This is a genomic window from Methylobacterium sp. J-048 (assembly GCF_022829515.1).
In the GTDB taxonomy this organism is placed as follows: Bacteria; Pseudomonadota; Alphaproteobacteria; order Rhizobiales; family Beijerinckiaceae; genus Methylobacterium.
The window spans coordinates 1-56910 of sequence record NZ_JAKSYL010000198.1 but is presented as its reverse complement, the minus strand read 5'-3'; the positions used below and the strand labels follow the sequence as shown (position 1 = coordinate 56910).

The following is a 56910-nucleotide window of genomic DNA, read 5'->3' as shown; positions in this document are numbered from 1 at the left end:
CGGCGCTCCATTCTTCCGGCATCCGCGACGGCGCGGCGGTGAAGGCCGAAAACAGGTCATTGACGATCGCGTCGGCCTTCTTGCGCACGGCCACTACCCCGGGGTGCCGGTACATCCGCGCCCAGAGGAAGCGCATGATCTCGGCATCGGCCTCCACGATGGCCGGCGAGAAGACGATGACCGGCTCGGCCGCGTGGCGGATGTCCTCGACACGCTCGGGGTCGAGCGCAGCGATCCGGCGACCGCCCTCGCGGATCACGTCTTCCACGAACCGGGTGATCACCCGCCGGGCGAGCTCGTGGATCACCCGGGACGGTTCGAGGCCGGGGTGCAGCCGGTCGATCTCGTCGAGGAGGTCGGCCAGGAACGGGACCGCACGGAGGTCCGGAATGTCGAACAGGCCGGCGCGCAGGCCGTCGTCGAGATCGTGCGCCGCGTAGGCGATGTCGTCGGCGAGCGACGCCGCCTGCGCCTCCGGGCCGGCCTGGCTCCACAGGTCCAGCGGGTTCAGGGCGTCGTATTCGAGGATCGCGGCTGGGATGCCGCGCTCGACGTAGCGCGCGGTCGGCTGCCCGTCCCGGTCGAGCAGCGGCCCGTTGTGCTTGACCAGCCCCTCCAGGGTCTCCCAGGCGAGGTTGAGGCCATCGAATCCGGCGTAGCGTCGCTCCAACCGGGTGACGATCCGCAGGGCCTGGGCGTTGTGGTCGAACCCGCCATGAGCCGCCATGCAGGCGTCGAGGGCGTCTTCGCCGGTATGCCCGAAGCAGGTATGGCCGAGGTCGTGGCTCAGCGCCAAGGCCTCGGCCAGATCCTCGTCGAGCCCCAGCGCGCGGGCGAGCGCCCGGGCAATCTGGCTGACTTCGAGGGTATGGGTCAGGCGGGTGCGGTAATGATCGCCCTCGTGATGCACGAAGACCTGGGTCTTGTGCTTCAGGCGCCGGAACGCCGTCGAATGGATGATCCGGTCCCGGTCGCGCTGGAAATCGCTGCGGGTCGGCGACGAGTCTTCGATGATCAGCCGGCCGCGCGTCCGCGACGGGTCCGTGGCGTAGGGCGCCCGCCAGCGCTCACCGTTCGGCCGCACGGCGTCCGCTCCCGATCTCGCGCAGCGTATTCATGACCCCTCCCCGCCCGGCGCGTTGCGGCGCGAGCCTCGAACCCATATCTTGTGGGCCGAGGCGGGCTCGGCAACGGCCGGGCGACGCCATCCACCGGACACTTGCGTGGCCAAAGCACAGATGGCTGAGATCACCCTCACCCCCCGCGCCGCCAAGCGCATCAACGAGATCATGGGCGCGGAGCCCCCGGGCTCGACGCTGCGCATCAGCGTCAACGGCGGCGGCTGCTCCGGTTTCTCCTACGCGTTCGACATCGCCCGGTCCCGGGAAGCCCAGGACGTGGCGATCGAGCGCGACGGCGCCACCGTGATCGTCGACCCGGTCTCGCTGGAATACATGTCCGGCTCGACCATCGACTTCGTCAATGACCTGATCGGCCAGTCTTTCAAGATCGAGAACCCGCTGGCGACCGCTTCCTGCGGCTGCGGCACCTCGTTCTCGCTCTGATCGGCCGCGACGGCTCCGCCGCGTCGGGGCCGTTGCCCGTCTACGACACTGGAGCCGGCTCAGGGCCTATGCGCCCGGTGTGCGATTGCCTCGATCGGTAAAACGCGCCACCCATGCGGAGACCCCGCCCGAGCCGTGATCCGGACCCTCCCATGATCCATCCGAAGGCCCGATCCCGCCTCCGGTCGGCTTTGGCCGCGACCTGCGCCCTCGCCTGCCTCGCCGGCATGGGGTTGCCCGCGCCGCTGGCGGCCCAGGAAGGTGCCGCCGCGGTCCAGGACGTCACGGTCACGGATGTCATGTTGCCGCTGGGCGGCACGCTGCTCCGGGCACCGAAGCTGACGGCCAGCGGCACGCGCCTCTCCAAGGATGAACTCGCGGCGATCCTGAAATCGGATTCTTCCGACACCTGGGAGGTGCGGCTGGGGCGCCTCGACGCCGGCAGCCTGACCATCCCGGTCCTGACATCCGAGCATGCCGGCCCGGGCGACGACCGTCAGACCGTGACCTATCGCGACGTGGTCGCCCGGGACGTGAAGTCCGGCCGCGTCCGGGAACTCACCGCCGCGGGCGCGACGGTGAGCGCGGTGGCCGGTCCGAATCGCGGCAACGGCACCTACGGCGAGGTCCGGGCGACCGATCTCGATCTCGCGGCGCTGAGCCGCCTCTACACGGTCCCGGGCGACGGCAAGGGACCGGTGCAGAAGGTCTACGGCACGATCCAGGTGGCGGACGTGACCTATTCGGACGCCCGCGGCACAACCGTGAAGATCGCGCGCCTGAACGGCCGCGACCTCGGCGGGCGGCAGGTGCCGGACGGCTGGAACGGCGCCTTCGAGATCGTGGCCGCGGGCTTCCAGCCGCCGCACGACCGGCGGACCTTCGCGGCCTCGGCCGCCGACCTGATCGAGGCGACCACTTTGGGCAGCCTCGACATGCAGGGGTTGAGCGTCAGCAACACCGATCCACAGGGGCCGGTCCTGTTCGAGATCGACCGGGCGACCTACGGCGCCATCGGTGCGGGATCCGGCACGGTCCTGGAGAACATGAGCCTGTCGCGCGGCAGCCTGCGCGCGCATCTCGGGCGCCTGGCGCTCACCGACGTCTCGCTCGCCCCGACGGTCGCGGCCCTGCGCGATTTCGCCGCCGAACCCGAGACCCGGCGCGGGTTCAGCGACGCCGAGATGCGCCGCCTGACGCCGGCTTTGGGCGGCCTGACCCTGGCCGACCTAAGCATCGACCTGCCGCCCGACGCGGAGCTTCCGAAGCCACCGTTGCAAGATCCACGGCCCGCCGCCCGCGGGCCCGCGCCCGGCAGGCCGGCCTTGCCCAAACCCGCGGACGGTAAGTCTGTTGATGCCAGGGCACCGGAGGCGAAGCCCGGCGATCCGCTCGCGGTCACCATCACACCGGCGCCGACCCGCCGGGTCGCCCTGCGTGAGGCCGCCTTGTCGTTCGGGCCGCCGCAGGACGGCGTGCCGAGCGCCGGCCGCCTGACCCTTTCCGGCCTGACCCTGCCGGCGGATCTCGTGGCCGGGGCACCGATCCTCGGTGCGCTTCCGGCCTACGGCTACCGGGATCTCGATCTCGATCTCGTCGCCGACGCGGCGCTCGACGGGAAGGCGCGCGACCTGGCGCTGCGCGATGTCACCGTTTCGGGCCGCGACATCGGCACGATCCGGCTTGCCGGCACGCTGGGTGGCATCGGGCCGGAACTGTTCAGCGGAACCCTGCCGGCCACCACGATGCTGATGTTCACGGGCAGCGCCAAGACCCTCGACCTCACGATCGAGAATGCCGGCCTGTTCGAGCGCTTTCTCGCCGCCCAGTCGAAGGATCTCAGTCTGAAGCCGGAGGAACTGCGCAAGGAATACATCACCGCCAGCCTCCTTGGCGTCCCGGTGATCCTGGGCAACACCGCGGCCGCCAAGGGCATCGGCGCGGCGATGGGGCAGTTCGTGATGAAGCCAGGCAAGCTCGTGCTGCACGCCAAGTCCAAGGAGCCCGCCGGCATCGGCTTCATCGATATCGGCGCGGCCCGCTCGCCCGCCGCCCTGCTCGAGCGGATCGACGTGGACGCCAAGGCGAACTGACCGCCCCGTGATCATCGCGGTTCGCTTGTCCAAAATCCTGCTCGTTGCCGCGCTCGCACTGACCTGCACGCTGGTGGTGTTCGGGAACGTCGTCGACCCGGCGATCAATTTCGGGATGGTGCAGCACGTCCTGTCGATGGATACGGTCCCGGCCGAGTCCGGGATCACCGACCGCTCGATCACCGAACCGGCGCTGCAGCGCGCGGCCTTCGTGCTGATCGTCACCGGCGAGGCACTGACCGCGCTCCTGCTGTGGCTCGGCGTCGCCTGGATGCTGCGCGGTCTCACGGCACCGGCTGCGCGCTTCGCCCGAGGCAAGATCTGGGCGATCGCCGGCCTGAGCGCCGGGTTCGTGGTCTGGCAGGCCGGGTTCCTCGGGATCGGCGGAGAATGGTTCGGGATGTGGATGTCGAAGACGTGGAACGGCCAGGATTCGGCGTTCCGCTTCGCCATGACGGTGCTGGGCGTGCTGATCTATGTCTCGCTTCCCGAGCACGAGGCGTAGCGGCTTCTGCGCGTTGAACACCAGCAACAGACAACACGGCAACGCGGATAATTACCTAACAATTTATTTTGAATACAATATCCAAAGATGAATCTTGAAATAACCGTTGCCGCACCGAAAAAGGGCCTGCATCGAGCTTAATCAATCACGAAATATTTTGATTACAGATATAGACCAACCGATATAATGACATTCACGGCAGTCAGAAGGCGGTTCACGCCTCGATCCAGTGAGCTAACATCCTGCATTGAACGCCATCGGCCCAGATCTACAAGCCAAGATCGCTGCTTGGGAGAGCCATCCAAAGGAAAACTTGGGGCGGATGCTGTATGAGCTAAATTATGAGGGCCGGTCGCAGCTATACGATGTCGCTCCACCGGAGATTCGTTCCTACTACGATCAATTGGGAGCGTCGCTGACACCGCACATTCTTTACGCTGCGGCACTTGTCTTGAAGGTTGAGCATCAGTCCCGGCTAAGCCGCGTCCTCAGGCGTTCGGCGCAATGGTTGCGGGAGAGAGGGCAGTTCGTCTCTCGCACAGAGGAACGGGACCCGGACCGGGAAGCGAACGAACATTCCCGGTCCGATAACTGAATCGATCGTGACCGCGCTGGAACGCCGAAGCGTCGCCAATCGAAGCCAAGTCGACCAAATATGCGCAGCGGCGAAACCGGCGCCGTCGAGATAGCTCTATTCTGCGATGATCCCGGGATGCTGCGCCGCCAGCGTCGCCCGGGTCGCCTCGGCCCAGGCACGGTCGCGCTGCCCGCGTGGGCGGTCGAGGGTCACATTCGCCATGAGGGTCGCGGGCCGCTTCGAGACCAGCAACAGCCGGTCGGCGATCCCGATCGCCTCGGCGACGTTGTGGGTCACCATCAGGACACTCATCCGGGCGGACTCCACCGTGTCGACCACCAGCCCGCGCAGCTCGGCGGCGGCGGCATCGTCCAGGGACACGAACGGCTCGTCGAGCACCAGAACGCGGGGATCGTCGGCGAGCGCCCGGGCGAGGGCCACCCGCCGCTGCATGCCGAGCGACAAGGCCTTCGGGTAGCTGCCGCGCCAGGGCGTGAGGCCGAGCTGGGCGAACAGGCCGTCGAGGTCGCGCCCGCGCCGTGCCCGCAGCAGCCCCAGCCGGACATTGTGCTCGACGCTGCGCCAGGGCAGCAGCCGCGGCTCCTGGAACACCATGCCGGCCTGGCCGGCTCCGGAGACTCGGCCCTCGAAATCGGTGTCGAGCCCGAGCAGGATGCGTAACGTGGTGGTCTTTCCGGCGCCGGACGGCCCGATCAGGCAGACGATCTCGCCTGAGCCGACGCCGAAGGCCAGGTTCCGGACCGCCTCCACCGGCTCGGCGCCCTTGGATCGATAGACCTTCGCGGCGATCGCGACCTGAAGGACGGGTTCAGCGCCAGCGGCGGACATGGGCTTCGAGCCGCTGCAGGAGGAGAACATCGATGCCGATCATCACGGCCATGAACACGAGGCTGTAGCCGATGATTGCGGCCACGTCGGTGCTCTGCACGAAGTAGTAATTGATCGCGAAGCCGACCCCGTCGGGCCGCCCCAGCAGCTCGACCACCAGCACGATCTTCCAGGCGAGCGAGAGGCCGGAGCGCGCGGCCGTGACGACGTAGGGCTGGAGCTGCGGCACCAGCACGTCCAGCACCCAGGTGCGGCGGTCGAACCGGTAGGCGCGGGCCATCTCGTCGAGGCCGGGATCGAGGTTGCGCGCGCCCTCACGCACGATCACCGCGACGTTCGGCAGCTTGTTGAGGATTACGGCCAGGATCGCGGCGGTCTCGGTCAGCCCGACCCAGACATAGGCCAGCACGGTGATCACCAGGGCCGGCGTGTTGAGCAGGACGAGGAGCGGCGTGTCGACGGTCAGGTCGGCGGCCTTCGAGCGCCCGAGGGCGACGCCCAGCAGGATGCCCAGCACCATCGCCACCGCGAAGGAGATCGCCACCCGCAGCAGCGTGATCCCGACATTGTGGGCGAGGTCGCCGCGCTCGGCCTCCTGAATGATGAAGCGCAGCACCGCCATCGGAGCCGGCAACAGGCGCGATCCGGCCTCCAGCGCAGCGAACTGCCAGGCGGCGATGAGCACGACCAGGGACGCGATACGGGTCAGCGCGCCCATGCGGTCCCGGCGATCGCGATCCCCGACGCTGCGGCCAGCCTGACGGGTCGGTCAGCCATTGCGGCCGCTGTCGTAGTAGAGGTCCGGCGGCAGACCATCGCCCTTGCCCACCAGCCGGGTGCCGCCGAGGCGGGACATCACGGCGTAGAGCGTCTCGGCATCGGTGCGCTCCGCCGCAACCGAGCGGCGCGGGATGCCGGCCAGGAAATCGCGCTTGAGCGCCTCGAAGGTCGCATCGTTCTCGGCGGCCATCAGCGGGCGCACGACCTCCCAGGTACTGGGATCGGCGGCCAGCATCTCCTTGGCAGCGCGCGATGCCCGCGCGAAACCGGCCACCGCCTCGGGCTTCTCCTTCACGATGGCGTCCTGGAACAGGTAGCCGATCAGGGAGACGTCACCGGCGACGCCGAGTGCGTGCATGATGTCCTCGGCACCCACCAGCCGGCGGAAGCCCTTGGCCTCGAGCCGCGCGCAATAGGTCCAGTAGGTCAGCGCCGCGTCGAGGGCGCCCTGCTCTAGTTTCAGGGTGATCAGCGGCGGCGCGCCGTAGGCGATCTCGGCGGCGTGCTCCAAGTCGATCCCGGCGGCGTCCTTGGCTTGGGCCCGCAGGAGCAACCAGTTCTTGTCGAGCGGCCCCCCGGCGACGCCGAAGCGCTTGCCGTCGAGGTCCTTCAGGCTCTTGATCGGGCTGTCCGCTGGCACCATCACGGCGCCCTCCGAGGTCGAGTACGGGATGAAGCGCACGGCCTGGCCGTCATTGCCCAGCCGCGCCGCCCAGAGCAGGTCGCCGATGATCGTGTCGACCTGACTGCCGATGAAGCTGATCCGCGCCGCGTCGTTGCCGGCGAGCTTGACCGCGTCGAGCTGGAAGCCGTTGGCGGTATCGAGGCCGCGGGCCTTGATCACCGCCGCTTCCCAGGTCGAGGTGCCGAACGGCAGGCTCCCGAGGCGGATCACCGGCACGTCCGCTCGCGCCGCCCGCAGGCCGAGGCCGCCGAGCAGGCCGCCGGCGAGCATTGCGCGCCGTGACAGCATCACAACTTCTCCCATCGTATTGTGCGGTCTTCAGAGCGCAGACTTGGGCGTGGACTTGTCCTGACGCCATTGGAAAAAGGTCATAGGGCTCGCATGGCACGCCGTCCACCGCGGCGAATGCCCTCGCGCGCTTGCGCGCCGCCGGCGGCGCGGGCACCCTCGCCCCCCGACGACGACACGAGAAGGACGAGGCGGATGAGCGAACGGCGCGAAGGGGTTCTGGATGACGCGGCCGTGGAGGCGCGGCTCAAGGTCGAGCTGCCGGATTGGCGGCTGGAGGACGGCTGGATTCGCCGCACCTACAAGACGGCGGGCTGGAAGGGCACGCTCATGGTGATCAACACGGTCGGCCACCTCGCCGAGGCCGCCTGGCACCATCCCGACATCACGGCATCCTATGCCTGGGTCGAGGTGCGGCTGATGAACCACGCGGCCAAGGGCATCACCGAGAAGGATTTCGCCCTGGCCCGGAAGATCGAGGAGGTCGTCTCCTGGCAGCCGGCCCTGGAGGGGCAGGGGCTCGACGGCACGCCGTCCGATCCGCGCTTCGCCTACATCAAGTATGACAAGTAGCGGCGCCGGGGGGCGCCCGGTCACTGCGGCTCCTTCACCCGGCGGCACTCGGTCTTCAGGTAGGCCGACTTGCCGATCTCCTCGCGCCGCTCGGTGCGGGCGATGATTTCCTGCCAGCCGGTGGCGCAGCCGAGCTCGTTGGCGACGCGGACTTTTCGCACCTCCAGCGCCTCGGCATCGGTGCAGGCCTCCTGGGCGAGACCGTTGGCGCAGACCAGGACGACGGCGATGAAGGCGTTCATGCGGGCGGGATTCCTCGGATCACGTCCCGCTTACGCGCGGAAACAGTCCGGGGTTTCCGCCGGCCCGCCGCGAAACGTCTTACGGTCGGCCCGCCCTGAGGGGGCGGAGGGGCGGGCCGACCGCTCACCGCAGCGTGGGGCCACGCTGCGATCCGTGTGGCCGGTTCCTCAGGCGCCCTGCGCCGGAACCGGGTCGCGGCTCTCCGGCCTGATGCGGTAGCAGCCGACATAGAGCGCGGGCAGGAACAGCAGCGTCAGGAACGTCGCGGCCAGGATGCCGCCGATCATCGCGAAGGCCATCGGTCCCCAGAACACCTCCCGGGCGATCGGGATCAGGCCCAGGCTGGCCGCGGCGGCGGTGAGCAGGATCGGCCGCATCCGGTGGTGCGTCGCCTCGTAGACGGCGTCCCAGGGCGCCATCCCCTCGGCCCGGAACTCCTCGATCTGGCTCACCAGAATCACGGCGTTGCGGATGATGATGCCGATCAGCGCCAGGATGCCGAGGATCGCCACGAAGCCCATCGGCTTGTCGAACAGCAGCAGCGCCGGCACGACGCCGATCAGCCCGAGGGGCGCCACGGTGAAGACCAGCAGCATCCGGCCGACGCTTTGAAGCTGGACCATCAGCAGCAGCGCCATCGTGAGCAGCATCACCGGGACAACCGCCGCGATCGGGCCCTGACCCTTGGCCGATTCCTCGACGGCGCCGCCGGTTTCCAGGGTGTAGCCCTCGGGCAAGGCCTTCGCGTAGGCGTCGATCCCGGGTTGCAGGGCCGTCACGATGGTGGCCGGCTGCGTGGTGTCGCGGATCGTGGCGCGCACCGTCACGGTCGCCAGCCGGTTGCGCCGCCAGACGATCGGCTGCTCAAGGTCGTAGCCGATCCGCGCGAAGGACAGCAGCGGCACCACCGAGCCGTTGGCGAGGCCGACCTGCAGGGATTGCAGTGTGTCGAGCGACGAACGCTCGGCCGCCCGCGCCCGCCCGACGACGTTAACCAGATAGATCGAGTCCCGCACCTGCGTGATCGCCTGGCCGCCCTCGATGCCGTTGAGGATGCCGGCGATGTCCTGGCTGGTCACGCCGAGCTGGCGCGCCTTGTCCTGGAGGATCTCGACCCGCAGGACCTTGCCGGGCTCGTTCCAGTCGAAGGTCGGCACGTCGAGGCGCCGGTCGGTGGCGACCACATTGGCGAGGTCGAGGGCAAGGCGGCGCACGGTTTCCATGTTCGCCCCGCTGAGCCGGTACTGGACCGGCCGGCCCACCGGCGGCCCGAGGCTCAGGGGCTGGATCAGCACGTCGGTGCCGACGAAGTCGCGCCGGCCGATCGCCTGGAGCCGCGCCATGACCTGGTCGCGGATCTCAAGGGACTTCGTGACGACCACGATCTGCCCGTAGAAGGCGTTGGAGAGCTGCTGATCGAGGGGCAGGTAGAAGCGCACCGCCCCCTGTCCGACATAGGACGACCAGCCGGTCACGTCCGGATCGTCCTTCAGCTTCGCCTCGAACCGGTCCATCTGCGCCTTGGTCTCGGCGATGGTGGCGTTCTGCGGCAGCGTCAGGTCGACCAGAACCTCGGAGCGGTCCGAGGACGGGAAGAACTGCTGCTGGACGTGGCCCATCCCGACGATCGCCACCGCCATCAGAGCCAGGCACAGGACGACCGTGGTCCAGCGCCAGGCCATGGCGAGCCTGAGCACCGCCAGGAACAGCCGGGTGAGGAACCCACGCTTCTCGGCATGGTGCTTCACGGTCTTCGGCAGCAGCGTGACGCCGATCAAGGGCGCGAACAGCACGGCCACCACCCAGGAGACCAGCAACGCGGCGGCCAGCACCACGAACAGCGAGTAGGTGTACTCGCCCGCCCCCGAGCCGTTGAAGCCGATCGGCAGGAAGCCCGCCACCGTTACCAGGGTGCCGGTCAGCATTGGGAACGCCGTCGATGTGTAGGCGAAGGTCGCGGCCTTGCGCAGCGTATCGCCCTGTTCCAGCCGGGCAACCATCATCTCGACCGTGATCATGGCGTCGTCGACCAGGAGGCCCAGCGCGATGATCAGCGCGCCGAGCGAGATGCGCTGCAGCGTCACGTCCATCATCTGCATCACGACGAAGACGATCGCCAGCACGAGGGGGATCGAGACCGAGACCACCAGCCCGGCCCGGACGCCGAGGCTGACGAAGCTGACGGCGAGCACGATCACGACGGCCTCGACCAGCGCCTCGGTGAAGCCGCCGACCGCGTGCTCGACCTGCTTGGGCTGGTCCGAGATCAGGTGGACGCCCACGCCCACCGGCAGCGTCGCCTCGATCCGCCGCATCTGCGCCTTCAGGGCCTCGCCGAAATGCAGCAGGTTGGCGCCGGGCCGCATGGCGATGGCGAGGCCGATCGCCGGTTCGCCGTTGACCCGGAACATCGGCGCGGGCGGATCCTCGTAGCCGCGGCTGATGTCGGCGATGTCGGCGAGCCGGAAGAAGCGATCGTTGACCCGCAGGTTCACGTCCTGGAGCGAGGCTTCCGAGGTGAAAGAGCCACTGACCCGCAGCGAGACGCGCTCCGGCCCGGCCTGCACCACGCCGGAGGCCGAGACGGCGTTCTGGGCTTGCAGCGCCTTGATCAGCGCCTGGAAATCGATGCCGTAGCCGGCGAGTTTTCGGGTGGAGAAATCGAGAAAGATCGTCTCGGCCTGGGTCCCGATCAGCTGGGTCTTGCCGATGTCGGGCACCCGCAGGACCTCGGTGCGGATGCTTTCGACGTAGTCGCGCAACTGCCGGTAGGTCAGGCCGTCGGCGGTGAACGCGTAGATGTTGCCGTAGACGTCGCCGAACTCGTCGTTGAAGAACGGGCCCTGCACGCCGTCCGGGAACTGGCCCTTGATGTCGCCGAGCCGCTTGCGGACCTGGTAGAAGGCCGGCTGAACCTCGGACTTCTTCAGCGTATCGCGGAACTGCACGAACACGGTGGACGAGCCCGGCGTGGTGTAGCTGCGGACGTAATCCAGGCCGTTGAGCTGCTGCAGCTCCTTCTCGATCCGGTCGGTGACCTGATCGATCGTGTCCTTGATCGTGGCGCCCGGCCACGTCGTCTGCACGACCATGGTCTTGATCGTGAACGGCGGGTCTTCCTCGCGGCCGAGGCGGCTATAGGCCATCACGCCCGCGACGAGCGAGACCGCCATCAGGAACCAGACGAACGAGCGATGCCCGAGCGCCCAGTCGGAGAGATTGAAATCCTTCACGGGAAACCCTCGTCCGACCGGCTCAACGGGCGTCGTCGGTCAGGCGCACGGCCTGGCCTTCGCGCAGGGTGTGGACGCCCGCGACCACGATCCGCTCGCCCGGTGCGAGACCGTCGCTGATGGCGACCCGACCGCCCTCCCCGGCTTCCGGCATGGAGGCCGGCGTCACAGTGCGGCGTGTCACCGACTTGCCGTCCGCACCGACGACCCAGACCGCCCGGCGCGGCCCGTCGTCCAGCAGCGCGGCGGCGGGCAGGAGGAAGCGGCGCGGCACTTGGCGCGAGAGCGAGACGTCGATCGTCGCACCGAGGCGGAAGGCCGGCCCGGGATCATCGAGCGTGATGCGGATGCGCCGGGACCGCGTCCCGGCCTCGGCCAGCGGGGCGATCTCGCGGACGCGGCCGCGGGCGGTCAGCTCCGGTGCGCTCTGCAGCGATACCGCGAACACGCCATCCGCCGGCAGCGCGCCGACATATTGCTCCGGGATGTCGACGACCGCTTCGCGGATTTCCGGCCGGGCGACGGTGACGACGCCCTGTCCGGCGCTCAGCACCTGCCCGATCTCGGCGAGGCGCTGGGTGACGACGCCGTCGAACTCGGCCTTGAGTTCCGTGTAGCCCATCTGGTCGCGGGCCTTCTGCAGGCTCGCCGCGGCCTGATCGAGCCGCGCCCGGGCCGTGTCACGTTTGGCCACGGCCTGATCGAGGGTCGCCTGCGAGACGTTGTTGCCCGCCATGAGACGCCGGGCGCGCGCCTCGGCGGCCTCGGCATTCTCGGCCTGCGCGCGGGCATCGGCGAGGTCGGCTTCCGCTCGGGTCAAGTCGAACCGCGTGACCACGGTATCCAGGGCGGCCAGCCGCTGCCCCTTCTTGACGATGTCCCCGACGGTCACGTCGCGCGCCACCATGCGACCGGGAATCTGGAAGCCGAGCTGCGACTGGTAGCGCGGCTCGATCGTGCCGGCGAAGGGGCCGAACGTAATGGAATCGGTCGGCACGGCAACCTCGGTGAGGACCGGACGCACGGGCACGGCCGCGGCGGCTGGATCCTTGGGCTCGTCGCCGTGGCCGCCGCAGCCGCCGAGAACCGCCGCGCAGGCGGCGAGGAGCAGAACCGCACGCGCACTCATGGGTTGCTCTCGACGACGGCGGCAGCGACCTCCTGCCCGGGACGCAGAAATTGAATGCCCGCGATGACCACGCGCTCACCCGGCTCGACGCCGCCCGTCAGGGCGATGACGTCCGGCCCGTATCGGTCGATCTCGACAGTGCGGACCGCCACGGTCCGCTTGCCGGTGTCGTAGATCCAGACCGCCGGATGGCCGTCGTAGCGATAGAGCGCGGACCAGGGCAGGATCACCGCGTCGTGCGGCGCGAACCGCCCGTGGCCGACGACGACGGCCCCCAGCCCCATGGCGGGCGGCGTCTGCTCCAGGCCGATCTTGACCCGCACCGTGCCGCTCGACGCATCGACCGTGGGCGAAATCTCGCGGACCGTGCCGCGCACCGTGATCGCCGGGTTCGTCTGCAGCGCGACCGTGATGGTCTTGTCGCCCGGCGGTCGCGCAGTGAGCGATTCGTAGACGTTGAACACCGCATCCCGCGGGCCGTCCTGGGCCAGCACGAGGACGGTCTGGCCGGACTGAACCACCTGGCCGACCTCGACGCTGCGGCTCGTCACGATCCCGGCGACGCCGGCGCGCAGCTCCGTGTACGAGAACTGCTCCTGTGCGGTCCCGAGGGCTGCCTTGGCGGACTCGACCGCGGCCTGCGTGGTGCGCAGCTCCTGCTCGGCATTGTCGTAGCTCGGCCGCGTCGTGTACCCGCCGGCCAGCAGCTGCTTCTGACGCTCGTAGCCCATCTTGGCCTGGGTCAGCAGCGCCTCGGCCGAGACCAGGGCGGCCTTGGCGTTGTCGAGGTTGGCCCGCTGGGTCAGCGGCTCCAGCACGGCGAGCACCTGATCGGCCTCGACGTGATCGCCGACCTCGACCCGGCGCTCGGCGACCTTGCCGTTCGTCCGGAACGAGACGTTGACCTGCGCCTGGGCCTGGATGTCACCGGTGAGGACCACCTCCGACGCGACCGGCGTGCGCCGGGCCTCGACGATCCGGACCCGCGCGAGGGCCGAATCGGGCGCCGTCGCAGGCTCGGCGGCCTGAGCCGCCGATGCGAGGGCGATCGTCGCGAGCACCAGAGCTGTGTAGCGGTAAGCGGTCATGCGGATCTTGCGGTCAGCCGTCGCGGCGAAAAGGCGGCCCGACGACGTGACGCATTCCTACGTCATCGCTTACATACCGTCCAGTCGGTTTTTAGAATGGTGACCCATGCGCGTGAAACGGCAGCGGCTGGCAGAGCGGCCTGAGATCATCCTGGACGCGGCCGACGCCGTGCTCCGCAAGGGCGGCGCGCGGGCGCTGACCATCGATGCCGTTGCGGCCGAGGCCGGGCTGAGCAAGGGCGGCGTGCTGCATCACTTCGCGTCGAAGGATGCGCTGATTCTGGCTCTCGTCGCCCGCAAGCTCGCCGAGCTGCGGGAGGACATCGCCGCCTGCGAGGCCGAAATCCCGCCCGGGCCGGCGCAGCTGCCGATGGCGATGGTGGCGCATGTCCGCTCGCATTATTGCGACGACGACGAGTCGTCGCGCGCCCTGCTCCTGGCCTCGATCGAGTATCCCGAGGCCCTGAACGATTACCGCGCCTTCGTGGCGGACCGGCTCGACCGGCTTGCCGGGATGAACGGCGCCTGCCCGGGCGAGGGCTCGGTCCTGTTCTTCGCGATCCTGGGCGTGATCATGGGCCGGACCCTGGGCTTCCACCAGCTCGACGCCGACGAACTGGAGCCCATGTTCGAGGCGCTGGAGCGCATCGCCCGGAAATCCGAAGCGTAAGCCCCGAACACGCAACGCAGAACGTGGCGGATCGGCTGTATCGATCTGCAAACACGTCGCAATTTCGTGCGCGCGGACAGGTCCGGCCCGCAATCCTCCGCGATGGTCGCTGCATCGCGAAAGATGTACGCGGGCGACGTGTGTCGGCCACCCCGTAAAAATCGCCGCGGTATCTTTACCGGATTGCCGGAACGACCGTGCGATGAAAGAGTCTCAATCGTGTCGCGTCTTCGAGTGGTCGGGCCATTGCATGCGGATGACGATTGTCCGGACGACAAGACCGGATCGTCATGCGCCCAGGGGGCGTCCGGCGGCGCAGGCGCGTTGACAGCCGTCCCATTACTCGCCGCCAGCGTAGCGTCATGAGCGAACACGCCGCGATTCCGTCGTCCGACGACCTGCGTCACGCCCTGGCGCGGACGCTCTACGAACACGATGGAAACGGAATCGCCGACCATCCGGCGTGGGACGGTGAGGCCCTGGACACGCGCGATCCCGGCCTGCGCGAGCGGTATCTCCGGCGTGCCGACGCCCTGGCCGATGGTCCCCTCGCCGCCCTGATCACGGATTTGAACGGGCTTACCGCGCGCGACGAGGAACTGCGCGTCCTGCGCCGCCAGCGCATGGCCCCGGAGCGCGAACGCGAACTCCTTGAAGCCAACAACCGCGTGCTCGCGCGGGCCAACGCGGCCGAGGCCGCCCGGGATACCGCCGAAGCTGCGCTCGCCCTGGCCCAGCGGGAACGGGACGTCGCCCGGGAGGCGGAGTCGTTCTGGCAGCACTTCGCCTTCGACGCGGACGAGTTGGCGACACGCCGGTTGATCGAGCAGACCGATGCCCGGGCGGAGGCCGAACGGACCGCGATCCGCGAGCGCTGTCGGCGGGAGCGGGCCGAGAGCGCGCTCCGGCTGTTCGCCGACCGGGCCGATGTGATGCCGAAGGAAGGCTGGGCGTCGGAATTGACCAAGGCCAATCGCGACATCCCGCTCTGGTGGTTCCATGCCGCTCGGGTCGCGCTCGAATCGCACGAGCCGCCAGCCAGTCCGGAGGCGGACACGCCCTGACCTTCCTCGATGAGGGCCGGTCAGCGCGGCTGATCGGGCCGCGCGAGAATCATAGGCAGCCGGCCCTGAAGGAATGTAGCGTCAGGCCGCAGCCGGCCGGGCCAGATCCGCCGGCGGCTCGCGGAACAGGGCGGTGCAGCCGGAGCCGCGATGCATGCTGAGGATCGAGGCCCGGTCGATCTCCGGATGTGCCTTCAGCACCTTCTGCACGCAGCACAGGACGCGCTCGTACTGCGCGGCGTCGTAGTTCGGTTCCAGCGGGCTCACGGCGATGTAGGTTTCGACCACGAGCACGCGCTCCGCACGATCGCGGTCGACATCGACGGCGATCCAGGACGACTTGATCAAGCTGGTGCTGGCGAGCATGGGCGTTCCTCGTTCAGCGTTGTTAGGCGATTGACCGCGGCACGGCCGATCGATTTTGGCGGAATGATGGACCGCCTTGAGACGTATGCCAAGGGGGCCAGGCTCGGTTCTCCCTTTGCACATGCGCGTGCGCGTTGAGACTTAAAACTCTTGGGTCTAAGCTCAGGAGTTGAACACAACCTTCGCGAGTGTTTCTTTCTACTCGCGTCGCGCAGATGGCATGTGGTATACAAACACGAAGGCCCGCCAGACCGGGCCGGCGCAACGGAACCGCGATTCGACGGGACCGCGCATCGGGAGGGAGTTTCGGCATGGTCCGTTCGAGAACGCGAGACGCGTGTTTCCAGACCCACTGTGCAGTCTCCGCGATGTCGCGGCGCGCGTGATATCGATCTGAGTCACCTCCCGTCGCCGCATCCCGAAACCCGACCCGAGATCCGAGACCGATCATGACCAAGGCCCTCGAAGGCGTCCGCATCCTGGACTTCACCCACGTTCAATCCGGCCCGACCTGTACCCAGCTCCTGGCTTGGTTCGGGGCAGACGTGATCAAGGTCGAGCGGCCCGGCATCGGCGACGCCACCCGCCAGCAGTTGCAGGACATTCCGGATGTGGACAGCCTCTATTTCACGATGCTGAACCACAACAAGCGCTCGCTCACGCTCGATTCGAAGAACCCGAAGGGCAAGGAGGTGCTCTGGCGCCTGATCGAGGAATGCGATGTCCTGGTCGAGAACTTCGCCCCCGGGGCGCTGGCCCGGATGGGGCTGACCTGGGAGAAGATCCACGCGAAGAACCCGCGCATGATCCTCGCCTCGGTGAAGGGGTTCGGGCCCGGCCGCTACGAGGAGTGCAAGGTCTACGAGAACGTCGCGCAATGCGCCGGCGGCTCGGCCTCCACCACCGGTTTTCGCGATGGCATCCCGATGGTGACCGGCGCCCAGATCGGTGATTCCGGCACCGGCCTGCACTTGGCGCTCGGCATCGTCACGGCGCTGTACCACCGCACCCAGACCGGGCTCGGCCAGAAGGTCGACTGCGCCATGCAGGACGGGGTGCTCAACCTCTGCCGGGTGAAGCTGCGAGACCAGCAGCGCCTGGAGCACGGCCCGCTGAAGGAATACAGCCAGTTCGGCGAAGGCATCCCGTTCGGCGAAGCGACCCCGCGGGCCGGCAACGATTCCGGCGGCGGCCAGCCGGGGCGGATCCTGCGCTGCAAGGGCTGGGAGCAGGACCCGAACGCCTACATCTACGTGATCACGCAGGCCGCGGTCTGGGATCCGATCTGCGATATCATCGGCGAGCCCGGCTGGAAGGCCGACCCGAACTACGCCTCCCCGAAGGCGCGCCTGCCGCATCTCAACGAGATCTTCACGCGCATCGAGGCCTGGACAATGAAGATGTCCAAGTTCGAGGCCATGGACATTCTGAACGGCCACGACATCCCGTGCGGCCCGATCCTGTCCATGAAGGAGATCGCGGCCGACGAGGCGCTGCGGGCGACCGGCACCATCGTCGAAGTCGATCACCCGACCCGCGGCCGCTACCTGTCGGTTGGCAATCCGATCAAGCTGTCGGCGAGCCCCACCGAGGTGGTGCGTTCGCCCCTGCTCGGCGAGCACACCGACGAGATCCTGCGCGACGTGCTGAAATACTCGACCGAGGAGGTCGAAGAGATCACCGGGTCCGGCGCCATCGGCGGCTTGCAGAAGATCGCCGCGGAGTGAGGACGGCTGGCGATCCCGGGCCATCCGCCTAGGATCGCCGCTAAGCGGCACGCCACCACCGTCTTATCCGAAAAGAATTCGGCCCCGCTTCGGGGCCGGACGACGCCAGGGATCGCCCATGCGCATCGCCGTCATCGGTCAGCAGGATTTCGGCAAGGCCGTCTTGGAGGCGTTCCTGAAGCGTGGGGACACCGTCGCGGGCGTCTTCTGCGCGCCGGAGAAGCCCGGGGCCAAGCCGGACGTACTCAAGACTGCGGCGCTGGAGAAGGACCTGCCGGTCTTCCAGTTCCCGAGCCTGAAGAGCCCGGAGGCCGAGGCGGCGATGCGCGGCCTCGACGCCGATATCGGCATCATGGCCTACGTGCTGCAATTCGCGCCGCAGAGCTTCGTCACCATCCCGAAGCACGGGACGATCCAGTACCATCCGAGCCTGCTGCCGCGCTATCGCGGCCCGTCCTCGATCAACTGGCCGATCGCCAAGGGCGACCTCCAGACCGGACTGACGATCTTCCGTCCCACCGACGGCCTCGATGAAGGTCCGGTGATCCTTCAGAAGACCTGCGAGATCGGCGGCGACGCCACGCTCGGCGACATCTACTTCAACAACCTGTTCCCGATGGGCGTCGACGCGATGCTGGAGGCGGCCGACCTCGTGGTCGCTGGCCAGCACATCGAGATCGATCAGGACGAGGACGCGGCGAGCTACGAGGGCTGGTTCCGCGCCGCGGAGGCCGAGATCCGCTGGTCGGCCCATGCCGACCAGATCTACAACCTGATCCGGGCCGCGAACCCGGCCCCCGGGGCCTGGACCACGCTCGACGGCAAAAAGCTGCAGATTTTCGACGCACAGTTGCACCCAGTCCGCCGCCTCGGCGACGTGAAGGGCAAGCCCGGCGAGGTGATCGCGGTCGACGGGGACGGGTTCAGCGTCTGCGCGCAGGGCGGCCGGATCGAAATCCGCAAGGTCAAGCCGGAGGACGGCAAGAAGATCGCGGCCGCGGAGTTCGCGGCCTCCGGCGGCATCGCGCTGGGGCAGATTTTGGGCCGCTGAACGCGGAACCCGTATCGGTATCAGTCGGCGGCGTTCAGTCCGTAGCCGCGGAAGCGCTCGACGGTGCTGTTGATCTCGTGGTCCGACAAGATGTTCGGGGCGCCGACTTGGAGCGCCACGGCATATTGCCAGCACAGGGTCTCCAGCTCGACGGCGAGCCACAGCGCCTTTCCCAGGCTCTCCCCGGCGGCGATCATGCCGTGGTTGGCAAGCAGGCAAACGTTCCGGTCCTTGAGCGCCGCCAGGGCCAGCTCTGAGAGCTCCGCCGTGCCGTAGGATGCGTAGGGGGCACAGCGCACGTTCGGGCCGCCGAAGGCCGCGATCATGTAATGCACCGCCGGGATCTCCCGCCCGCACAGGGCGAAGGCGGTGCAGTGGATCGGGTGGGCGTGGACGACGGCGCCGATCTCGAGACGCGCCGCCAGGATGTCCCGGTGGAAACGCCATTCCGAGGATGGTTTCAGCCCTGCCGGATGCGTTCCGTCGAACGCCAAAGGCACGATATCGTCCGGGTCCATGCGCGCGGTGGGCAGTCCCGAGGGCGTGATCAGAATGCCGTCGCGAAACCGCACCGAGACGTTGCCCGAGGTACCACGGTTCAGGCCCTGCGCGTCCAGGTCCCGCGCCGCCGCCACGACGCTCTCGCGTGCGATCCGCTCGTCCGTATCCATGCCCGATCCTCGGATGAACCCGGTACCGGGTACGCGCGAAGGCCCGGCGCCGTAAAGCCGGCGCCGGGCCTTCGTTCGATGCGATGCGCCTTACTGGGCCAGCACCGGTGCGAGGTTGGCCTGCGGCGCCTTGGTGTAAGCCGCCCGCATTGGCTTGAGCACGAACAGGGCCAGGAGCGCCGCCAGGATGTTGAGCCCGGCCGCCACCAGGAACACCGTGTGCCAGCTCCCGGTCATCGTCGTGAGCACGCTGGTATAAGGCACGATCAGCGCCGCCGTGCCCTTGGCGGTGTAGAGCAGGCCGGCATTGGTGGCGGCGTATTTGGAGCCGAAGGTGTCGCCGCAGGTCGCGGGGAACAGCGAGTAGATCTCACCCCAGGCGAAGAAGACCAGGCCGGTGAGCAGCACGAAGGCGATCGGGTTCTCACCGAACTGGCTCAGCGCGTAGATACCCAGGCCCTCGATCGCAAACGAGATGAACATCGTATTCTCGCGGCCGATATGGTCCGAGACCCAGCCGAAGAACGGTCGCGTCACGCCGTTGAGCACCCGGTCCAGCGTCGCCGCGAAGGTCAGCGCCGGCAGCGTGATCCCGAGCAGCGAGACCGGAACGTCGGCGATCTTGAAGTCCTTGGCGATGGGTCCGAGCTGCGCGGTTGCCATCAGGCCGCCGGCGGCCATCATGACGAACATCGCGTACATCACCCAGAAGATCGGGGTCCGCACCATCTCGCCCGGCTTGAAATCGCGCTTGGATTGGCTGACCCGGGCGACGTCCGGGACCTGGCCCTTCACCGGCGAGCGCAGGAACAGGGCGATCAGCATCACGATCAGGCCCTGGCCGATGCCGAAGTAGAAGAACGCAGCCTCGTAGCCCTGCGCCTTGATCATCGCCTGGATCGGCACGACGGTCAGCGCTGAGCCGGCGCCGAAGCCCATCGCGGTGATGCCGGCGGCAAGGCCGCGGCGATCCGGGAACCACTTGAGGGAGTTGCCCACGCAGGTCCCGTAGACCGCACCCGCGCCGGTGCCGCCGATGGCAGCCGCCACGTAGAGCATCGTGAGCGTTTCCGCGTAGGAATTCATCACCCAGGCAACGCCGCAGAGCAGGCCGCCGAACAGGGTGACGATCCGCGGGCCGTACTTATCGACGAACCAGCCTTCGATCGGCACGAGCCAGGTCTCGGTGACCACGAACAGCGTGAACGCGACCTGGATCGCGGCGCGATCCCAGCCGTGACGCTCCTGCATCGGGTTCACGAAGAACGTCCAGCCGTACTGCATGTTGGCGATCATGCACATGCAGACGACGCCGAATGCCAGCTGGAGCCATCGGCCCCGCCCGACTGGTTTGCCGATCTCGGACATACGTATCTCTCCAAGTTGGATTTATTATTTTGTGTTCATCGCCAGTCATAGTTATGCCTGGACAGAGACGCGCCGGGCAGAACAAAGCGAGCGGCGTGCTTTGAAAAATTCTTGTCCGGCGGACAAATCAAGTCTCTTGAGTGCCGCCATCCACCGCCGAGCGATCACGCACACCCTCGACTGGTCTACGGTATGCCAGAAGGATGGTGCTGAGGCTGGGCGATTCTGTCAATCAAACATGCACAAAAATACATGATTGCCCCGCGGGATTGCGGGGTCCTGTCAAACGTGGGCTCGGTTTCGGCATAACGGTTCCGGTTTCTGCCCGAAGAGCCTTGCACATCTGCTGCAGCCGCAGTTGCCGGTCTGTGGAGTTGGCTCGCAATTGACTAGGATCGAGCAAAGGTTTGGGCTAGTTCGTTTTACGAGCGCACGACAGAGAACACGTGCGAAAAATCTTGGGCATGGGCCGACTGGACGAGGCATGTCGAACTCCGAACCGTTGAGCGTTAAACCGATCGTCGCCAGTTCCAGTCTCAGGACATTGGCCTATGAAGCGCTCAAGACTGCGATCACCAACATGGACATCTACGGGCGGCCCGATGAGGTGCGGCTCGACGAGCGGAAACTGTCGCAGGATCTCGGCGTCAGCCGCACACCTGTCCGCGAGGCGCTCACGGTCCTGGAGCAGGAAGGATTCGTTCGGTCCGAAGCACGGCGCGGTGTGTTCGTCATCAAGAAGAACAAGCGCGAGATCGTCGGCATGATCCACGCCTGGACGGCGCTCGAGAGCATGGCGGCCCGTCTCGCCTGCACCCGTGCCACTGACACGCAGCTTCGCGCCCTGCGCGAATCATTCCCGGAATTCTACGAGGGTCAGCCGGCCGAACATATCGATGAATACTCGGATGCCAATATCCGGTTTCATCAGCGGATCATTGCCCTAGGTCATTGCGAGCCGATCGCCGAGTTGACCAGCAATCTGCTGATGCATGTCCGGGGCATCCGCAGCACCGCCCTCCGCCAGGGCGACCGGGCCGCGCGGTCGATCCGCGAGCACGTGGCGATCATCGCGGCCCTGGAAGCGCGCGACGCGGAGAATGCGGAGCGCCTCGTGCGCGAGCACGGCCTCGGCCTCGCCCAGCATGTCGACACCTACGGCGATTACCTCGACTGAGGATCGCCGACCGGGCGACGACGCGTGTTCGCGCGTGCCGGATCGCGTGTCGCACTCCGATTGCGGTGCAAAAGGCACTCTTCATACGAGCGGCCATCTTCGACGCGTCAAACGCCGAGCGGGCGATGCCACGACGGGAATTGGGACCGCTGTTCGGGCTGCCGCCGCGGCATGCAATCCGAGCATGACTGGAATTCGGTATCTGGCATACCAGTTTGCAGCGCGGCATGACATCTCTTGCATCGCAATATCGTCGTCTTGCCGAGCCGCACCGGAGCTTCCCGATGATCGCCAGCTTCCTCGTCGTGTTTGTCGCCCTCGCCGCTTGTCAGGCCCTGCTTGCCGTCAAGCTCGCCGATCTCCTGAGCCCGTCTTCCGAGGCCGGCAAGGCGACCGCTCAGCCGGCCCGCCGGGACGGCACCGTCAGCCTCGCCTGAAAACGGCCTTTCCGGGATCTATACGGGCGCAGACTGCGTAGGGTTAACACTTTGCTCAAGGGTTTCCGCTAGCGTCAACGGATCGTTGACCATGCGGGCGAGGGAGCAACCGCGTTGGCCCTCGGCATCTCTTCACGGACTTCGGACGGTCCGTTTGTCCTGCTGGTCTCGGATCGTCCGTCCGAACGGGCGGCCCTGGAACGGGCTATCGCCCTCGTGATGGATTGCCGGGCGGTCGCTGCCGGTTCGGCGATACCGTCTGGGCGACCACACCTCATCGTGCTGGATCTGCATCCGGTTCAGGCCGCTGCGCTGGAGCCAGCTTTGAGCCATCGCGGGCTACCGGTCCCGCGCCTCGTCCTGGTTCGCGGCGAGCCCGCGAAACCCTCGCCTCACCTGCGCCAGCTGCCGGCGGCCGCTCCGCGTCAGCTCGTGCTGGCGAATGTCTTCGCGATGATCGAGGCTGTGACACGCTCGGCGGAGACGCGCCGGCAGAAACTCGCCGGGCGCGTCTCGGACGCGACCGCGATCGTATCCGAACTGTTCGACAGCGCCGCCTTGGGCGCTGGCCTGCAGCGGGCCGATGTCGAGCGCGGGACCGAATTGGTACTCGCTGCCGTCTCGGAAGCCGGGATCACGGATTGGCTGGCCGAAGTCTGGCGCCACGATGTCGGCGTCTACCAGCACACCCTGGGGGTGGCCGGCCATGCCGCGAGCTTCGGCGCGCAGATCGGCCTGAGCCGGGTCGATCTCGGGCGATTGGTACGATCCGCCCTCCTCCATGATATCGGCAAATCGCGGATCCCAAGCGAGATCCTGAACAAGCCCGGCCGTCTCGATCCCGAGGAGTTGCGGTTGATGCAGCGTCATCCGGTGATCGGCGCCGATCTTCTCCGGGCACAGGGGACCTTTGAGGACGAGGTCATCGACGTCGTCCTGCACCATCATGAGCGTCTCGACGGGACCGGCTATCCGGATCGGCTCCGGGGCGCAGCCATCTCCGATCTGGTGCGGATCGTGGCGATTTGCGACGTGTTTTCGGCGCTGACCGAGCGCCGCGCCTACAGGAAGCCGGCGAGCCCCGCTGAGGCTCTGGCGATCATGACCGACGGGTCCGGCCATCTCGACCCCGATCTGCTGCGGATCTTCGCGCCGGTCATGCTCGGGGGCGATGCGCTGGCGGCATGATTACCGTGACCATGGCGCCACGCTCCGGCATCACGGTTCGCGAACCCCGAGGAACGCCGCGGTTTCGCCGCAACCCGGTCGGAGGGAGACGCATCCCATCCGGAAGCGCTGTCCCCGTGTCGAAACTTCTCCCCGCCTTCGCTGTTGCCCTATCGCTGTCGCTCGCCGGTTGCGGTGGCTTGTCGTTCACGCCCGAACCGACCGCTGAGACCGCGACCCACACCGCGATCCTTGACGAAGTCGCGGCCGCGGCTGCGATCTCGGCCTATCGCGTCCAGCACGGACTGAGCCCGGTCATCGTCGACAACGGCCTGGTGAAGGTTGCCGCCTTCCAGGCCGGCAACAATGCCCGACACGGGCAGCTCAGCCACGATGTCGGCGGCAGCTTCACCGCGCGCATGGCCTCTGCCGGTCTGGCGAGGTCCTACGCCGCGGAAAATCTCAGCGCCGGTTCCGAAACCTTCGAGCAGGTGCTGGCACGCTGGAAGGCGAGCCCCGAGCACAACAAGAACATGCTGCTCCCGCAGATCCGGCGGATCGGCATCGCCCGGGTCGATGCGCCCGATACCCGCTACAAGCGGTTCTGGGCGCTGGTGATGGCGGGCGGCTGATCGCTCAGGGCTCGGCCGAAGCCAGATCGACGATCCGCAGCTGCGCCCGCTCGGCACCGCGCCAGCGGTCGCAGGACAGCGTGCCGGCCACGTGCATCTCCTGGCCGATCCCCTTCAACAGGGCCTGTCCGAGCGGGCGTTCGGCCGCGCGGAAGCAGATCGCGCCCACGGCCTGGCCGTCGCGGCTGCGCAGGCGTGCGCGGACATGGCCCGAGCCGACCACCGCGGCATCGACGAGGCGGTGGCGTCCGAGCGCGAAGAGCGGCTCCGGCGCGCCCTGCCCGAACGGGCCGGCCCGCTGCAGCAGCCGGACGGTCTCGGCGGTGGCCCCGCCGGCGCTCAGGCTGCCGTCGATCATCAGGGCGTCGGCCGCCCGCGAGACCGCGACGCTGGCGCCGAGAAGCGCGGCCAAGTGCGTCTCGAACCGCGGGATGTCGTCGGCCCGCAGGGTGACGCCCGCCGCCATGGCGTGGCCGCCGCCCTTGCTGGCGAGCCCGGCCTCGACGCAGGCGCGGACGGCGAGGCCGAGATCGGCCCCGGGGATCGAGCGTCCGGAGCCGGTCGCGCTGCCGTCAGGTCGGATCGCGAAGGCGAAGGCCGGCCGGTTGAAGCGCTCCTTCAGGCGCGCCGCGATCAGCCCGACGATGCCGGGATGCCATTCCGTGTTGCCGGTCACCAGCACGGCGCGCGCCGGGTCGAGGGTCAGGGCACGATCCATCTCGGCCTCGGCCTCGGACACCGCATGGGCCTCGATCGCCTGGCGCTCGCGGTTGAGCCGGTCGAGATCGGCGGCGATCCGGGCAGCCTCGACCGGATCGGCCGTCGTGAGCAGGCGCGCCCCGAGGGCCGAATCGCCGATCCGGCCGCCGGCATTGATCCGCGGCCCGAGCACGAAGCCGAGATGCCAGGCCTCCGGGGGCTCGCTGAGGGAGGCGGCGTCGAGCAGGGCCGCCAGGCCGGTGCGGCCCCGGTGGCGCATCACCGTCAGCCCCTGCGTGACGAAGGCGCGGTTCAAGCCGACCAGCGGCACCACGTCGGCCACCGTCGCCAGCGCCACGAGGTCGAGGGCGTCGGTGAGAGTCGGCTCCGGGCGATCCGGGCCGAAAAAGCCGTCCCGGCGCAGGGCGCGGTTGAGGGCGGCCAGCGTCAAGAACACGACGCCGGCGGCGCAGAGATGGCCGAGGCCGGAGAGGTCGTCGAGCCGGTTGGGGTTCACCACGGCCCGGGCCGGGGGCAGCTGCTCGGCGGCGGCGTGGTGATCCAGCACGATCACGTCGAGGCCGAGCTTCTCGGCCTCTTCCAGGGGCCCGTGGCCGCTCGTGCCGCAATCGACGCAGACCAGCAGGGTCGCGCCCTCGGCCGCCAGGGCGGTGATCGCCGCGGCGTTGGGGCCATAGCCCTCGGTGATCCGGTCCGGGATGTGGATCGGCGCCCGCAGGCCGACCTGGCGCAGATAGCCCGCGAGCAGCGCCGCGCTGGCCGCACCATCGACGTCGTAATCGCCGAACACGGCGACGATCTCGCCCCGGCGGATGGCCCGCACGAGCCGGCGCACGGCCGCATCCATGTCGAGCAGGATGTCCGGATCCGGCATCAGGTCGCGCAGACGCGGGGCCAGGTGGCGGGCGGCCTGGTCCGGCGCCACTTGCCGTCCGGCGAGGACGCGCGCCAGCAACTCGGGCAGGCCGTGGGCCTGGACCATCTTGGCGATGTGGTTCTGCACTGCCATGCCGGCACAGCGCTCCTGCCAGCGCCGTCCGGTCACGGAGGCGGCGACACCCAGGAACGGCGGCGGATCGGTGATCAGCGAGGCGGTGGCGGCGGACACGGGCGGCACTCTACACCGGGTCGGCGGCGGAATCGCGGGCGCCGCGGCAACAGCGGCCGCGCACGAAGTTGGGTCGGCAAAACGAAGGGGCGGACATCGCTGCCCGCCCCTTGCCGAAACCGATTTTGACGCAGTCTCAGAATGCCTTGAGGATGTTGTCGACCACCTTCTTGGCATCACCGAACAGCATCATGGTGTTGTCGCGGAAGAACACCTCGTTCTCGACGCCGGCATAGCCCGAGCCCATGCCGCGCTTGATGAACAGCACGGTCTTGGCCCGCTCCACGTCCAGGATCGGCATGCCGTAGATCGGCGAGGCCTTGTCGGTCTTGGCGGCCGGGTTGGTGACGTCGTTGGCACCGATCACGAAGGCGACATCCGCCTGCGGGAACTCGCCGTTGATGTCCTCCAGCTCGAACACCTCGTCGTAGGGCACGTTCGCCTCGGCGAGCAGCACGTTCATGTGGCCCGGCATGCGGCCCGCCACCGGGTGGATGGCGTACTTCACGTCGACGCCCTCCTTCTTCAGCATGTCGGCCATCTCGCGCAGGGAGTGCTGCGCCTGCGCCACCGCCATGCCGTAGCCCGGGACGATGATCACCCGCTCGGCGTTCTTCATGATGTAGGCCGCGTCGTCGGCCGAGCCTTGCTTGACCGGGCGCGTCTCGACTTGGCCCGGACCGCCTGCAGCGGCGGTGTCGCCGCCGAACCCGCCCAGGATGACCGAGATGAACGACCGGTTCATCGCGTGGCACATGATGTAGGACAGGATCGCGCCCGACGAGCCGACCAGAGAGCCGGTGATGATCAGCGCGAGGTTGCCCAGGGTGAAGCCGATGCCGGCCGCCGCCCAGCCCGAGTAGGAATTGAGCATCGACACGACGACAGGCATGTCGGCGCCGCCGATCGGGATGATCAGCAGGCCGCCCAGCGCGAAGGACAGCAATACGATCAGCCAGAAGACCGCCTTGCTCTCATTGCCGATGAACAGCGCGATCAGCACCACCAGTGCCACCGCGATGCCGATGTTGATGAGGTGCCGCTGCGGCAGCATGATCGGCTTGCCGGACATCCGCCCGTCGAGCTTGGCGAAGGCGATGACCGACCCGGTGAAGGTGATCGCGCCGATGGCCGCGCCCAGGGCCATCTCGAACAGCGACTGCTTGTGAATGTGGCCGTTCTCGAGGATGCCCACCGCCTGCGGCGCGTAGAGCGTCGCCGCGGCGCCGGCCACGGCCGCGAGGCCGACCAGCGAGTGGAAGGCAGCCACGAGCTGCGGCATCGCCGTCATCGGCACGCGTTTGGCGATGACCGCGCCGGCTCCGCCGCCGATGCCGATGCCCAGGATCACCAGGATCCAGGCGCCGAACCCGGCCGGCGGATGGCCGACCAGGGTGGTAAGCACGGCGAGCGCCATGCCGATCATGCCGTAGAGGTTGCCCTGCCGCGACGTGGTCGGGTGCGAGAGCCCCCGCAACGCCATGATGAACAGGACGCCGGCGACGATGTAGAGAAGCGCGGAGACGTTCTGGGACATCGTCTCAGGCCTTCTTCTTGTACATGCCGAGCATGCGCTGGGTGACGAGGAAGCCCCCGAAAATATTCACGCTGGCCAGGACGATGCCGATGAATCCGAAGGCGCGGGCCCAACCGGTGCCCTTCTCCAGAAGCGGCACGCCGGCCGCCAGGATCGCACCGACGATAATTACCGAGGAGATCGCGTTCGTGACCGACATCAGCGGCGTGTGCAGCGCCGGGGTCACGGACCAGACCACGTAGTAACCGACGAAGATCGCCAGCACGAAGATGGCGAACTGGAAGATGAACGGATCGACGGCGCCGCCGGTGGCCGCGCTGATCCCATGGCCCATGCCGGACGCGATGGCCTGGGCCTGATCGGCCGCGTTGCGGGCGACATCGGCTGCGGCGCGCGCGGCATCCGCCAGCACGCGGGTCTGATCAGCCGCCTGATCGGGAGGGACGACAAGGTTTGCCATTCTGCTTCTCCTCGCGATCGGTCTTCAGTGCGTGCCCGACGGGGCCGGGGCGGCCTCGGCCTTGCCGGTCTCCGACTTGGCGAGACCCACCGCCGCAGCTTCCGAGGCGGGGCCATCGGTCTTGGACTGGAAGGAGGCGTGGACCACGGACCCGTCGCGGGTCAGGTTGGTGGCCTTCACCAATTCGTCGTCCCAATTGATCGCCAGCGCCTTGCTCTCCTTGTCGATCAGGGTCTCGACGAAGGCGTAGAGGTTGCGCGCATAGAGGCTCGACGCCGTGGCGGCGAGGCGCCCCGGCACGTTGGTGTGGCCGACGATCTTCACGCCGCGGTCGGTCACCACGATCTCGCCCGGCTTGGCGCCGGCGACGTTGCCGCCGCGCTCGACCGCGAGATCAATCAGGACCGAGCCCGGCTTCATTGAGGCGACCATCTCCTCCGAGACGAGCTTCGGAGCCGGACGGCCGGGGATCAGGGCCGTCGTGATGACGATGTCCTGCTTGGCGATATGGCCCTTCACCAGCTCGGCCTGCTTGGCCTGATAGCCGGCCGACATCTCCTTGGCGTAGCCGCCCGCGGTCTCGGCCTGCTTGAACTCGTCGTCCTCGACCGCGACGAACTTGGCGCCGAGCGACTCGACCTGCTCCTTGGTGGCGGGGCGCACATCCGTGGCGGTCACGACCGCACCCATACGCCGGGCCGTGGCGATGGCCTGCAGCCCTGCGACGCCGACGCCCATGATGAAGACGCGGGCGGCCGGCACGGTACCGGCCGCGGTCATCATCATCGGCATGGCCCGGCCGTACTCGGCGGCGCCGTCGACGACGGCCCGGTAGCCGGCGAGGTTCGCCTGAGAGGACAGCACGTCCATCACCTGCGCCCGGGTGATGCGCGGCATCAGCTCCATGGCGAAACCCGAGACCCCTGCCTCGGCCAGGGCCTTCAAGGCGGCCTCGTTGCCGTAGGGATCCATGATCGCGATGATCGTGGCGCCGCGCTTGAACAGCGACAGCTCCTCGCCCGCCGGACGGCGGACCTTGAGGACGAGGTCGGCATCACGGGCCGCATCGGCGGCGCTGCCGGCGATCTCGGCACCGGCGGCCTCATACTCGGAATCGAGGATCCCGGCCTTCAGCCCCGCGCCAGCCTGCACGGTGATGTCGGCGCCGAGCGTCTTGAACTTCTTTACGGTCTCCGGGACCGCGGCCACCCGCGGTTCCGCAGAGTCCGTCTCGGACAGCACAGCAATGCGCATGCGAGGCTTCCCCTGAATAAGCTTGGCCTCTCGAATGCGCGAACCAACACGACTTTTCGAGACGCGAAAGGAGGTTGCACTGTTGGAATAACAGCGAATGTAACCAGCGGCGTGTCGACCGGACCGCCGCGTTTCAACGCGTCGTCGAGCCGCTCTGCCAACCCCGGCGAGCGGTCCCGGAACGGGCTCAGGCGAAAGCGAGGTAGAGGAAGAGCAGGATCGCGACGACAAGAGGTCCGCGCCAACCGATGGCGGGGGCCAGGGCCCCAACGGCGCCTGCCGCGCCGGAGACGATCACGCTGAGGATCGCGAGCAGCCAAGCCTCGCGAATCCCGCCCACGGCGAGCGCCAGAACCCAGCAGATCACCACGCCGGTACCGATCTCGACGAAGCGCACGAAGCCGCGATAGGTCTGCTCGTGGGTGCTCGCGTCCATCGCCGGGCTGTAGGTGTGCCCGGCCACCGTCTCACTCTCGGCCATCGTGCGCTCGTTTCCCTCAGGTGCGACTTCTTGTGGTCACCCCGGGATGTAGCTCAAGCGTTTACCTGCCGCAATCGGACGTCCGCAAGTTGATCGCCCTCTCGGTGAATTCCCGAAGGTCAATTCACACCGGCTTCGGCAAACCGGCCCGGGCGAGGATCTGGTTCTGTCGCACACCCAGCTCCTCCAGCGAAAAATGCTCGATCTCGGCCTCAAAGAGCCGGTGGTAGTTCAACTCCGAGCGGAGATGCAGGAACACCGCGCCAAGGCCCACGGCAGCGCGGTCCATGAACACGAATTCCTGGGGCACCGTCACAGGCCCCCGCTCCTTGAGCGCCTGATGGACCTGGAACGCCTGCCGCCGGCCATAATCGCCGGGCTTGACCCCATCGGCGACCGTGCGGGTGCGATCCTCCAACAGCGGCCCGTAGATGAAGCGCGCCCAGATATTCAGGATCTCGATCTTCTCCTTGTCGAGGTTCTTGAAGCCCCAGACCTCGTAGGCGTGGACGATGCGGGCCGCATCCTCCTCCAACAGGCCGCGATACAGATCGACCACGCCGCCGACGAAGCGCGGATGGAAGATCCGCACGCAGCCGTAATCCAGCAGGTTGATGCCGGCCGCCTCGCCGCCCTCCGAGAAGACCGTGTAGTTGCCCAGATGCGGATCGCCGTGGATCACGGCGGCGCGGCTGAACGGATGCCACCAGGCCTTGAACATCGACTGCGCGATGCGGTTGCGCACCTCGACAGGTTCTTCCGCGAAGCCGAGGATCTTGTCGCCGTCGAGCCAGCCGAGCGTGAGCAGGCGCTTGGTCGACAGATCCGGGAAGACGCGGGGCACGCGTACCGCATCGACATCCTGAAGCACGTCGCCGTAAAGGCTGGCGTGCTTGGCTTCGTGTTCGTAATCGAGTTCCTCCCGCACCCGGGCGCCGATCTCTTTGGCGATCTCGCGGGTATCGAGCCAGCTGTTCATGCGTCGATGAAGCGCGAAGGCGATCTCCAGCTGCTTGAGATCGGCCTCCACGGCCGATTGCATGTCGGGGTATTGGAGCTTGCAGGCCAGACGCTCGCCATCCTTCGCGGTCGCGCGATGGACCTGCCCCAGCGACGCCGCGGCGGCGGGTTTCAGGTCGAAGCTGCCGAAGCGATCCTGCCAGCCGGCCCCCAGTTCGGACTGCATCCGGCGCTTGACGAAGGCCGCCCCCATGGGTGGCGCATCGGCCTGGAGCTTCTGAAGCTCGGCGGCGTATTCGGGCGGCAGCAGATCCGGGATCGTGGCGAGCAGCTGCGCCACCTTCATGATCGGCCCTTTGAGACCGCCGAGCGCCTGCGCGAGGGCAGCCGCGCTGGTCGTCCCCTCCTTCCCTAACAGCTTCGACATCGCCATGCGGGCGGCGACGCCCCCGACATTGGCGCCCACGCTGGCGTAGCGCCCCGCGCGGGCGGAGAAGCGATTGGCTTCGCGATCGGTCTCGGCCATGGTCCAGGATCTTCCTTGGTGCAGGGCCGGAGATAAGCGTTTCGGCCTTGCGCGCCAGACCGCCGGGTCGCTGCGCCGCGGCGGCTCAGCCGGCGGGCCAGTTGTCCCGAATCCAGCGGGTGAGGCCGGATTCATCGATCTCGCCCGCGGCGAGACCGCGTATCATCACGACGGCCTCGGCTTCGTCGGCGACGAAATCGATATCGTTCAGCCCCAGGAACGTGATGAGGGCCAGAAGGGCAGCCCGCTTGTTGCCGTCGATAAACGGATGGTTCTTGGCGATACCGAAGGCGTAAGCCGCCGCGAGTTCGGCGAGATCGATCTCCGCGCCATCCTCGGCATAGGCGATCCGATTGACCGGCCGCCCAAGCGCCGATTCGAGAGCGCCTTCGTCGCGTAGACCGGGCGGCCCGCCGAACTGCTTCAACTGCAGGGCGTGGATCGCTTTCACGAGGTCGCTCGTGAGCCAGACGATCTCGCGATCGGTGCTCATTTCGCAAGTTCCGCCAAAGCATTGCGATAGGTCTTCATCGCCTTCTCGGCGACTTTCATGCCCTTCTCGAACGCCGGGTCGTAGGGCGACAGCCGCACGGAGCCGTCGGCATTCTCGGTCACGTAGAGCCAGTCGCCCTGCGCCAGATTCAGCTTGCCGAGGAAATCCTTGGGCAGGATCAGACCGGTCGAGTTCCCGACGCGCTTCACCTCAAGCTTCATGACGACCCCCGGGATGTTGTACGTTTTGTATAACATCCCGGGGGTCGCCTTGGAAGCGGGTTAGGCCCGTCCCTCCATCCCCTCCAACTCGACGATCATCCCTTCGATCATCCCGAGGCCGATCTGCCAGAAGCCCGGATCCTTCGCGTCGAGCCCGAACGGCGCCAGCAATTCGCCGTAGGGCTTCGAGCCGCCGGCGGCGAGCAGCGCGAAGTAGCGCTCCACAAAGCCCGACTCGGCCTGGGCGTAGACCCCGTAGAGCGAGTTCACGAGGCAATCGCCGAACGCGTAGGCGTAGACGTAGAACGGCGAATGGATGAAGTGCGGAATGTAGGCCCAGAACGGTTCGTAGCCCGCATCCAGGGTGATCGCCGGCCCGAGGGATTCGGTCTGCACCGACATCCAGAGCGCGTTGATCTGGTCGCTGGTCAGTTCGCCCTTGGCCCGGGCGAGGTGGACCTTCCGCTCGAACGTGTAGAACGCGATCTGGCGCACCACCGTATTGATCATGTCCTCGACCTTGGCGGCGAGCATGGCCCGCCGCTGGGTCGTGTCGGTGGTCGCCGCGAGCAGCTTGCGGAAGGTCAGCATCTCGCCGAAGACGCTGGCGGTCTCGGCCAGAGTCAGGGGCGTCGGCGCCATCAGAGCCCCGTTCGGGCCGGCCAGCACTTGGTGGACGCCGTGACCCAATTCGTGGGCCAGCGTCATCACGTCCCGCGGCTTGCCCTGATAATTCACCAGCACGTAGGGGTGGACCGAGGGGACCGTCGGATGCGCGAAGGCGCCCGGCGCCTTGCCGGGCCGGGTCGGCGCGTCGATCCAGCGCTCGTCGAAGAACCGCTTCGCGATCCCGGCCATCTTCGGCGAGAAGGAATCGTAGGCCGACAGGACCGTGTCGCGGGCCTCCGTCCACGGGATGGTGCGCTGCTCGATCTTCGGAAGCGGTGCGTTCCGGTCCCAGTAAGGCAGCGCGTCCTGCCCGAACCACTTGGCCTTCAGCCTGTAATAGCGGTGCGACAGACGGGGATAGGCAGCCTGCACGGCGTCGACCAAAGCCGCCACGACCTCGGGCTCGACCCGGTTCGCCAGATGGCGCGCGTCGGCGACGTCCTTGAAGCCGCGCCAGCGGTCGGAAATTTCCTTGTCCTTGGCCAGGGTGTTGGTGATCAGCGTGAACACGCGGAGATTGCCGCGCAGAACCTCGCTGATCGCCCCGGCCGCCTCCTTGCGGACAGAGCCGTCCGGGTCCTGGAGCTTGTTCAGGGTCGGTTCGAGCGGCATCTGCTCGCCCTGGACCGTGAAGCGCAGGCCCGCGATCGTCTCGTTGAACAGCCGGTCCCAGGCTGCGTTCGCGGTGACCGACTTCTCAAGGAACAGCTTCTCGGTGCGGTCGTCGAGCTGGTGCGGCTTCTCGCGCCGCAAATCCTCGATCCACGGTGCGTAATGCGCGAGCGGCCCCTTGGACATCGCGGCGTCCATCGCCGCATCGTCCACACGGTTCAATTCCAGGGCGAAGAACAGCAGGTCGGCCGAAGCGTCGGTCAGGCGCTCGCGGGTGTCGCCGTAGAACTTGGCCCGCGCCTCGTCGGTGGTATCCCCGGAATAGACCAGGCCGGCAAACGACATCAGCCGGCCCAGGAGTTCCTCGATCCCTTCGTAAGCCCGGACCGCCTCTGCGAGGCGCTCGGATGCGTCCCCGGCTACCGCCAGTTCGGCGATACGACCCGCATACGTTTCCGAGAAGACGCGACACTCCTCTGTGGCCCGGGTCATGTCGGCGGAGAATTCCGGCGCGTCGATCCCGGCATAGAGGTCGGACAGGTCCCATTCCGGAAGATGGCCGAGGTCGACGGCCTTGGCGGCGGCGCGTGCGGCGCTCAGGCCCTCCGGCAGACGGACGTTCACCGGCGAAGCGGTGGTGCTCGGCATCATGTCTCGCAATCCTGGTGAGGGGGCTCAGACCCGTACCTTGATATCGAGCGCGCGGCCATGCGTTCAACACGGACGGATCCGCCATCGCGTTCACGCCTCTGCGCGAACGTCGTTAAGCGCGACTTTACATCTATCCGGCACCCTCCGGTTCGAAACGAAACACTCGCCGACTCAGGCGGTGAGGCGCGGGCCTGTCCCGTGCCGAATCCCGCTTGACGCGCCGCGCAGGGAGCCGCCATGTCCACCACCGTACTCATCGTGGACGACGATCCGGTCCAGCGTCGCCTCGCCGAGGCGGCAGTGCGCCGGTTCGGCTTCAACGCCCGGGTCGTGGAGACGGGGGCCGACGCGCTGACCGTGCTCAAGACAGAGGGCGCGGACGTGGTGCTCCTCGATCTGGTGATGCCGGGGCTCGACGGGCTCGGCGTCCTCGCCGAGATGCGCAGCAGCGGCCTCGACACGCCGGTGATCGTCCAGACATCGAACGGCTCGATCGACGCCGTGGTCAACGCCATGCGGGCGGGCGCCGTCGACTTCGTGGTCAAGCCCGCCGGCGCCGAGCGGCTTCAGGTCTCGATCAAGAACGCATTGCGAGTCGATGTGCTGGAAGAGGAGGTGCGCCGGATGCGTCGCCGCGCCTCCGGGGCACTGACCTTCAAGGACCTGACATCCAAGAGCCCCGACATGGAGCGGGTGATCCGCCTCGCGGAGCGGGCGGCCAAATCCAACATCCCGGTTCTGATCGAGGGCGAGTCCGGCGTCGGCAAGGAGGTGCTGGCCCGGGCGATCCAAGGGTCGGGCGACCGCCGAGGCAAGGCGTTCGTGACGGTCAATTGCGGGGCGATCCCCGAAAACCTCGTGGAATCGACCCTGTTCGGCCACGAGAAGGGGGCGTTCACGGGTGCCACCGAAAAGCACGCCGGCAAGTTCGTCGAAGCCTCGGGCGGTACCCTGTTCCTCGACGAAATCGGCGAGTTGCCCCTCGACGCCCAGGTGAAGCTGCTCCGCGCCCTCCAGGAAGGCGAGGTCGATCCGGTCGGCGGCAAGCGCTCGGTGCGGGTCGATATCCGCCTCGTCTCGGCCACGAACCGTTCGCTGCTCGACTTGGTCAAGCAGGGCAAATTCCGCGAGGACCTGTATTATCGGCTGAACGTCTTTCCCATGACGCTGCCGCCCCTGCGCGCCCGCCGGGAGGACATTCCCGATCTGGTGCGCTCCTTCTGCGCCCGGTTTTCCGCGGAGGAAGGCAAGCGGATCCGGGCGATCACCCCGGAAGCGATGGCGCTGCTCACCCGCTATCCCTGGCCCGGAAACGTTCGCCAATTGGAGAACGCACTGTTCCGCGCGGTGGTGCTCGCCGATTGCGACGAGCTGACGGTGGCCGAATTCCCGCAGATCGCCGCCCAGGTCGAAGGGTTCGACGTCCGGATCCCGGCCGCGCCCGCCCAGCCGCAGATGCCGGCCTATGCCCCCGAGCCGGTGCGCGAGATCGTCCGGGTCGAGGTCCGCGATCCGCACGCCATGTCGCTGGTCACCGAGGAGACCGGCGAGATGAAGACCATGGAGGTGCTGGAGGCGGAGATCATCCGCTTCGCGCTGCAATTCTATCGCCAGCGCATGTCGGAGGTATCCCGCCGCCTCGGAATTGGCCGATCCACCCTCTACCGCAAACTGAAGGATCTCGGTCTGGAAGGCGACGAGAAAGCCGAGGACGCCGCCTGAGGGTTGCAGGGTGTGCTAGCGCACCGTGCGGCTCCGAAAGCGGACGCCCGACTAATAACTCCGCAGTTCCATGAATGCGGTTGGCCTGAGCAATCAAACAGGCGTCATCTGCCATTCTGTTCAGATATCATGGCGCGATGATTAAACACTACAAGACGAAGACTGCAGTTGCTCAACGCCACGCTTGAGCGGATAATCACAATCTGAGCGTGCGGCCCTGCCGCCGCGTCCCGGGAGATCACGATGCGCGTCCCGCGCTCCAGCCTCGTCGCGCTGGCCGCCCTACTGACCGGAACGCTGGCCTCGGCCGGCGCGCTCGGCGCCCAGACGGCCGCGCTCGATCCGGCGACCCTCGGCACGCCCGCGAGCCCGCCCGAGCCGGCGCCGGCCACGCAGCCGGCCACGCCGTCGGCGCCGGGCGGGTCCGACCCGGTCTCGACCGCCCTGCCCGACTACAAGCCCGAGGCGCCGAAGCCCGAACCGACCCCGGCTCCCGTCGCCGCGACGCCGGTCGCCCCCACCGATCCGCTGGGCGGGGCCGTCTTGGCGCGGTTCGGCGAGCCCGCGCCGTTGCTCCTGCGTCTCACCAGCAAGGATCGCGACGGGATCCGCGCGTTCTACGAAGCCCGCGCCTACAAACCGCTCTGGATCGCCGACGGTGCCTGGACGGAGACCGCCAAGTCGGTCTCGGCCCGCTTGGCCGCCGCCAGCGAGGATGGGCTCGATGCCCGGGCCTACGCGATTCCGAACCTCGCCGGGAAACCCGACGAGAAGGCCGTCGCCGATGCCGATCTCCGCTTCTCCGCGGCGGCTTTGCTCTATGCCCGGGACGCACGCGGCGGCCGGGTGAACCTGGCGTCGATCTCACGGCTCATCACGCCGCAGCTCGACCTGCCCGACGCCAGCGCGGTGCTGACCAAGCTCTCCGACGCGGGCGCCAAGGCCGGCGACGCGCTCCAGGGCTACAACCCGTCCTCCCCTGGCTATCAGGCCCTCAAGACCCGTCTGGCCACGCTCCGCGGCCCGGCACCCACCGCCGTGAAGCCGCTGCGCCTGCCCCCGGGTCCCGCCCTACGGGTCGGCATGCGCGATGCCCGCGTGCCGCTGCTGCGCACGCATTTCGGCCTGGAGACACGCCCGGCCGGCACCCTCGACCGTGCGCCCGGTGAGCCGGAGGAGTACGATGCCACGGTTTCGGACGCCGTGGCGAAGTTCCAGCGCGGCCGTGGGTTGCCTGGAAACGGCGTGCTCAACATCCAGACCGTTCTGGCGTTCGCCGATGCCGGCCGCCCCGCACGGGCCAGCGGCAGCGAGGCCGAGCTCATCGTCAACATGGAGCGCTGGCGCTGGCTGCCGGGCGACCTCGGCTCGGACTACATCCTGGTCAACATCCCGGAATACCGCCTGCGCGCCTATCGCGGCGGCAGCCTGCGCGACGAGGCCCGAGTCATCGTCGGCAAGCCGGAATCGCGCACGCCGCTGTTCTCTGGGCTGATGGAATACGCGGTGGTCAACCCGTCCTGGTACGTGCCGCCCTCGATCCTGAAGACCATGGCGCCGAAGCTCGCGGGCTACGGCGGCAAGACCTGGGGCGGCTACGAGGTGGTGCGCCACGGCGGGCACGTCTCGCTGCGCCAGCCGCCGGGCGAGCGCAACGCGCTGGGCTTCATCAAGTTCATGTTCCCGAACCAGCACGCCGTCTATCTGCACGATACGCCGAACCGCTCGCTGTTCTCGGCAGCCAAGCGCGATTTCAGCCATGGCTGCGTCCGCGTCGATGATCCGTTCCGCCTGGCCGATGCCGTGCTTCCCGACTGGTCCGAGGCACGGCTGAAGAAGCTCATCGGCAAGGGCGAGCGCACGATCCGGCTTCCGGCCAAGCTGCCGGTGCATCTGGCTTATTTCACCGCCTACGTGGACGATGGCGGCACGTTCCGCACCCTGCCCGATCTCTACGGCTACGACGCGCCGATGCGCGCGGCCCTCGGCCTGCCCGGTGGTGGTGGTCCGGCGATCGCGCGGCTTCCGGACGAACCGGTGCGGCGCAAGATCGAAGGCGCGCCGGCGGCCCATGCGCAGGCCGCGCCGCGCCGGGAGGCCGCACGCCCGCGCCGCTACACCGAAGAACGCGAGCCCAGCGCACGCTACGACGATTACGATGTGCCCCGTCGGCACGTGCGCCGCGCTGCCCGGGCCGACAGCGCTCCGGAATATGGCGAGCCCGGCCTGTGGACGCCCGCTCCGGCTCCGGCGCCGCGTAGCTGGTGGTAGGCGTCGCGTCCTGAAGGCCGGGCAGGTCTTCGCGCCATCAACCCTGAAGTGTGCGGCCGCACAGCCGGGCACGATTTCGCCACGGTCCAGCCTTAGCCGTTCTCATCGCAGACTCGGCGCAGCGAAGCGATGTCGGCCATAACGGGCCGACCGCTTCGACCGGACATCCGCCGAATGCCCTTCGCGGGTTCGGGAGAGGATCAGGACCATCGTGCCGAGCCTTCGAAGACTTGCCCGACACCTCGGCCTCGCCCTGTGCGGCACAGCGCTCGGCCTGATCGCCGGCGCGGCGGAGACCGAGAACGCGGTCGCCAACGGCGATACCCGCTCGCTCACGATCTTCCACACACACACCAAGGAGAGCGCGACCATCACGTTCAAGCGCGATGGCCGCTACGACCGTGCAGCCCTCGAGCAGATGAATTGGCTGCTGCGCGATTGGCGGGTCAACGAGCCGATCAAGATGGATCCACGCCTGTTCGACACGGTCTGGGAGGCCTATCGGCAGGTCGGCGCGACGCAGCCGATCCACGTGGTCTCGGCCTATCGCTCGCCCGGCACCAACGCGATGCTGCGCCGCCGCTCCCGGATGGTCGCCGAGTTCAGCCAGCACATGCTCGGCAAGGCGATGGACTTCTACCTGCCCGAGGTCTCGATCGACCGGATCCGCGAGGTCGGGCTCCAGATGCAGCGCGGCGGCGTGGGCTGGTACCCGCATGCCGGTACGCCCTTCGTCCATCTCGATGTCGGCTCGGTGCGGATGTGGCCGCGCATGACGCACGACCAGCTCGCCCGGCTGTTCCCGGACGGCAAGACCGTCCACCTCGCGAGCGACAACCGCCCCTTCGCCCGCTACGACGAGGCGAAGGCCGAGATCCTGGCCCGCGGCGGCACCGTGGCCGGCCTCACCACCCAGATGGCGAGCGGCGAGGAGGAGGACGGGCCCGGCCTGTTCGGCTTCCTGGCGAGCCTGTTCGGCGGCGGATCCTCGGCACCCGAGCCGGAAGCGGCACCGCCGCCCGCTCCGGTGGCGAAGCGCAGCCGTCAGGCCCCGGTCATCGCGGTGGCCAGCGCCGATCCGCAGGACCCGGTCGGCACCCGCGCCGCCCTGGCCTACGCCGCGCCGACGGCGGACGACACGCTGCGCAACACGCTCGGGCGGCCCGACCCGGTAAAGGGTGCCGGGAGCCAGCCGGTGGACGCGCGCGCCCTGCTCACCGTCGAGAAGCCGGCGGCGGTCGCCGACGATGCCGTTGCCGCCGTCCTCGCACCCCTGCCGCCGCGCCGGCCCTCCGGGTTCACTGCCGTCGCAGCGGCCGCCATCACCATGCCGTTGCCGCCGCCGCGTCCGGTCCAGTTCGCCTCGCTCGACGGGGGCATGGCCAACCTGTCGGCGCCGACCGCCACGCGCGCTCTGGCAAAGGAGTCCGTGGTCGAGTCGGCACCGCGGCGCCCGCTGGTCGCCGCGGATGCCGATGCGAAGACGCAGTTGCGCGCCCTGTTCGAGGCGGCGTCGGCCGGTCCGGTCGCGGCACCCGCAAGCCGCAGCGCCCCGGTCCGGCTGGCCGCGACCCGCCTCCGCGATGCGGCCCCGGACGCAGTCGTCGTGGCAAAGCCCGGCCCGGTCTCGACCAAGTTCAGCGCGAAGAGCCCCGGCGACGAACTGACGGCCGCACGGTTCACCGGCTCGGCGACGCGCGGGGCACGTTGAGGCTCGAAGGGTCGGACGGGACCGGGTTCAGCGCAGCAACTTGGACAGGCTGATCGCGAGGGCCGAGACCAACGTCGCTGTGTAGCCGTCGTCCTGAGTATCGGCGATGCGCTCAGCCTCGCCGCCGCTGTTGGCTGCGACCGACATCATCAGCATCACGGCGGTCACGACCGCCCCGAGTCCGGCGACCGTCGCGAAATAAGCCCTCACGGCCAGGCGCGGAACGGGGGCCGCGGCTGCGGTGTCGAGGTACAGCGGAGAAGGGCTGCGGGGAATCATGGCTGGTGATTCTGGCGCCTGACGCTAGGCCCGGGACGGAGCGATGAGCATCACGCGCAATCCGCCGGATCGATCAATAAACGGCCGGTCTTGCGCCGGGTTCAACTGCCCTGAACGATTTTCAACAGTGATTCGTCTCGATTGGTTGACGGCCGGTATCGGGCACGGCGAACAGCCCCCGATACCGGCTGGAGACGATCGCCTCAGCCTTCCTTGCCCTGCACCTTGCCGAGCGCCGCCTGGGCCGCGGCGAGGCGTGCAATCGGCACCCGGTAGGGCGAGCACGACACGTAATCGAGCCCGACTTCCTGGCAGAAGCCGATCGAGGCCGGGTCGCCGCCATGCTCGCCGCAGATGCCGAGCTTGATGTCCGGACGGGTGGCCCGGCCGCGCTCGACGCCGATGCGCACCAACTCGCCCACGCCCTCCTGATCGATGGTGATGAACGGGTCGGCCGGCAGGATGCCCTTCTGGGTGTAGGGACCCAGGAAGGTCGCCGCGTCGTCGCGGGAGATGCCGAGGGCCGTCTGAGTCAGGTCGTTGGTGCCGAACGAGAAGAACTCGGCGGTCTGCGCGATCTCGCCGGCCTTGAGCGCCGCCCGCGGCAGCTCGATCATGGTGCCGACCTGATAATCCAGGGTGACGCCCTTCTCCTCGGACACGGCCTTGGCCATGGCGTCGATCCGGGCCTTCACGATGTCGAACTCGGTCCGGGTGAAGACCAGCGGCACCATCACCTCGGGGGTGACAGGGCTGCCGGTATCGGCGGCGGCCTGGACGGCGGCCTCGAAGATCGCCCGGGCCTGCATCTCCGCGATCTCCGGGAAGGCGATCGCCAGGCGGCAGCCGCGGAAGCCGAGCATCGGGTTGTGCTCTGAGAGTTCGCGCATCCGGTGCCGGATCTTGTCCTCGGACACACCGGTCGCCTTCACGACCTCGGCGACTTCCGCATCCGTGTGCGGCAGGAACTCGTGCAGCGGCGGATCGAGCAGGCGGATCGTGACCGGCAGCCCGGACATGATCGTGAACAGCTCTACGAAGTCCTGGCGCTGGTAGGGCAGTATCTTCGCGAGCGCCGCCCGGCGGCCCTCGGCATCGTCGGCCAGGATCATCTCGCGGACCGCAATGATGCGGTCACCCTCGAAGAACATGTGCTCGGTGCGGCAGAGGCCGATGCCCTCGGCGCCGAAATTCCGCGCCGTGCGGGCGTCGGTCGGCGTGTCGGCGTTGGCGCGCACCTTCATGCCGCGGAACTGGTCGGCCCATTCCATCAGGGTCGCGAAGTCGCCCGACAGCTCGGGCTCCAGCATCTTCACCTCGCCCTGGATCACCTGGCCCGTCGAGCCGTCGATGGTGATCCGGTCGCCGGCCTTCAGGGTGGCGTCGCCGACCTTCATGGTCTGCGCCTTGTAGTCGATCCGGATCGAGCCGACGCCGGAGACGCAGGGCTTGCCCATGCCGCGGGCGACCACCGCCGCGTGGCTGGTCATGCCGCCGCGGGTGGTCAGGATGCCCTCGGCGGCGTGCATGCCGTGGATGTCCTCGGGCGAGGTCTCGATGCGCACCAGGATGCACTTGCGCTCGGCCTTGCGCAGCGCCTCCGCGTCCTCGGAGTTGAACACGATCTCACCGGTGGCCGCGCCCGGGGAGGCCGGCAGGCCGGAGGCGATGACCTTGCGATCCGCCTTCGGGTCGATCGTCGGATGCAGGAGCTGGTCGAGGGCCGAGGGCTCGACCCGGCCGATCGCCTCCTCGCGGGAGATCAGCCCCTCGCCGGCCAGATCCACGGCGATGCGCAGGGCCGCCTTGGCGGTGCGCTTGCCGTTGCGGGTCTGGAGCATCCAGAGCTTACCCTTCTCGATGGTAAACTCCATGTCCTGCATGTCGCGGTAATGGGCTTCCAGGATCCCGTAGATCCGGGTCAGCTCCGCGTAGCTCTCGGGCAGAGCCTTCTCCATGGAAGGCTTGTCGCTTTCGGCCTCGATCCTGGCCTTCTCGGTGATGTTCTGCGGCGTGCGGATACCCGCCACCACGTCCTCGCCCTGGGCGTTGATCAGGAACTCGCCATAGAGTGCCTTCTCGCCGGTGGACGGGTTGCGGGTGAAGGCGACGCCGGTGGCCGAGGTGTCGCCCATGTTGCCGAACACCATGGCCTGGACGTTGACGGCCGTGCCCCAGCTCTCCGGGATGCTGTTCAGCTCGCGATACTTCTTCGCCCGCGGGATCATCCAGGAATTGAACACGGCGCTGATCGCGCCCCAGAGCTGGTCTTCCGCCCCCTGCGGGAAGTCGGAGCCGTGCTCGTCGCGGACGATCTTTTTGTAGGTCTGGATCAGGGTCTTCCAGTCCTCCGCACCGAGTTCGGTGTCGAGGTCGTAGCCCTTGCCCTCCTTGTAGTGCTCCAGCGCCTCCTCGAAGGCATGGTGCTCCACGCCCAGCACCACGTTCGAGTACATGGTGATGAAGCGGCGGTAGGAATCGTAGGCGAAGCGCTCGTCATCGGCCTCCTTGGCCAGCGCCAGCACGGTCTGGTCGTTGAGGCCGAGGTTCAGCACCGTGTCCATCATGCCCGGCATCGAGGCGCGGGCGCCCGAGCGTACCGAGACCAGGAGCGGGTTCGCCGCATCGCCGAACTTGCGGCCGGTCAGCGTGCCGATCTGGTTCAGCGCGGCCGCGACCTGGTCCTTCAGCTCCGGCGGGTAGGCCTTCCCGTTATCGTAGTAGGAAGTGCAGACTTCGGTGGTGATGGTGAAGCCCGGCGGGACCGGCAGGCCGAGGTTGCACATCTCGGCGAGGTTGGCGCCCTTGCCGCCGAGCAGGTCGCGCATCTGCGACTTGCCCTCCGCTTTGCCGTCGCCGAAGGCATAGACCCACTTCGCGCTGCCGGTCGCCATGTCGATCCCGTCCATATCTGGTGCCCGGCGCAGGCCGAGCTGATGGGCGCGGGTTGGACCATCCCGCAACGCAACGCAAGATGAACGCATTGCGGGCTTGTGCGCGCCGACCTGACGGCCGGGGCGGTCTGTCAGGAATCGAGCTTGCGCAGGGGTCTCAAGAGATGCCGCGCAGCAGCCCGAGACCGATCACGCCGACCACGATCAGGTAGATCGCGACGATATAGTTGAGGAGCCGCGGGACGATCAGGATCAGGATCCCGGCCAGGATCGCGATGAGCGGCTGCAGGTTCGAGATGGTGACGGTCACAGGCGCCTCCAGGGCCGAGCTCGGCCGTTGACGGTCGACGCCCATAGCGTATCGCGGTTCCCTGTGGCTGGCGCGTGACGAAGCGCCGGATGGCTCCGGCGCTTCGTCGGGTCGCCTCAGGGCTTCGACGGCTTGAGGGCCGGCGTATTCGTGCCCGGGATCGGATCCTTCGCTTCGCCGGTGGGTAGGCTCGCCTCGATGGTCGGGTGCGACAGCTCCGGATAGGGGCTGATCACGTTGGCGCCGTTCAGCGGCTTGTTGGCGCCGTTGTGGCAGGTGGCGCAGTTGATCTTCGGCACGTCACCCAGCGCTCCGAGGCGGTTACGCGGGAAGGTCCCGGTGAGCGGCTCCATGAAGTCCTGGTTCAGGTCGCGCACCATGCGGATGCCGTACCAGGCATGGACCCGGTTGGGCGTACTGGTGTCCCACTGCGCCACCGACCGGGTGTTGTGGCAGAAGGTGCAGTTCACCCCGAGCGATTGCGACATGCTGATCATGATCGCGAAGGTCTTCTCCGCGTCCTGGATCGGCTTGCCCTTCGTCTCGGGCAGGACCGTGGTGCCGTTGACCCGCACCGCGTCCTCGGACGTGTCCTTGTGCTGGTAGAACGCCTGGTAGACGTCGTAGGGCAGCGAGGTGTTGCCGACCTCCGCGGAGGCCAGGTTCTGGCTGTTGTTGCGCGGGATGAACCGTCCGGCGCCCTGGACGGGGCGGTCGAACCAGATGTTGGCCGGCACCGGGTTGCCCCGGTGGCAGGTGTAGCAGGTCACGCCCGCCTCGTGGACGTGCTTCTCCTTCCAGGACGAATTGATCGTCTGGGTCATCTGCAGCATCCGGCGGGCGACGCGCTTCTGGTACAGCTCGTCGGAGGCCATGTTCTCGGTGCTGTGGCAGTAGGTGCAGCCCTGTTGGGGCGCCACCCACTCGGTGATCGACACCATCAGCCGGTTGAACTGCTCGGCCGAGAGATCGCCCAGAACCTGGACGTTCTCGTAGACCGCGGACGCCTTGTCGCCGCCGGCATCGGCCGGGTCGGCGGGGGCCGGCGCGACGTTGGCCGCGGCGAGCGCCTCGTTCCCGGACCGGGTCCGGATCAGGTCCATGCCGGTGCCGCGGAAGCCGGTCTGCTTGACCGCCATGGGGGGATGGGTCCAGCCCGCGCCCCCAAACATCGCGATAGTGAGAAACAGGGCCAGCGCCCCGCCGACCACCGCCAGAATCGTCTTCATGACGGCCTCCTCACGGCTTCATGCCGGGTGCGAGATGGGCGGGGTCGACGATCGGGCCGTAGACCTGCGGATAAGACGGGGCGACGCCGTGCTTGACCGCCCAGAGGTACCAGTTGTCGACCACGGTGCCGGTGAGCAGGATGCCGATGCCGCCGGTCAGCGTCGTCAGAACCGCGAACCACCAGGCCCAGCGATGGATCGATTCCATCGTGGCGTTGAAGCCCATGGTCCAGCGCCAGAACAGGGCGGCGCGCTCGGTGGCGGTGCCGCGATCGACGATCTGGTCGATCTCTCGGTCGGCGCCGTAGCGGGAGCAGGCCAGGATGGTGCCCCCGTGCATCGCGAACAGCAGCGTCGATCCGTAGAGGAACGTGATCGAGAGCATGTGGAACGGGTTGTAGAACAGATTGCCGTAGCGGAGCGAGAACGCCGCGGTCCAATCGAGGTGGGGGAAGATCCCGAACGGCACCGCCTCCGACCACGAGCCCATCATCAGCGGCCGGATGAAGCCGAGGACCAGGTAGAGCCAGATCGCCGAGGCGAACGCCCACGGCACGTGAGTGCCGAGGCCCAGCGCCCGGGCCCGGCGGTAGAGATGGACCCACCAGAGCAGGATCGCCGCGGTCAGGAAGAAGCCGGCGATCAGCCACCAGCCGCCCTCGTTGAGCGGTGGCAGGACCTTCAGACCGTATTTCGGCAAGGGCGGTTCCAGGGCGAGCCAGGGCAATTGCCGGGCGAACTGCACCGGATCCCAGTTCACCGAGGCCCACATGTTGAGCCCGATGATCTCGAAGGCGATCAGGCCGCAGACCATCGACAGGGCGGCGACGTAGCCGATGTAGATCGGACCGACCTGGCTGTTTCCGATGAGCCCGAACAGGTAGCTGTTGAACGGCTTGCCGACCCGTTCGTCGGAACTCACCGGGATGCCGTTCTCCGGCTCCAGCGGGCGCACCTGAACCTGGGTGAAGATGTTCTGATAATAGGCCATCGCCCGCCCTCCCCCGGTCGGCCGCACGTGTCGTGCAGCGCCGGCTTGGATTATTGATCTTGGATCGTCCGTGTTGCGGCGGGCGAGCGGTTGCTCAGCGCCAGACCGGCAGGTTGAGCCACCAGCCCCACCATTGCGGCCAGCCCTGGGTCCAGAACGGCCCGCTGATCACGATGCAGACGGCGCTCCAGAAGCCCGCCGACAAGGCGAGGAACAGGCCGAGCCGGTGGATGCCCAGCGTGCCGATCGAGTAGCCGATCGTGTCGCGGAAGAACGTGTCCTCGTGCTCGGGGGTCTTCACGGTCTCGCCCTTCTTCGGGTTGGTCGCCGCGAGGATCAGGCCGCCGTGCATCGCCAGCGCCAGGGTGGTCGTGAAGAAGAATGTCACGGCCAGCATGTGCGCCGGATTGTAGTGGAAGTGTAGATATTGGTATCCGGTGTTCGACACCCAGTCGAGATGGCTGAGGATGCCGTACGGGAAGCCGTAGCCCCAGGCGCCCATCAGGAACGGCCGGAACACCACGAGGGTGAAATAGGCGAAGATCGCCATGCCGAAGGCGGCCGGCACGTGATAGCCGATACCGAGCTTCCGGCAGATCTCGACCTCGCGCATCATCCAGGAGAGGAACGAGCCCAGCGCGCAGAACGTGATGATCTGCCAGAGGCCACCCTCCTTGAGCGGCGCGAGCTTCAGCCCGTAACTGATGTCGGGCGGCGCGATGTTGATCTGCCAGACGTTCCAGGTCGGCCCGATCGCGGCGCCGTAGATCACCAGCGCGGTGCCGAGCACGGTGAAGAACAGCCCGGTCACGCCGAAGAATCCGACGAAGAACGGCCCGACCCAGAAGTCGAATAGGTCGCCCCCGAGCAGCGTCCCGCCGCGGATCCTGTACTTTCGCTCGAAGCTCAGCATCGCCATGGCGGACACTCCTCAGCCCGGCCGCAAATCTTTTCGGGTTTCGGGACCGCGGCCTTGGCTGCCGCGGTCCCGGCCGGCCTGGGTCAGGCAGGCATGCTGGGCAGGACGAGCGTGATGTTGCTCGCCGCCTTGTTCGCCTTCGGACCTTCCAGCCAGTTGAACCGGTCGGTCGAGAGCAGGATGAAGTGGATCAGCAGCGCCAGGATGAAGAGGAAGGTGAACAGAGCCACCAGCGTGCGCCGCGGATCGAACAGTAACCAGACCTTGTGCATCCGTTCCTCCTCAGCCGATCATCGTGACGAGGGCGCGGGCCGCATCGGTGACGCCTTCGAGAGAGGCGTAGCCCTGCGGTCCGGGAAGCCACGGGCGCCACAACCAGACGAGGATGTGGGCGACCACGGCAATCGCCGTGAAGATGAGGAAGCTCGTCAGGAAGATCGCGTGGAACTCCTTGGCTTCCGGTTCCGTCAGCCCGGACAGGCTGCTCGGTCTTTCTGTTGCAACGGGTCCACCGGCCATCGTTCAGACCTCCGTGTGTTGGCCGCGCTCCCGAGAGGAACGCGACGGGTGCTGCCGTGGCGCTCTTGGCGGCACGGCGTGACTTCCCCCGCGTCACCGGACGGAAGCATCTCGTTCAGGGCGTTCAGCCCATGAAGGCAAAGGGAATGGCCTGGACCGCCATGGCCCGGGCCTCGCCGAACACCGAGCGGCGCGCCGGCTGGAATCCGGGGCGGGACGCGTCCCGGGCCGGCTTGAAGCGTCCGAGGGCGGCGGCGGCGAGGAAGCACGGGTAGGTCGCGGCGAGGATCAGCCGGAACTGCAGAGCTTCGTGGTGCAGGCGCGCGGTCGGGACCATCGTACGCATCGTCAGGTCTCCTCTGGGGGGAACGGATAGGCGGCTCATGCGGGGATCCCCCCGGCAAGGTCGGCTCGGGCGCGCGCTACATGGGCTGGGGCCACGGCAGCGGATTCGGAGGTGCGGGCCGCGCGTTCGGCGGCGTCGCGCAGGCGCTTGGCGGCGGAGATGCGGGCCAGGACCGGCTGCGCCTCGACCAAATCGTCAAGGGCTGCACGCGCCGCCTCGTCCCAGGGTAGTTCGCGATGGTGGCGCGCCGGGGTGGCCTCGACCTTGTCCATGTCGCGGGCGAGCGGCAGGATGTGGAAGAGCGTGTCGAACAGCGCGTTGCAGACTTCCTGGACCAGGTAGGTCGCGCCGGCAAAACCCATGAACGGCGTGCCGGTGTGCCGCCGGATGATCGCGCCGGGGAACGAGGCCGGGATGTAGGTCGCCCGGGCCCCGCACTCGGCGAGGTACATCCGCTCGTTGAACGAGCCGAACAGCACCAGCGGCGGACGCTCGGTGACGGCCTTCCGGACCGCGTCGTTATCGGGCTTCTGCCCGGCGGACCGGCTGAAGGCGAAGTGGCAGGGCAGGCCCATCTCGTCTTCGAGGAAGTGCCGGACGCCGCGGGCGTAGGTCTCCGTCGCGACGATCCCGAAGCTGGCGGTCCCGAAGAAGTCCTGCGTGACCGAGCGCCAGAGATCCCAGACCGGCTTGATCGTGGTGTGGCGCTCGCGCTCGATGAACGGCTCCGGATCGAGTCCGAGGATCGCGCCCAGCGAGCGCAGGAACTTGGTGGTCGAGAGGATGCCGACCGGTGCTTGCAGGTAAGGCCGCTCCAGGTCCTCGCAGAGCAGGCGACCGAACTCGCGATAGAGGCAGACATTGGCGTCGGCGTTGACGAGCTTGGGGACGTCCGCCAGGTGCGAACCCAGCGGGAAGGTGAGGTTCACCTCGGCGCCGATCCCCTCCACCAGCCGCCGGATCTCGGCGAGATCGGAGGGCATGTTGAAGGTGCCGTAGGCCGGCCCGATGATGTTCACCCGCCGCTTCTCGCCGGGCTTCCTCTCGGGCCGGGCCGGGATGCCCTTCTTGGCGAATTTCTTGGCGCCGTATTCCTGCCAGAGCCAGCGCATGGCCCGGTCGGCGGCCTGCCACTGGTCCTCGTCGATGGTGCGCGGCAGAAAGCGCTGAAGGCCGGTGCCCTCGGGGGTCACGCCGCCGCCGATCATCTCGGCGATCGAGCCGGTGACCACCACGCTGGGCTGGCCCGGATCGAGGGTGGCTTGAGCGCGCTTCATCGCGCCCTCGGTGCCGTGGCGGCCGAGCTCTTCCTCGGCGAGGCCCGTGACGACGATCGGCAATTCGTGCGGCGGCAGCGCGTCGGTGTAGTGCAGCACCGAGGTCACCGGCAGGTTCTCGCAGCCGACCGGGCCGTCGATGACGACCTGCAAGCCCTTGATCGCCGTGAAGACGTAGACCGCGCCCCAGTAGCCCCCGGCCCTGTCGTGATCGAGGATCAGCATCACGCCATCTCCCCGATCGGCTTCTTCGGGCCTTCGATCTTCGGGCCCTGCCGCCGTTGCGGCGTGTCCTGCCAGACGCCGGCGGAGAAGCCGGTGCCGACGCCCTCGAAGAAGTCGCGCATGGCGTCGAAGCGGGGCTTGTTGGCCAGCGCCGCGTTGATCACCGTAGCGAGCGAACCGGCGCCGGCCGCGCCCATCAGCGGGCGCGCCGAGATCAGGTTGGTGAAGTAGAGGGCGGGCGTGCCGCGCTCCTTGGCCCGCTGCACCACCGGGGTCGTGCCGATGGCGAGATCGGGCTTCAGAGCGTCGAGGGCGAACAGGTCGTCTTCGAGCGAAGCCCGGTAGCGGACTTCGGTGCCGCGTGCCTCGAGCCAATCGCGGTCAGCCTCGGACCACGGCGTGCGCGGGCAGGCGGTGCCGACATACGGGACCTCGGCGCCGCTCTCGATGAGCAGGCGCGCCACCAGCAGCTCCGACCCCTCGTAACCCGAGAGCGTGATCCGGCCCTTGATCGGCGTGGCGGCGAGCGCGCCGCGGATGCCCGGAAGGATCTTGTTCTTGGCCGCCTCGACGGTGGCACGGCTGACGCCGCAGGCCTCGCCGATCCGGTCGAGCCAATCCGCGGTCCCATCGACACCCACCGGCGCGGATCCGACCACGGGGCGTCCCGCCGCCTCGAACTCGCGGATCGAGGCGGTGTAGAACGGGTGGATGGCGGCCACCGCGGCGCAGTCCAAAGCGGCGTAGAGTTCGCGCCATTCGCGGGTCGGCACGACCGGTCCGGCCGCGAGGCCCAGCGGCTCCAGCAGGGCGCCGATCACCACCGGGTCGGCCGGGAAGACCTCGCCGAGCAGCGCCACGCTCGGGCGCTCTGAGCGGCCGCCGCGCGGGGTCGCGACCGGCCCCTGCTCGGCCTCGGTGCGGGCGACCTTGAGCATGGCGCCGGCCAGCACGTCCTTGGCCTCGGCATGGGTCGGGACCCCGAAGCCCGGCACATCGATGCCGATCACCCGGACGCCGTCGATCTGCTTCGGCAACAGGCGCAGCGGCACGCCCGAAGCCGTCGGCACACAGAGGTTGATGACGACGACCGCGTCGTAATCCTCGGGCTTGGCCGTAGCGTGGACCGCGTCGCGGATGTCCTCGAACAGCTTGCCGGTGACAAGCGTCTCCGAGTTGAACGGCACGTAGCCGACGCTGCGCCGGGCGCCGTAGAAATGCGACGTGAAGGTCAGGCCGTAGACGCAGCAGGCCGAGCCCGACAGGATCGTGGCGGTGCGGCGCATCCGCAGGCCGACCCGGAGCGAGCCGAAGGCCGGGCACATGCTCTGCGGCTGGTCATGCGGCCCCTGCGGGTAATCGCTGCGGAGCTGCGCCAGGGTCTCCGACATCCCGGCCGCCTCGGCGGCTTCCCGCATCGCGTCCTTGCCGGAATGGCAGCCCAGCCCGTCGCCTTTCGTAGCGTCGAGGTTGATCGCCTCGGCCGGTGGGGCGGCAGGGCGGGGACGGGCCCGCAGATCGGAGATGTCGAGGGAGACGGCCATGCCTCAAACCTCGTCGTAGACGACTTCGAGGGACGGCTTGGTCACGTGCGCGACGCCGCACATGTCCTCATGGGTCGCCGGGACCAGGACCACGTCGCGGCCGGTCACGTCACTGGAGAACAGGCCGAGCAGCCCATCCTGCGTCAGCGGGGTCGGCCGGTGCGGGGCCGCGGTCGCGACGTTGGCGGCGAGGTCCGAGAACAGACTGCCCCAGCGGCTCTCCGGCCGGCCGATGATCTCGTAATTCGCGCTCTTGCGGCGGATGTCGTCGTCGGCCGGGATCGAGGCCAGGACCGGGATGCCGGCGGCGTCCGCGAAGGCCTGGGCCTCGCCGGTGCCGTCGTCCTTGTTGATCACTAGGCCGCCGACGCCGACATTGCCGCCGAGCTTGCGGAAATACTCCACCGCCGAGCAGACGTTGTTGGCGACGTAGAGCGATTGCAGGTCGTTCGAGCCGACGACGATGACCTTCTGGCACATGTCCCGGGCGATCGGCAGGCCGAAGCCGCCGCAGACCACGTCGCCCAGGAAGTCGAGGAGGACGAAGTCGAAACCCCAATCGTGGAAGCCGAGCTTCTCCAGCAGCTCGAAGCCGTGGATGATGCCGCGTCCGCCGCAGCCGCGCCCGACCTCGGGGCCGCCGAGCTCCATGGCGTAGACGCCGTCGCGCTTGAAGCAGACATCGCCGATCGCCACCGGCTCGCCGGCAAGCTTCTTCTTGGTCGAGGTCTCGATGATGGTCGGGCAGGCCTTGCCGCCGAACAGCAGCGAGGTGGTGTCGCTCTTCGGGTCGCAGCCGATCAGCAGCACCTTCTTGCCCTGCTGAGCCATCATGTAGCTGAGATTGGCCAGGGTGAACGACTTGCCGATGCCGCCCTTGCCGTAGATCGCGATGATCTGCGTCTCTTTCTTCACCGGGGCGGTCGGGACCGCATCCGGCTCGATCGCCGCTTCGGCGCGGAGCTGGGTGGCCTGATCGAGGGCGGCCTTGTTGAGCTGAACGTTCACGCGGCGTCCCTCCAATCGAGAATCATCTTCAGGCAGGCGGGATCGGCGAAGGCTTGGCGATAGGCGTCCTGGGCTTGCGCCGCCGGGGCGCGGTGGGTGATCAACCCGTCGAGGGAGAGCCGTCCGCCTTCGATCAGCGCCGTGACGGCAGCGAGATCCTCGGGCCGGAACTCGGCCGAGATCCGGATCCGGGCCTCCCGCATGAAGGCCGGCGGGAAGGCAAAGGACAGGGGGGCCTCGTAGAAGCCGGCGAGCACGATCTCGCCGCCGGGCGCCAGGCGGGCGATCAGGCCGTCGAGGCCGGAGGCGTCACCGCTGACATCGGTGATCACCGCATAGTCGCGCCGGGCATCGTCCTCCGGCGCCAGGACCTGGTAGCCCGGTGCGCCCTCCCGCCGGGCCGGGTCCATCTCCCAGACGGTCGGCTCGGCGCCGGCGGCCAGTGTCAGGCGCGCAAGAAGCCGCCCGAGCACGCCGTGCCCGACGATCAGCGGCGTCGCTCCGGGACGGAGGCCGCCGAGCGCCCTGTAGGCGGTGGCTGCCAGCGCAATCAGGCAGGCCGTGTCACCGAGAGCCGGGTTTACCGCCACAAGGCGCGCGGCCGGGGCGATGAGGTGCGAGGCGGCGCCGCCGAACAGGCCGCGGACGGTACCGAAGCAGCGGGCGCCCGGAACGAAGACGGTCTGGCCGACCCGGACCGGCGCATCGGCGGCGGCTTCGACCACCGTGCCGACCGACTCGTAGCCTGGGACCAGCGGGTAGCCCATCCCGGGGAACGGCGGCATGCGGCCCGACCAGAGGAGACGCTCGGTGCCGGTGCTGATCCCGCTCCAGGACACCGCCACGACCGCGTCGGCAGCTCCGGCAGGCGTCAGGACCAGGCGGCTGAGCGCCAAGTGCTCCGGACGTTCGAGGATGACGGCAAGAGCGTCCATGACTGGAATAATCCGCCCTGTGTTTTGCGACCCTCGCTTTGGCGGAACCGCTATGTGTCATCCTAGATAGACACAATGGCGCGTCAAGTCATTCTTACATTAACGCGCGTCTTTCTGCGCGACGATCAGACGTGTGAGGAGTGGACGGCGGGTCCGGTGCTCGCGCGTGGTCGCAAAACCCGCCTTGCGCAGCATGGCGTGCAGCTCCTCGGCGCGGCGCGGACGGCCTGAGCCCATGGCGAGGAGGTAGAAGCCGAAATACGCATCCCCGACCGGCTCGGCGCCTGGCGTGCCGGCCATCGGTTCGGCCAGGATCAGCGTTCCGCCGGGCGGCAGCGCCGCGTGCGCGGCCTTGAGCAAAGCCAGGGCCGGCCCGTCATCGTGATCGTGGACGATCCGGACCAGGGAGATCGTGTCGGCACCGGCCGGCAGGCCGTCGTGGAAGCTGCCGCCGCGGCAGGCGATGCGCTCGGCCAACCCATGTTGCGCGAGTCGGTCGGCGGCGCGGCCGGCCACCGCCGGAAGGTCGAACAGGGTCAATGGCAGGGCGTCATGCCGGGCCGCGACCGCCTGCAGGAACGCCCCCTCGCCGCCGCCGACATCCATCAGGTGCCGGCTCCGCGAGAGGTCGCAAGCATCGAGCACGTCGTCGGCGATCAGCGCCTGCGAAGACCCCATCAGCCCGCCATAGGGGGCCACCGAGTCCGCATCGGCGGTCTCGCCGGCGGCGTAGGGCCAGTAGCGCGCGAGCCGGGTCGGTCCGGTCTGGCCGCGCAGCAGCGCCACCGGGTCGGCGAGATCGGCGTAGAGCAGCGCGTGGTGCTCCACCATCGCGGCGATGCCGGGATTGCCCGTGAGCGCGGCGCCGAGATCGGCGAGGCCGAATTTCTCACCGGGGAGCGCCCGGATCAGCCGGAGAGAGACGGCGGCGCGCATCAGGCAGCGCGCGTTCTCGACCGGGAGATCGAGCCGGCGCGCCAGCCCATCGAGGTCCAGCGGACCCGCGGACAAAATCGTGAACACATCGAGGCGGATACAGGCCGTGAGCACCTGCGCGTAGACGAAGCCGGCGCACAGATCGAACAGCGCCCGCGTGTTCTTCCGGGCGATGCCCCGGGTCAGCGGGAAACCGGCCGCCCAGCGCTGGAAGCGCGGGCTCGCGACCAGGCGGTTCCGCCAGCCGAGCCAGCGGTCGCGGAGGGAAGCCGGTGCGGCCAAGGCCGCTCCCGGGCGCGGAACCGAGCCGGCAGTCAGGCCGCCACCGCGCGCAGGCTTGCAGGCAGGAACAGCCGCGCCTGCGCCTCGATCTCGGCGGTGAGCTGCGCCACGCCCGGGCAGGCCGGGATCGCCGCCACCGCCTCGCGGGTGAGCCGGGCCAGGCGATCCAGCGCGCCGTCGGTGCCGAGCAGGGCGGCGGCATTGGGGCGACCGAGGGTGGCGTCGCGGCCGGCGGGCTTGCCGATCTCCTCCTGGCGGCAGGCGACGTCGCGCAGGTCGTCGGCCACCTGATAGGCTTCGCCCAGGCACTCGCCGAGGCGACGCCAAGGTTCCGGATCGGACCCGGCGGCGGCCGCGCCCAGCACGGTGGCGGCGGCGAACAGGGCGCCGGTCTTGGCCTGCTGGTAGTCGCTCAAACTGATATGGACTTCGGATTCCCAGGCCTGCCCGGCCGCGATGCCGCTGGGCGAACCGGCGGCGCGACCGAGGAGGCCGACCAGGCGACCGAGCCGGACCGGATAGGGGCCAGCGGCCCGGGCCAGGGTCTCGAAGGCCAGAACGATCAGGGCATCGCCGGCGAGCACCGCGATCGGCTCGCCGAAGGCAACGTGCACCGTGGGTTTCTGGCGGCGGAGCGGCGCGTCGTCGAAGCAGGGCAGGTCGTCGTGGACCAGCGAGGCGCAATGCAGCAGCTCGATCGCGGCGGCGGCGGCTTCCGAGGACGCCGGGTCGTCGTCGCCGCAGGCGCGGGCCACCGACAGGCACAGGCGCGGCCGGATCCGGTGTCCACCGGGGAAGACAGCGTAACGCAGTGCTTCGGCTAGCAAGGGCGGCGCGCCCGGCGCCTCGGCATAAGCAACGGCGCGATCCAGCGCCTGTTCGATCCGCCGGCCCGACTCCATGACGCGCCTCCCGTGTTATGATCGGTTGTCAGCGACAAGTGTCATTTCTTATTGACACTTTCAAAGCGGCAGATCAATCCCGATCGGAGCGGTCGAGGCGGGGGTTCAACGTGGCGCAGGAACGCGTCGTCGTGATCGGAGCCGGGATCGGCGGTCTGGCCACCGCCTTACGGTTGGCTCACGCCGGGCTCGCGGTCACTGTGGTTGAACGGGCCGCGCAACCCGGCGGCAAGATGGCGAGCCGATCGGTCGGCGCAAAACGCGTCGAATCCGGTCCGACGGTGTTCACGATGCGCTGGGTCTTCGAAGAATTGTTCGCCGAATCCGGTGCTTGCTTCGAACACCACGCGCGGGCTGAGCCGGCCGGCCTCCTCGCCCGCCACGCCTGGACTCGCCACGAGCGGCTCGACCTGTCCGCCGATCTTGACACCTCCGCAGCGGCGATCGACGCCTTCGCCGGGCTGCGCGAGGCCGAGGGCTATCGCCGGTTCTGCGCCCGGTCGGCTGAAATCTACCGGACCCTGGAGGGGCCGTTCATCCGCGAGGGCCGGACCGGACCGGCCGGGCTGGCGCAGCGGGTCGGAATTTCCGGGCTCGGCGACCTGTGGCGGATCCAGCCCTTCTCCACCCTGTGGTCGGCTCTGGGCGGGTTCTTCCGCGATCCCCGGTTGTTGCAGCTGTTCGGGCGCTACGCCACCTATTGCGGCGCCTCGCCGTTCACCGCGCCGGCCACCCTGATGCTGGTCGCCCATGTCGAGCAGGTCGGGGTCTGGACCGTCGCGGGCGGCATGAGTGCCCTGGCCAAGGCGGTGGCGGATCTCGCGACCGAGCGCGGCGCGACGTTCCGCTACGGCGCCCATGTCGACCGGATCGTCACCGAAGGCGGCCGGGTTTCCGGCGTTCTGTTGGCCGACGGCGAGAGGATCCCGGCCGACCGGGTCGTCTGCAACGCCGATGCGACGGCGCTCGGCGCCGGGCTGTTCGGCCCGGAAGCGGCGCCGATGGGCGAGCGGCTGGCGCCGGCCGAGCGCTCGCTCTCGGCCGTGACCCTGTGCGCCGATGCGGTCCCCAGCGGCTTCCCGCTGGCCCACCACAACGTGTTCTTCTCCGGCGATTACCGGGCCGAGTTCGACACGATCCTGCGCCGGCGCCGCCTGCCCGACGACCCCACGGTCTACATCTGCGCCCAGGACCGGACCGAGGCAGGCCCGGAGCCCACCGGGCCGGAGCGCCTGCTGATGCTCGTCAACGCTCCGGCCGGCGGCCGGGAGCGCCCGCTGACGCCCTCGGAGATCGAGACATGCGCGACGAATCTGAGCCGCCGCCTGGAAGCCTGCGGTCTGACCCTGGCGATGGCCTCGCCCCCGGTGGTGACCGATCCGGCCGGGTTCGAGAGACACTTTCCGGGGAGCGCGGGGGCGCTCTACGGCCGGGCGCCGCAGGGCTGGGCCTCGACCTTCAAGCGGGCGGGCGCCCGGACGGCCCTGCCGGGCCTGTACCTGGCGGGGGGCTCGATCCATCCCGGCCCGGGCGTGCCGATGGCGGCGCAATCGGGCCGGCTGGCAGCGGCGGCGATCCTGCAGGACCTCGATTCGACGGCCCGGTCGCGCAAAACGGCTATGCGTGGTGGTACGTCGATGCGGTGAGCGACGACGGCCGCCACGGGCTGACGATCATCGCGTTCATCGGCAGCGTGTTCTCGCCCTACTATGGCTGGAGCGCCGACGGGAATCCGTTCGCTCATTGCGCCATGAACGTGGTGCTCTATGGCGACCGGAGCCGGTTCGCCATGACCGAGCGCGGCGCCAGGAGCCTGTCGCGCGGGCCGCACCACATCGCCATCGGCCCGAGCGCGATGGCGTGGGACGGCACGGCCCTGACGGTCCGGATCGACGAGCGCGGCGCGCCCCTGCCCCGCCGCCTGCGCGGCACGGTGCGGCTCGAGCCGCGGGGCTTCACCCCCGGCCCGTTCCACCTCGACCCGGGCGGGCGCCACCGCTGGTGGCCGATGGCGCCATCCTCCCGCGTCGAGGTCGATTTCGACCAGCCCGGCCTGCGCTGGACCGGCAGCGGCTATTTCGACACCAACGACGGCGACGAGCCGCTGGCCTCCGCCTTCACCCGCTGGACCTGGTGCCGGGCCGACCTGCCGGACGGCGCCGCGATCCTGTACGACGTGCGCCACCGCGACGGCGGCGGCCAGAACCTGTCGCTGCGCTTCGCCCACGACGGCAGCCGCCGCGCGATCCGCCCGCCGCTGGCCGCGCCCCTGCCGTCGACCGCGTTCTGGCGGATGCCCCGGGAGACCCGCAGCGACGACGGCCGTTCCCGGGTGCTCACCACCTTCGAGGACACTCCGTTCTATGCCCGCTCCCTGCTCGCCTCGACGCTCGCCGGCGAGCCGGTGCGGGCGGTGCACGAGAGCCTGTCGCTGGATCGATTCCGCAACCCGCTGGTGCAGCTGATGCTGCCGTTCCGGATGCCGCGGCCCTATGCGGGGTGATTCGGTTTTGGGTTTCAATGGCGTGGCGTAATTGGAGCGTTGTTTGGGCCTACTCTCAAGTCAGGAACACGTCATCCGCCTCGAACCTCCCACTTTCGAGGCTCGCTGCGCTGACACCTCAGGACGAGGGCTACCGGATTCGCACTTCTCTCCCGAACACCGAGGTTCTGAAAGAAAGGCGCTTTTTCCCTCCCCCTTGCGGGGAGGGGTCAGGGGTGGGGGTGGTCCAGAAGGTACCGTTGCTCTCGATCCTGCACCACCCCCACCTCCAACTCCTCCCCGCCAGGGGGAGGAGAGCGCGTCTCGGCCAGGGATGTGTGCATGTCGTAGCCTCTGCGGGGGAGGGGGGCCCCCGAAAGGGGGTCGGGAGAGGGGAGCGGCGGGGCAGGACAACGCGCCGGCCCGCACACGTGCGCGGCCCCTTCCGGACACCGGCTTCCCCCCTCCCGCCCCGGCCTGCCGGCCGGCCCCCCCTCC

General features: G+C 68.5%; 52 protein-coding genes (1 of these 52 only partly in view). 17 read left to right on the top strand and 35 right to left on the bottom strand.

Features of this window, described 5'->3' with window-relative positions; all coding sequences use genetic code 11:
• Window positions 1-1084, bottom strand: the 5' portion of a protein-coding gene (locus MKL09_RS20205; protein WP_244023086.1) for a deoxyguanosinetriphosphate triphosphohydrolase. The gene continues 164 nt to the left of window position 1, outside the view; 1084 of the gene's 1248 nt are visible here — the first part of the coding sequence; it begins with the start codon at window positions 1082-1084; its stop codon lies beyond the left edge, outside the window.
• Window positions 1085-1238: 154 nt separating this feature from the next.
• Here MKL09_RS20205 and MKL09_RS20200 point away from each other — a divergent pair, with 154 nt between their 5' ends.
• From MKL09_RS20200 to MKL09_RS20190, 3 genes are all read left to right on the top strand, one after another.
• Window positions 1239-1565, top strand: coding sequence for a HesB/IscA family protein (locus MKL09_RS20200; protein WP_244023151.1), 327 nt, complete (start codon window positions 1239-1241; stop codon window positions 1563-1565).
• 152 nt (window positions 1566-1717) lie between these two features.
• The gene (locus MKL09_RS20195) at window positions 1718-3658 is read left to right on the top strand and encodes a hypothetical protein (RefSeq protein ID WP_244023084.1); all 1941 of its coding nucleotides are present in this window, start codon (window positions 1718-1720) and stop codon (window positions 3656-3658) included.
• Between the two features lie 10 nt (window positions 3659-3668).
• The gene (locus MKL09_RS20190) at window positions 3669-4163 is read left to right on the top strand and encodes a DUF2165 family protein (protein ID WP_244023149.1); all 495 of its coding nucleotides are present in this window, start codon (window positions 3669-3671) and stop codon (window positions 4161-4163) included.
• A gap of 691 nt (window positions 4164-4854) precedes the next feature.
• On the opposite strand, the gene MKL09_RS20185 is transcribed toward MKL09_RS20190, so the two are convergent.
• Genes MKL09_RS20185 through MKL09_RS20175 form a run of 3 tightly spaced genes read right to left on the bottom strand, consistent with a single transcriptional unit; the run spans window position 4855 to window position 7342 of the window.
• Complete coding sequence (locus MKL09_RS20185; protein WP_244023082.1) at window positions 4855-5589, bottom strand: ABC transporter ATP-binding protein; 735 nt, start codon at window positions 5587-5589, stop codon at window positions 4855-4857.
• Window positions 5570-6307, bottom strand: coding sequence for an ABC transporter permease (locus MKL09_RS20180; protein WP_244023080.1), 738 nt, complete (start codon window positions 6305-6307; stop codon window positions 5570-5572). The genes MKL09_RS20185 and MKL09_RS20180 overlap by 20 nt, the downstream gene beginning before the upstream one ends.
• Window positions 6308-6358: 51 nt before the next feature.
• The gene (locus MKL09_RS20175) at window positions 6359-7342 is read right to left on the bottom strand and encodes an ABC transporter substrate-binding protein (protein ID WP_244023078.1); all 984 of its coding nucleotides are present in this window, start codon (window positions 7340-7342) and stop codon (window positions 6359-6361) included.
• 195 nt (window positions 7343-7537) lie between these two features.
• Here MKL09_RS20175 and MKL09_RS20170 point away from each other — a divergent pair, with 195 nt between their 5' ends.
• Window positions 7538-7915: a 4a-hydroxytetrahydrobiopterin dehydratase gene (locus MKL09_RS20170; protein ID WP_244023076.1), complete on the top strand. Its 378-nt coding sequence runs from the start codon at window positions 7538-7540 to the stop codon at window positions 7913-7915.
• Window positions 7916-7935: 20 nt separating this feature from the next.
• On the opposite strand, the gene MKL09_RS20165 is transcribed toward MKL09_RS20170, so the two are convergent.
• From MKL09_RS20165 to MKL09_RS20150, 4 genes are all read right to left on the bottom strand, one after another.
• Complete coding sequence (locus MKL09_RS20165) at window positions 7936-8157, bottom strand: hypothetical protein (RefSeq protein ID WP_058194421.1); 222 nt, start codon at window positions 8155-8157, stop codon at window positions 7936-7938.
• A 168-nt stretch (window positions 8158-8325) separates the two neighbouring features.
• Window positions 8326-11391: an efflux RND transporter permease subunit gene (locus MKL09_RS20160; protein WP_244023074.1), complete on the bottom strand. Its 3066-nt coding sequence runs from the start codon at window positions 11389-11391 to the stop codon at window positions 8326-8328.
• A gap of 22 nt (window positions 11392-11413) precedes the next feature.
• Window positions 11414-12520, bottom strand: a complete 1107-nt coding sequence (locus tag MKL09_RS20155; protein WP_244023072.1) for an efflux RND transporter periplasmic adaptor subunit — start codon at window positions 12518-12520, stop codon at window positions 11414-11416.
• The gene (locus MKL09_RS20150; protein ID WP_244023071.1) at window positions 12517-13608 is read right to left on the bottom strand and encodes an efflux RND transporter periplasmic adaptor subunit; all 1092 of its coding nucleotides are present in this window, start codon (window positions 13606-13608) and stop codon (window positions 12517-12519) included. Before MKL09_RS20150 ends, MKL09_RS20155 begins: the two co-directional genes overlap by 4 nt.
• Window positions 13609-13714: 106 nt before the next feature.
• On the opposite strand from MKL09_RS20150, the gene MKL09_RS20145 reads away from it, so the two are divergent.
• Together MKL09_RS20145 and MKL09_RS20140 are read left to right on the top strand one after the other, a co-directional pair.
• A complete protein-coding gene (locus MKL09_RS20145) occupies window positions 13715-14278 on the top strand; it encodes a TetR/AcrR family transcriptional regulator (protein ID WP_244023069.1) in 564 nt (187 codons plus the stop codon).
• A gap of 362 nt (window positions 14279-14640) precedes the next feature.
• Window positions 14641-15342: a hypothetical protein gene (locus MKL09_RS20140; RefSeq protein WP_244023067.1), complete on the top strand. Its 702-nt coding sequence runs from the start codon at window positions 14641-14643 to the stop codon at window positions 15340-15342.
• An 81-nt stretch (window positions 15343-15423) separates the two neighbouring features.
• On the opposite strand, the gene MKL09_RS20135 is transcribed toward MKL09_RS20140, so the two are convergent.
• Window positions 15424-15708 carry a hypothetical protein gene (locus MKL09_RS20135; RefSeq protein WP_244023065.1) on the bottom strand — a complete coding sequence of 95 codons (285 nt, stop codon included), beginning with the start codon at window positions 15706-15708 and terminating at the stop codon, window positions 15424-15426.
• Window positions 15709-16157: 449 nt separating this feature from the next.
• Here MKL09_RS20135 and frc point away from each other — a divergent pair, with 449 nt between their 5' ends.
• On the top strand, window positions 16158-17435 hold the full coding sequence (gene frc, locus MKL09_RS20130; RefSeq protein ID WP_244023063.1) for a formyl-CoA transferase: 1278 nt from the start codon (window positions 16158-16160) through the stop codon (window positions 17433-17435).
• A 118-nt stretch (window positions 17436-17553) separates the two neighbouring features.
• On the top strand, window positions 17554-18486 hold the full coding sequence (locus tag MKL09_RS20125) for a methionyl-tRNA formyltransferase (protein WP_244023061.1): 933 nt from the start codon (window positions 17554-17556) through the stop codon (window positions 18484-18486).
• 20 nt (window positions 18487-18506) lie between these two features.
• Here the strand turns inward: MKL09_RS20125 and MKL09_RS20120 are convergent, their stop codons facing one another.
• Together MKL09_RS20120 and oxlT are read right to left on the bottom strand one after the other, a co-directional pair.
• Window positions 18507-19157 carry a class II aldolase/adducin family protein gene (locus MKL09_RS20120; protein ID WP_244023059.1) on the bottom strand — a complete coding sequence of 217 codons (651 nt, stop codon included), beginning with the start codon at window positions 19155-19157 and terminating at the stop codon, window positions 18507-18509.
• A gap of 90 nt (window positions 19158-19247) precedes the next feature.
• Complete coding sequence (gene oxlT, locus MKL09_RS20115) at window positions 19248-20525, bottom strand: oxalate/formate MFS antiporter (protein WP_244023057.1); 1278 nt, start codon at window positions 20523-20525, stop codon at window positions 19248-19250.
• A gap of 484 nt (window positions 20526-21009) precedes the next feature.
• Here oxlT and MKL09_RS20110 point away from each other — a divergent pair, with 484 nt between their 5' ends.
• The 4 genes from MKL09_RS20110 to MKL09_RS20095 all read left to right on the top strand — a co-directional run bounded on the left by MKL09_RS20110 (window position 21010) and on the right by MKL09_RS20095 (window position 23938).
• Window positions 21010-21702: a GntR family transcriptional regulator gene (locus MKL09_RS20110; protein WP_244023147.1), complete on the top strand. Its 693-nt coding sequence runs from the start codon at window positions 21010-21012 to the stop codon at window positions 21700-21702.
• A gap of 284 nt (window positions 21703-21986) precedes the next feature.
• A complete protein-coding gene (locus MKL09_RS20105) occupies window positions 21987-22139 on the top strand; it encodes a hypothetical protein (RefSeq protein ID WP_244023055.1) in 153 nt (50 codons plus the stop codon).
• Window positions 22140-22253: 114 nt separating this feature from the next.
• Window positions 22254-23327 carry an HD-GYP domain-containing protein gene (locus MKL09_RS20100; protein WP_244023053.1) on the top strand — a complete coding sequence of 358 codons (1074 nt, stop codon included), beginning with the start codon at window positions 22254-22256 and terminating at the stop codon, window positions 23325-23327.
• Between the two features lie 116 nt (window positions 23328-23443).
• A complete protein-coding gene (locus tag MKL09_RS20095; protein WP_244023051.1) occupies window positions 23444-23938 on the top strand; it encodes a CAP domain-containing protein in 495 nt (164 codons plus the stop codon).
• A gap of 4 nt (window positions 23939-23942) precedes the next feature.
• On the opposite strand, the gene recJ is transcribed toward MKL09_RS20095, so the two are convergent.
• The 9 genes from recJ to MKL09_RS20050 form a co-directional block, all read right to left on the bottom strand.
• A complete protein-coding gene (gene recJ / locus MKL09_RS20090; RefSeq protein WP_279606010.1) occupies window positions 23943-25667 on the bottom strand; it encodes a single-stranded-DNA-specific exonuclease RecJ in 1725 nt (574 codons plus the stop codon).
• 235 nt (window positions 25668-25902) lie between these two features.
• Complete coding sequence (locus MKL09_RS20085) at window positions 25903-27303, bottom strand: NAD(P)(+) transhydrogenase (Re/Si-specific) subunit beta (RefSeq protein ID WP_244023047.1); 1401 nt, start codon at window positions 27301-27303, stop codon at window positions 25903-25905.
• Window positions 27304-27307: 4 nt separating this feature from the next.
• Entirely contained in the window at window positions 27308-27763 is a 456-nt protein-coding gene (locus MKL09_RS20080; RefSeq protein ID WP_058194406.1) for a proton-translocating transhydrogenase family protein, read from the bottom strand.
• A gap of 24 nt (window positions 27764-27787) precedes the next feature.
• A complete protein-coding gene (locus MKL09_RS20075) occupies window positions 27788-29017 on the bottom strand; it encodes a Re/Si-specific NAD(P)(+) transhydrogenase subunit alpha (RefSeq protein WP_244023045.1) in 1230 nt (409 codons plus the stop codon).
• A 187-nt stretch (window positions 29018-29204) separates the two neighbouring features.
• Window positions 29205-29498 (bottom strand): aa3-type cytochrome c oxidase subunit IV, encoded by a 294-nt coding sequence (locus tag MKL09_RS20070; protein WP_243972698.1) that lies wholly within the window; start codon window positions 29496-29498, stop codon window positions 29205-29207.
• Between the two features lie 124 nt (window positions 29499-29622).
• The gene (locus MKL09_RS20065) at window positions 29623-30984 is read right to left on the bottom strand and encodes an ABC1 kinase family protein (protein ID WP_244023043.1); all 1362 of its coding nucleotides are present in this window, start codon (window positions 30982-30984) and stop codon (window positions 29623-29625) included.
• Between the two features lie 85 nt (window positions 30985-31069).
• On the bottom strand, window positions 31070-31477 hold the full coding sequence (locus tag MKL09_RS20060) for a type II toxin-antitoxin system death-on-curing family toxin (RefSeq protein ID WP_244023041.1): 408 nt from the start codon (window positions 31475-31477) through the stop codon (window positions 31070-31072).
• Entirely contained in the window at window positions 31474-31698 is a 225-nt protein-coding gene (locus MKL09_RS20055; RefSeq protein WP_243972704.1) for an AbrB/MazE/SpoVT family DNA-binding domain-containing protein, read from the bottom strand. Before MKL09_RS20055 ends, MKL09_RS20060 begins: the two co-directional genes overlap by 4 nt.
• 60 nt (window positions 31699-31758) lie before the next feature.
• Window positions 31759-33630, bottom strand: a complete 1872-nt coding sequence (locus tag MKL09_RS20050; RefSeq protein ID WP_244023039.1) for a M3 family oligoendopeptidase — start codon at window positions 33628-33630, stop codon at window positions 31759-31761.
• A 237-nt stretch (window positions 33631-33867) separates the two neighbouring features.
• Between MKL09_RS20050 and MKL09_RS20045 the strand changes: the two genes are divergently transcribed.
• The 3 genes from MKL09_RS20045 (at window position 33868) to MKL09_RS20035 (ending at window position 39334) form a co-directional block, all read left to right on the top strand.
• The gene (locus MKL09_RS20045) at window positions 33868-35352 is read left to right on the top strand and encodes a sigma-54-dependent transcriptional regulator (RefSeq protein ID WP_244023037.1); all 1485 of its coding nucleotides are present in this window, start codon (window positions 33868-33870) and stop codon (window positions 35350-35352) included.
• A gap of 243 nt (window positions 35353-35595) precedes the next feature.
• The gene (locus tag MKL09_RS20040) at window positions 35596-37623 is read left to right on the top strand and encodes a murein L,D-transpeptidase (RefSeq protein WP_244023035.1); all 2028 of its coding nucleotides are present in this window, start codon (window positions 35596-35598) and stop codon (window positions 37621-37623) included.
• Window positions 37624-37834: 211 nt separating this feature from the next.
• Entirely contained in the window at window positions 37835-39334 is a 1500-nt protein-coding gene (locus MKL09_RS20035; RefSeq protein WP_244023033.1) for a DUF882 domain-containing protein, read from the top strand.
• 27 nt (window positions 39335-39361) lie between these two features.
• Here MKL09_RS20035 and MKL09_RS20030 read toward each other — a convergent pair whose 3' ends face one another.
• The 15 genes from MKL09_RS20030 to MKL09_RS19960 form a co-directional block, all read right to left on the bottom strand.
• Complete coding sequence (locus MKL09_RS20030) at window positions 39362-39613, bottom strand: hypothetical protein (RefSeq protein WP_244023031.1); 252 nt, start codon at window positions 39611-39613, stop codon at window positions 39362-39364.
• A gap of 203 nt (window positions 39614-39816) precedes the next feature.
• Window positions 39817-42507 (bottom strand): pyruvate, phosphate dikinase, encoded by a 2691-nt coding sequence (gene ppdK, locus MKL09_RS20025; RefSeq protein ID WP_244023029.1) that lies wholly within the window; start codon window positions 42505-42507, stop codon window positions 39817-39819.
• 157 nt (window positions 42508-42664) lie between these two features.
• Window positions 42665-42817 carry a DUF3096 domain-containing protein gene (locus tag MKL09_RS20020; RefSeq protein WP_244023027.1) on the bottom strand — a complete coding sequence of 51 codons (153 nt, stop codon included), beginning with the start codon at window positions 42815-42817 and terminating at the stop codon, window positions 42665-42667.
• 116 nt (window positions 42818-42933) lie between these two features.
• The gene (gene pufC / locus MKL09_RS20015) at window positions 42934-44046 is read right to left on the bottom strand and encodes a photosynthetic reaction center cytochrome PufC (protein ID WP_244023025.1); all 1113 of its coding nucleotides are present in this window, start codon (window positions 44044-44046) and stop codon (window positions 42934-42936) included.
• A 10-nt stretch (window positions 44047-44056) separates the two neighbouring features.
• Window positions 44057-45037 carry a photosynthetic reaction center subunit M gene (pufM, locus tag MKL09_RS20010; RefSeq protein ID WP_244023023.1) on the bottom strand — a complete coding sequence of 327 codons (981 nt, stop codon included), beginning with the start codon at window positions 45035-45037 and terminating at the stop codon, window positions 44057-44059.
• 94 nt (window positions 45038-45131) lie between these two features.
• Window positions 45132-45956, bottom strand: a complete 825-nt coding sequence (gene pufL, locus MKL09_RS20005; protein WP_244023021.1) for a photosynthetic reaction center subunit L — start codon at window positions 45954-45956, stop codon at window positions 45132-45134.
• Between the two features lie 83 nt (window positions 45957-46039).
• Window positions 46040-46228, bottom strand: coding sequence for a light-harvesting antenna LH1, alpha subunit (gene pufA, locus MKL09_RS20000; protein ID WP_058194393.1), 189 nt, complete (start codon window positions 46226-46228; stop codon window positions 46040-46042).
• A gap of 10 nt (window positions 46229-46238) precedes the next feature.
• A complete protein-coding gene (gene pufB / locus MKL09_RS19995; protein WP_058194392.1) occupies window positions 46239-46475 on the bottom strand; it encodes a light-harvesting antenna LH1, beta subunit in 237 nt (78 codons plus the stop codon).
• 124 nt (window positions 46476-46599) lie between these two features.
• Window positions 46600-46821, bottom strand: a complete 222-nt coding sequence (locus MKL09_RS19990) for a hypothetical protein (protein ID WP_244023019.1) — start codon at window positions 46819-46821, stop codon at window positions 46600-46602.
• Between the two features lie 35 nt (window positions 46822-46856).
• The gene (bchZ, locus tag MKL09_RS19985) at window positions 46857-48323 is read right to left on the bottom strand and encodes a chlorophyllide a reductase subunit Z (protein WP_244023018.1); all 1467 of its coding nucleotides are present in this window, start codon (window positions 48321-48323) and stop codon (window positions 46857-46859) included.
• Window positions 48323-49867 carry a chlorophyllide a reductase subunit Y gene (bchY, locus tag MKL09_RS19980; protein WP_244023016.1) on the bottom strand — a complete coding sequence of 515 codons (1545 nt, stop codon included), beginning with the start codon at window positions 49865-49867 and terminating at the stop codon, window positions 48323-48325. The genes bchZ and bchY overlap by 1 nt, the downstream gene beginning before the upstream one ends.
• 3 nt (window positions 49868-49870) lie before the next feature.
• The gene (locus MKL09_RS19975) at window positions 49871-50875 is read right to left on the bottom strand and encodes a chlorophyllide a reductase iron protein subunit X (protein ID WP_244023014.1); all 1005 of its coding nucleotides are present in this window, start codon (window positions 50873-50875) and stop codon (window positions 49871-49873) included.
• Window positions 50872-51810 (bottom strand): chlorophyll synthesis pathway protein BchC, encoded by a 939-nt coding sequence (bchC, locus tag MKL09_RS19970; protein WP_244023013.1) that lies wholly within the window; start codon window positions 51808-51810, stop codon window positions 50872-50874. Before bchC ends, MKL09_RS19975 begins: the two co-directional genes overlap by 4 nt.
• A 99-nt stretch (window positions 51811-51909) precedes the next feature.
• Window positions 51910-53028 (bottom strand): acetylserotonin O-methyltransferase, encoded by a 1119-nt coding sequence (locus MKL09_RS19965; protein WP_244023011.1) that lies wholly within the window; start codon window positions 53026-53028, stop codon window positions 51910-51912.
• Window positions 53029-53060: 32 nt separating this feature from the next.
• Window positions 53061-53930 carry a polyprenyl synthetase family protein gene (locus tag MKL09_RS19960; protein ID WP_244023010.1) on the bottom strand — a complete coding sequence of 290 codons (870 nt, stop codon included), beginning with the start codon at window positions 53928-53930 and terminating at the stop codon, window positions 53061-53063.
• Window positions 53931-54040: 110 nt separating this feature from the next.
• Here MKL09_RS19960 and crtD point away from each other — a divergent pair, with 110 nt between their 5' ends.
• Together crtD and MKL09_RS19950 are read left to right on the top strand one after the other, a co-directional pair.
• A complete protein-coding gene (crtD, locus tag MKL09_RS19955; protein WP_244023008.1) occupies window positions 54041-55576 on the top strand; it encodes a 1-hydroxycarotenoid 3,4-desaturase CrtD in 1536 nt (511 codons plus the stop codon).
• Window positions 55573-56433: a carotenoid 1,2-hydratase gene (locus tag MKL09_RS19950; protein ID WP_244023006.1), complete on the top strand. Its 861-nt coding sequence runs from the start codon at window positions 55573-55575 to the stop codon at window positions 56431-56433. The genes crtD and MKL09_RS19950 overlap by 4 nt, the downstream gene beginning before the upstream one ends.
• Window positions 56434-56910 lie beyond the last annotated feature (477 nt).

Bases quoted from the DNA above. Each gene is read 5' to 3' on its own strand.
- MKL09_RS20200 (WP_244023151.1), top strand. From the start codon at position 1,239: ATGGCTGAGATCACCCTCACCCCCCGCGCCGCCAAGCGCATCAACGAG.
- MKL09_RS20195 (WP_244023084.1), top strand. From the start codon at position 1,718: ATGATCCATCCGAAGGCCCGATCCCGCCTCCGGTCGGCTTTGGCCGCG.
- MKL09_RS20185 (WP_244023082.1), bottom strand. From the start codon at position 5,589: ATGTCCGCCGCTGGCGCTGAACCCGTCCTTCAGGTCGCGATCGCCGCG.
- MKL09_RS20180 (WP_244023080.1), bottom strand. From the start codon at position 6,307: ATGGGCGCGCTGACCCGTATCGCGTCCCTGGTCGTGCTCATCGCCGCC.
- MKL09_RS20175 (WP_244023078.1), bottom strand. From the start codon at position 7,342: ATGCTGTCACGGCGCGCAATGCTCGCCGGCGGCCTGCTCGGCGGCCTC.
- MKL09_RS20170 (WP_244023076.1), top strand. From the start codon at position 7,538: ATGAGCGAACGGCGCGAAGGGGTTCTGGATGACGCGGCCGTGGAGGCG.
- MKL09_RS20165 (WP_058194421.1), bottom strand. From the start codon at position 8,157: ATGAACGCCTTCATCGCCGTCGTCCTGGTCTGCGCCAACGGTCTCGCC.
- MKL09_RS20155 (WP_244023072.1), bottom strand. From the start codon at position 12,520: ATGAGTGCGCGTGCGGTTCTGCTCCTCGCCGCCTGCGCGGCGGTTCTC.
- MKL09_RS20150 (WP_244023071.1), bottom strand. From the start codon at position 13,608: ATGACCGCTTACCGCTACACAGCTCTGGTGCTCGCGACGATCGCCCTC.
- MKL09_RS20145 (WP_244023069.1), top strand. From the start codon at position 13,715: ATGCGCGTGAAACGGCAGCGGCTGGCAGAGCGGCCTGAGATCATCCTG.
- MKL09_RS20140 (WP_244023067.1), top strand. From the start codon at position 14,641: ATGAGCGAACACGCCGCGATTCCGTCGTCCGACGACCTGCGTCACGCC.
- MKL09_RS20135 (WP_244023065.1), bottom strand. From the start codon at position 15,708: ATGCTCGCCAGCACCAGCTTGATCAAGTCGTCCTGGATCGCCGTCGAT.
- frc (WP_244023063.1), top strand. From the start codon at position 16,158: ATGACCAAGGCCCTCGAAGGCGTCCGCATCCTGGACTTCACCCACGTT.
- MKL09_RS20125 (WP_244023061.1), top strand. From the start codon at position 17,554: ATGCGCATCGCCGTCATCGGTCAGCAGGATTTCGGCAAGGCCGTCTTG.
- MKL09_RS20120 (WP_244023059.1), bottom strand. From the start codon at position 19,157: ATGGATACGGACGAGCGGATCGCACGCGAGAGCGTCGTGGCGGCGGCG.
- oxlT (WP_244023057.1), bottom strand. From the start codon at position 20,525: ATGTCCGAGATCGGCAAACCAGTCGGGCGGGGCCGATGGCTCCAGCTG.
- MKL09_RS20110 (WP_244023147.1), top strand. From the start codon at position 21,010: ATGTCGAACTCCGAACCGTTGAGCGTTAAACCGATCGTCGCCAGTTCC.
- MKL09_RS20105 (WP_244023055.1), top strand. From the start codon at position 21,987: ATGATCGCCAGCTTCCTCGTCGTGTTTGTCGCCCTCGCCGCTTGTCAG.
- recJ (WP_279606010.1), bottom strand. From the start codon at position 25,667: ATGGCAGTGCAGAACCACATCGCCAAGATGGTCCAGGCCCACGGCCTG.
- MKL09_RS20085 (WP_244023047.1), bottom strand. From the start codon at position 27,303: ATGTCCCAGAACGTCTCCGCGCTTCTCTACATCGTCGCCGGCGTCCTG.
- MKL09_RS20080 (WP_058194406.1), bottom strand. From the start codon at position 27,763: ATGGCAAACCTTGTCGTCCCTCCCGATCAGGCGGCTGATCAGACCCGC.
- MKL09_RS20075 (WP_244023045.1), bottom strand. From the start codon at position 29,017: ATGCGCATTGCTGTGCTGTCCGAGACGGACTCTGCGGAACCGCGGGTG.
- MKL09_RS20070 (WP_243972698.1), bottom strand. From the start codon at position 29,498: ATGGCCGAGAGTGAGACGGTGGCCGGGCACACCTACAGCCCGGCGATG.
- MKL09_RS20065 (WP_244023043.1), bottom strand. From the start codon at position 30,984: ATGGCCGAGACCGATCGCGAAGCCAATCGCTTCTCCGCCCGCGCGGGG.
- MKL09_RS20060 (WP_244023041.1), bottom strand. From the start codon at position 31,477: ATGAGCACCGATCGCGAGATCGTCTGGCTCACGAGCGACCTCGTGAAA.
- MKL09_RS20055 (WP_243972704.1), bottom strand. From the start codon at position 31,698: ATGAAGCTTGAGGTGAAGCGCGTCGGGAACTCGACCGGTCTGATCCTG.
- MKL09_RS20050 (WP_244023039.1), bottom strand. From the start codon at position 33,630: ATGATGCCGAGCACCACCGCTTCGCCGGTGAACGTCCGTCTGCCGGAG.
- MKL09_RS20045 (WP_244023037.1), top strand. From the start codon at position 33,868: ATGTCCACCACCGTACTCATCGTGGACGACGATCCGGTCCAGCGTCGC.
- MKL09_RS20040 (WP_244023035.1), top strand. From the start codon at position 35,596: ATGCGCGTCCCGCGCTCCAGCCTCGTCGCGCTGGCCGCCCTACTGACC.
- MKL09_RS20030 (WP_244023031.1), bottom strand. From the start codon at position 39,613: ATGATTCCCCGCAGCCCTTCTCCGCTGTACCTCGACACCGCAGCCGCG.
- ppdK (WP_244023029.1), bottom strand. From the start codon at position 42,507: ATGGCGACCGGCAGCGCGAAGTGGGTCTATGCCTTCGGCGACGGCAAA.
- pufC (WP_244023025.1), bottom strand. From the start codon at position 44,046: ATGAAGACGATTCTGGCGGTGGTCGGCGGGGCGCTGGCCCTGTTTCTC.
- pufM (WP_244023023.1), bottom strand. From the start codon at position 45,037: ATGGCCTATTATCAGAACATCTTCACCCAGGTTCAGGTGCGCCCGCTG.
- pufL (WP_244023021.1), bottom strand. From the start codon at position 45,956: ATGGCGATGCTGAGCTTCGAGCGAAAGTACAGGATCCGCGGCGGGACG.
- pufA (WP_058194393.1), bottom strand. From the start codon at position 46,228: ATGCACAAGGTCTGGTTACTGTTCGATCCGCGGCGCACGCTGGTGGCT.
- pufB (WP_058194392.1), bottom strand. From the start codon at position 46,475: ATGGCCGGTGGACCCGTTGCAACAGAAAGACCGAGCAGCCTGTCCGGG.
- MKL09_RS19990 (WP_244023019.1), bottom strand. From the start codon at position 46,821: ATGCGTACGATGGTCCCGACCGCGCGCCTGCACCACGAAGCTCTGCAG.
- bchZ (WP_244023018.1), bottom strand. From the start codon at position 48,323: ATGCTGATCCTCGATCACGACAGGGCCGGGGGCTACTGGGGCGCGGTC.
- bchY (WP_244023016.1), bottom strand. From the start codon at position 49,867: ATGGCCGTCTCCCTCGACATCTCCGATCTGCGGGCCCGTCCCCGCCCT.
- bchC (WP_244023013.1), bottom strand. From the start codon at position 51,810: ATGGACGCTCTTGCCGTCATCCTCGAACGTCCGGAGCACTTGGCGCTC.
- MKL09_RS19960 (WP_244023010.1), bottom strand. From the start codon at position 53,930: ATGGAGTCGGGCCGGCGGATCGAACAGGCGCTGGATCGCGCCGTTGCT.